The following is a 57,671-nucleotide window of genomic DNA, read 5'->3' as shown; positions in this document are numbered from 1 at the left end:
ATAGACTTCTTACTCCTACATGTAAAAAGCAAATAGAAAAGAGCATCCAATAGCTTAAAAATGTGCTGATCGGATGCCCTTCTTCTAAATTAGTCTATTACTCCACTCCAAGCTTTCCTTTTTGCAGCTCATACATTTGATAATATTTTCCCTTTTGCTGCATCAGCTCATCATGTGTTCCTTTTTCTACAATCATTCCATGATCTAATACAATAATTTGATTTGCATTCCGAATAGTTGATAAGCGGTGTGCAATGATAAAAGTAGTTCTTCCTTTTTTCAGCACTTCCATGGCATGTTGAATAATCTGCTCTGTTTCTGTATCAATGCTGCTCGTTGCTTCATCTAACACTAAAATGGCTGGATCGAAGGCTAGTGCTCTTGCAAAAGAGATAAGCTGTCTTTGTCCGCTGGATAATGTGCTCCCCTTTTCAATTACTGGTTCATTATAGCCATGCTCTAAATTTTTTAATACCCGATCTGCACCTACACCTTTTAGAGCTTTCTCCATTTTCTCTTGAGTAATAGATGGATTATTTAATGTTACATTGGAAGCAATGGTCCCTTTAAAGAGAAATGGATCTTGTAAAACAATCCCCATATGATTGCGCAAATCCTGTCTTGACATCTCTTTTATATTAATCCCATCAATCGTTATGTTCCCTGACTCTATATCATAGTAACGAAACAATAGATTTAAGATGGAGCTTTTTCCTGATCCTGTGTGTCCTACTAGCGCTATCGTTTCCCCTTGTTTTGCTTCAAAGGTTATATCTTTTAGCACATATTCCTTTTCTTTATAAGCAAAATAAACATGTTCAAATTTAACATTTCCTTTATAGCGTTCCATTTTCTTTTCTTCCACATCTATTCCTTCTTTATCCATTAATTCAAAAACACGATCTGCTGCAACAAGAGCCTGCTCCAAATTTGCTAGTTGATTAACAATACCGACAATTGGATGAAAAAGTCGATTGATATAATCAACAAAGGCATATAAAACCCCTAATGTAATAGCCGTTGAGGTATTTAAGGATTGCCCTGCCACATACCAGATAAATGCAACAAATACAACATTTCGCAAAACATTCACCAGATTATGGGATGTTAAACTATTTAAATTCAGCATCTTATTCTGATAGCGGAAATGCTCTTCATTTAATGCCTCAAACTCATGCTTTGTCTGTTTCTCTTTTCCAAATGCTTGGATAATATTCATTCCTTGTATGGATTCATTTATTACTCCATTAATATCGCTATTTCTTGCTCTTATGACTTGGTTATATCGGCTGGCAAATTTCCGATACAATTTAATCCATAAGAACAAAATTGGAATTAAAAATAAACAGATAAATGCGAGTTTCACATTTAGGATAAATAGAGCTACATAAATACCTGCTATATAGATAGTACTTGAGAAAAAGTTAGAAAGTACTGTCACATACAGATCTCTAATTGCTTCTGTATCATTTGTGACTCTTGCTACGACCTTGCCTGCTGGCAGATTATCAAAATATTTAATGGGCAGGCGCTGAATTTGAGCAAATACCTCTTCTCTCATCTTTTGAATTACTTTATTTGCAGATTTTTGCAAATAAAAATGCTGGCCATATTGAAAACCTGCTGCTACAATAACCAATGCAAAGTATATTACCAACAGTTTTATAATCCCTGGAATTTCTGGTTTATAAAAGGAAAATACCTCTGTTTTCGTTAATTTCTCTGCAGGATACTCGGCTATTTTTTCTCCATCTGTAATTGTTAATTGTCCATTTGCATAAGATTTTTTTCCATCAAAAGCAATATCTTCTTTTATAAAAAGAAATTGTCTTTGCACTTGCATAATTTTTGCAGAAGCATTTTCCGTTTCTGATTTTGCTAATTCCTTTTCTTTTACATATTCCTTTCCTTTATATAAAACAGAACTGGTGGAAGGCGAATTTGTTTCATACCAAGTTGTTTCAATGCCTGATACATGATCATCAATGACTTTTTTTGCAATGAACGGTCCCATTAAATCAGCAGCAACTGCAATAGTCAACATAATTAAGGCTGCAATAATCGTTTTTCTTAAGGTTAGACCATAATGAAATAAACGTTTTCCTGTACTCATGCCTGCACCTCCATTTCTGTAGATGCTTCCATTTGCTGTGTGGTAAATTGCTTTTTATACCACCCATTTTTCTGCATCAGTTCAGCATGTGTTCCATGTTCTATAATCTGACCATCATCTAAAACAATAATTTGGTCTGCGTGTTGAACAGCAGTCATTCGGTGTGTTGTGATGATGGCTGTTTTCCCCTTTCTTTCATTTTTTATATTTTCAATAATATTTTTTTCCGTTTTCGCATCAACTGCTGATAGTGAATCATCTAGTATCAGTATTTCTGGGTTTCTGATAAGGGCTCTTGCGATGGAAATTCGCTGCTTTTGTCCACCAGAAAGGGCAACACCCTTTTCCCCAACTAATGTAGCCAATTTATTTGGCAGCATATTAAGATCCTGCTTAAATGAAGCTAATTCTATAGCCTTTTCTAAATCTTGTTCGTTTGCATGTTCATTGCCAAATAGTATATTTTCTTTGATGGATTTTGAAAATAATACATGATCTTGAGGAACATAGCCAATCCATTCCCTTACTCGCTCTAAAGACTGATCTTCTATCTCTACCCCATTAATACGTATATTTCCTGAACCAGCCGGATACTCTCTTAGCAGCTGTTTAACAAACGTAGTTTTGCCGCTGCCTGTTTTCCCTACTACACCAATTGTTTCCCCTTGTTTTATCTTCAAATTTATATTGTGTAAATTGTCAGCAGAAGAAGAAGGGTAGCGGAATACGACATTTTCAAATTCAATATTCTCTGGTTTTATTATATTTTTTAATATAGGGGCATTTGCTACATCAGCTTGATAATTTAATGTTTCCTGAACTCTATCCAATGAAGCGTTTCCTCTTTGCATAATGTTCATTAACTCTCCGATAGCAAACATAGGCCATACAATCATACCCAAATAGACATTGAAGGTAACTAGCTGCCCTATGGAAATTTCCTGCTTAAAGACTAAAAAAGAACCATAGCCTAATCCAATTAAATAGCTTAATCCCACCAAGATGCGAACAGTTGGCTCAAATAAAGAATCAATCTTTGCTACTGCTATATTTTTATTAAAAACATCATTTGTTAATTGATGAAATTGTTTCTCTTCTTCCTTCTCTAATACATAGGCGCGAACTACACGAACTCCAGCGACAGACTGTAAGACACTGTCATTCAATTCACCAAATGCATCTTGTGCTTCTGTAAATCGCTTATGAATTTTATTCCCATACACTTGCATAATCAATGCCATAATTGGTAGCGGCAAAATAGCGGCCAATGTCAACTTCCAACTTACTAATATGCACATAGTTGCAATAATGGTAAGCATAAAGGCTGTAGAGTCAATTAATGTTAAAATCCCAAATCCTGCTGTAGTAGAAATGGCACGGAGATCATTTGTTGCTCTTGCCATTAAATCTCCGGTTCGATTCTTTTCATAGAAAGTAGGTGTCATTTTCAGCAAATGACCAAAAAAATTACTTCTTAATTTTCTTTCTAAAAGAAAAGCTCCGCCAAATAATTGGTACATCCAGGTATAAGTAACATAGTAAGTAAATAAAGTAATGCCAATAACAGCAAGGATATAATAAACAGCTTTTGCTGCTGTAAGTGTTCCCACGTTTATTTCATCTATAAACATTCCTAGCAGCTGTGGCGGAATAATTTCCACTACTCCTATAAAAAGCAATAAAACAACAGCAATCAAATATCTTTTTTTATGTTCTTTAAAAAACCACTTTAATTTAAATAATATCGAAAACATATTAGCCTCCTAATCAATCTTTACTATCCACTTTTTAAATCCTTTTTTGTCATTCCTTTTGGTTTATTGCATCTAATCATTTACATATTCCTCCTCCTTCGTCACCAGCTATTAAAAAGGGCGAAATTACCATTTTCTCAATAAATAAAAAAATAGACCGCAACAATGCGGCCTATCCTTCGAAACAAATGCATCTGTTACAAATAAATGTAACCTTCATTTGTCCAGTTTAAGTTTTTCTCAAAGAAAAAATAAAGCTTGCTTATTTACATAGCTATCTTATCTAGACAGATGGAGGGGTTACAAAAATATTCAATTGTTTTAATTTCTTATTAATTAATCGAAACATTCTAACCCCTCCATTCAGTATAATAATTTTCTAATATAGCTAAAGATTACCATTCTTCTTTTATGAAGTCAATTGCAAAAATTCCGACAAAATAGCGGCTATTTCTCTAAGTATGTAACCTTATCTTTCCATATCTTTTGTTATTTCAAAAAATCTTTCCTTAGCTTCTCCTTCATTAAAACTGCTGAAAATTCGAAAATGATCCTCATCGATAATTCGAAAATGCTGGCTAATGATATTTTGCTGCAATATGTATCTATTTCTGCCTTCTATCTCACGCCACCATACTTTTCCGCCCATTGTTTTTTCTTTGCGATAATCCATCCCATCATGTGCAATAGTTTCCAGTACTTCTAACGGTTCATCGCCAAAAAAATGGCGCACTGTTTCCGTTTCTCTAAAAAGAGCGCATACTGCTACTACTGTTGACCAGCCTGCATATACTCTGCCTTTTTCTATTTGAACAAGTGTCTTTTTGGATATACCAATAACTTCTGCCATTTTGTCTTGTGTATAACCCGCCTCTGTACGAATTAATCTCATTTTTTCTGATATTTTGATAATAATTTCTTCTCTAGTCAATCTGTTCATTCCTTTATTAGTTATGTGTAATTTTACACTTTTTCTAACATTATAAGCCTTCACAAAATATAATTCAATTTGAATGCTTATTTTTCTGCTGAATCCATTAACATCAATCCTCCTTAATCAGAGAACATTTTTCCGATTGCTGCATTTGCTTTTATCTTTGCTGCCTTTTTTCCGTACTTTGTTGCAGTTTTTTAGAAATAGCTATTTTTTGACAAATCCCTCTACTATCCCACCTTCTTCCATCACTGCAAAGAAAAAGGGCTACGCACAATAATGATTCATTGTATGTAGCCCTTTTTCTATTTTTCAATTAAATGAGCAGCTTTTTTTCACATAATTTACTAATTGAACAGCTGGCGCATTTTCCTTGCTTAGATTTTTGAATAAAACGAAATAATGAATAACTTGTGTAAAAAAAGATCAAGGCTCCAAGTATTATACTAATTATCATAAATCATCCCCCTTTTTACGTTAGTCCAAACAATCGCCCCACTTGATAAATAATGAATGAAATTCCATATGCGAGCATCAAGGAATATACTATAGAAAAAGCAGACCATTTTTTCGAAGCTGTCTCCTTATAAATTGTTGCCAAAGTAGCAAGACAGGGAATATACAATAGAATAAACACCATAAAACTATAGGAAGCTAATGGAGTATATACTTCACTCATTAAATGCTGCAAAGAATGGATATTAGGAACTGCATAAATAATGTTCATTGCCGAAACAACTGCTTCTTTGGCGAGAAATCCAGTAAGTAAGGAGGCACCAGCCTGCCATGTACCAAAGCCTAAAGGTTTTAATAGTGGAGAAATGAGCTCTCCAATAGAAGCTAAATAACTATTATCCATTTCTACATTCATGCCTGCTGGACCAAAATAAGTTAAAAGCCAGATGACAACGGATCCTGCAAAAATAAATGTTCCTGCCTTTTTCAAAAAGCCTTTTCCTTTATCCCATGTGCTTTTCCATAAAATTTTAATGCTTGGCATTCTATATGGAGGAAGTTCGATAATAAATAAAGACTTCTCCCCTTTTAAAATGGTGGCAGAAAGAAGCTTTGCCAGGATTAAAACAAGAAATATGCTTAATAAGTATATGGATAATACAATAAGTGCTCCATTTTTGGCAAAAAAGGCTCCTATAAATAAAGCATAAACGGGAAAACGTGCAGAACAAGACATAAATGGCAATAAAATAATCGTTAACAATCTTTCTCTTTTTGTTTCAATTGTTCTTGCAGCCATGACCCCTGGAACATTGCAGCCAAAGCCAATAATCATTGGAATTACAGCTTTTCCATTTAATCCTGATTTCTCCATCAATTTGTCTACTACTAATGCCACTCTCGACATATATCCAGAATCCTCTAAAAAAGATAAGCAGAAGAACAAAATAAATATTTGTGGAACAAAAACGAGCACGCCGCCGACTCCAGCAATTATCCCATCCATAACTAGTGTTTCTATAAAAGGAGAAACATTTAATGCTCCTAATGCGGTACTAATTATATTGGTAAAAAAGCCTGTAATAAATCTGTCCACTAAATCAGATAATTTTGAACCAAACCAATCGAATGTAAGCATAAACATAAAGTACATAAGCAGCATAAATATCGGTAATCCTAAATACTTATTTGTAACCATGCGATCCACTTTATTTGTGAGCACTTCTTTATTCATTTCTTCCATTATTTCTGCACTAGCTAGAATATCTTCTACTACATTTCTTCTTGCTTCAAATACTAGCTGTGCAGCCTCTTTGCCAATTTTGTTAGCAGCTGCTTCTATCCTTTTAAGGAAATCATCCACTTCCATTTTTCCTGCCAATGAATGCAGATGCTTAAGGACACTGGCATTTCCTTCTATCAGCTGCAAGGTTAGCCAACGAGCAGATAGATTGGTTTTTTGGTTCACTAATGAACTCATTTCACAAATATATTGCTCTATCATCTTGCCATAATCCACTTTTAATAGGCTAGTGTTTGTATGGTTTGTTACAGCATCGGCAAGTACTGTACATCCCTCCCCTTTTCTTGCACTAATAGCCACAACAGGGCATCCTAACATATTTAACAGCGCTTCAATTTTGATTTTTTTCCCATAGCCTGTTGCTACATCCATCATATTTAATCCAATGACGACGGGCTTTTCGTATTCAATAAGCTGAAGAGTTAACAATAAATTTCTGCGCAATTGTGATGCATCCACAATATTGACTATTTTTTCAAATTCATCCTGCAAAAGATACTCTGTAACAACCGCTTCATCCGCTGATAATGGATTTAAGGAATAAGCACCAGGCAAATCTACTAAATTGGCTTTTTTATTTTTAAATACACCAACTTTTTTCTCAATGGTTACACCGCTCCAGTTTCCAACATACTCATAAGAACCTGTTAAATGATTAAATAAAGAGGTTTTTCCTGTATTAGGATTTCCTAATAATGCTATTTCCATCTATTGAATCTCCACTTCCATTTGCAGCGCCTCTCTTCTTCGCAGGCCAATTTTTGTTCCTTTAAATTCTAGAATATAGGGACCACTAAATGGCATTTTATTTTCTACCAAAACAACAGATCCTTCCGTAATACCAAAATCCAGCAGTCTCCTTCTGACAAGTTCATTTACTTTTGCCAAACTATTAATTTTTATTTTTTCACCAACTCGCAATTTTTCCTTCCCCACTTTGTTTTCCTCCTTTTAATTGAGAATGATTATCCTTATTCTTATTTATAGTTATAACAAGAAAGAGAAGATGACTCAATTAGGTAACAGGGATAAATATTGACAATTCTGAGAATTTTCTTTTTTACCTCAGAAAGAAATACGCAAAAAATTCATGCCTTTCTCTATTGCAGACGAGCTTCAGTCTACTTGATAGAAAAAGGCATGAATTTTTTACTTTATTTTGTAGTTTTTTAGCATATCAGTTAATTGTTCACTGCTTTGTGTCATTTCTTCTGCCGCTTTTGTTACATTCATAATGGCTGATATTTGCTCATCACTTGATGATGAAACCTCTTCTACTGCAGCTGCTGCTGATTCTGAAACAGTAGTTATACTAGAGATGGACTCTAGCATATGACTATTTTGTTCTACTACTTCTTTTAACTCTTTATTTAATTCATTCACCGCTTCTATTATAGCTTGAACAGCAACGGCAATAGAAGTAAATTCATTTTCAGTACCTGTTACAGCATTATTTAATTCTTCTGCTTGTGTGGTTGTTTCAAATAGTGCTTGCACTGTTTTCTCTGTTTCTTTTTCTATGCTGAAAATCATTTCTTGAATTTGTTTAGTAGCTTCTCCAGTGCCCTCTGCAAGCTTTCTGACTTCACTTGCCACTACTGCAAATCCTTTGCCATGTTCTCCTGCTCTTGCAGCCTCAATGCTCGCGTTTAATGCCAACAAATTGGTTTGTTCAGAAATGCTGTTAATTGTTACGGTAATTTTTGAGATATCTAAAATTTTTGTATATAAATTTGAAATCCCTATGCTAACATGATCTGTAGCTTGTTTGGCTTGCTCATTGGATTTTTTTAATTGGGCAATCATATTTTTGCCTTTTTCTGTTGCTTTTTCTGATTGCTGAGTTGCTTGCTTAATGATTGTATTTTTTTCATCCATTGTTTGAATAGAATAATTTAGCCGTCCCATTTCCCGGTTTACTTCATCTAGTTCCGCGGCTTGTTCTACTGCTCCCTTAGCAATCTCACTCATCGCTCGACCTATTTCCTCTGAACTTGCCGAAGTCTCTTCCGAAACAGCAGATAATTCAGACGAATATTCAAGTATGTTCTGACTAATTTCTTTTGTATTTGAAAGTACAGCTCCCAATTGCTCTTTCATTTTATGAAAGGAATTGCTTAACTGGCCAATTTCATCTTTTTTATCATAAATAAATTCCTTTGTTAAATCTCCATTTGCCACTTCAATAAAACGCTTATTTAATGCTTTTAATGCGCTGAACTTCTTTTTTATTAAGAAATAAAATATAATTCCGCTTATCAATGTAATGACAATAGAAGTCGAAATAAGTATTAATGGAATTTGATCTGAATTTATTCCCTCTGTAGCTGTAACAAAATAATAAGTAATTGCTCCACTAATTAATGATGTGATAATAATCAAAACACTGACTATAAACATTAGCTTAAAAAACAAACCATTTCTCTTTTTCATGAGTTGCTTCTCCCTTCTAAACCAGGCAAACGTTATGTTATATTACTTAGCTCTCCCATTTAATAAAACGCTATCATAAGTAATTACTGAAATTAAAATTTTGCCTGTTCTTTATTAATTTCGGCTTTTTTTTTCAGTTATTTAGAAGATTTTACTTTTTATTGCTTTCTTATTTTATAAATGAATTAGATATAGGTTACATGCTCTACCACCACAATAGTCATTCCTTATAATAACTACATTTTTTTGCTTCACTTCCCCTTTTTTAGAGTAAGCGAGTTCTCTCCATGTTGCATAAACTGCATCAAGGACTGGATATTTCTCTTACTGATAGAAAGGATGTATAAATCATGTTTCAACTCCAAGTAAATAACGATATTAAACTTCGCCTATTAGAAATCCATGATGCTTCTGCCATTTTTCAGTTGATAGATCAAGATCGTTTATATTTGCGCGAATGGCTTCCATGGATTGATCTTGTGTTATTTCCCCAGCAGTACAGTACGATTATTCCAATTTGGCATAAACAATACGCAGAAAATAAGGGCTTTGAAGCCGGAATATTTTACAAAGATAAATTGGTCGGCATGATATCCTTGCAACAAGTAGACTGGCAAAATCGTCAAGCCAGTATTGGATATTTTTTAGCAAGCAGTGCACAAGGAAAAGGCATAATGACAAACACTGTTGCTGCTGTTCTAAATTATGCGTTTTATTATTTAAACTTAAATCGCATAGAAATAAGATGTGGTTTAAAAAATAAAAAAAGTATGACTATTCCAGAAAAATTATTATTTACAAAAGAAGGAGTTATTAGAGAGGGCGAATTCCTTTATGACCATTATCATGATTTAGTTTTATTTAGTATGCTGGAAAAAGAATGGCAGCAATTACACAGAAAAAAGTAAGGACAATACATCCAATGTTTAAATTTGATAAAATAAGAGAATTAATTAAAGAAGAGAAAGTTTAACGTATAAATTTTACGCTTAATAATTATTAAGCCTTAAATAAGAAGCCAATAATAATAAAAAATAATTGTAGTAATTTAGGATAAAGCTAATAGAAGACCCAATTAATCATTAAGAGTATTTTCTTATTGTTTTTATTGCAATTGCTACTCTCACATTAAGCGGCTTTTGTCTCCCACCTAAGGATTAGGAGAGGGAACAAAAAATCTAGATGGGTAAAAATTGGCTAATTAAAAGCCCTATTGGTTCAACTAACAATCAGTGGGAACTCTGTCCCCCACTGATTGAAGTTTCACTTTATCCAATATTAACGAATGGTGATGACTAGTATGATTTTAACAAATTTACTGATAGTTTGTTTACTTATTGTATTATCTGCATTTTTTGTTGCCTCTGAATTTGCTATTGTTAGAGTGCGTCCAACTCGTATAGAGCAACTGATCGCAGAAGGCAATTCACATGCTATCTCTGTAAAACAGATTATTACAAATATGGATGGATTTCTTTCTGCCTGCCAGCTTGGAATAACCATAACCTCTTTAGGTTTAGGATGGCTAGGTGAACCAACTGTTACAAAGCTATTTCATCCGCTTCTAGATAAACTGCCTATCTCAGATGCATTTACTCATATTCTCTCTTTTCTGATCGCTTTTTGCTTAGTTACATATATTAATGTGGTTGTAGGAGAACTCTTTCCGAAATCAATTGCTATCCAACAAACAGAAAAAGTCGCTTTGCTGCTTTCAAAACCATTGTTATTATTTTATAAGGTCATGTATCCATTTATATGGATTTTAAATAACGCAGCCAGAGTTGTAGTGCGTCTATATGGTATTAAACAACCAACAATTGAAACTGCCCATTCTGAAGAAGAGCTTCAATATGTACTTGCTGAAAGTTATAAAAGCGGGGAAATAACTACTTCTGAGTATCGTTATGTGAACAATATTTTTGAATTTGATAACCGGCTTGCAAATGAAATTATGGTGCCAAGAACACAAATGATCACATTATGTGAAGATCTTCCATTAAAAGAAATAATAAAGATCATTACTGCTGAAAGATTTACACGCTACCCAATAACAAAAGAGGATAACAAAGATACCATCATTGGTTTTGTTCATATTAAACAACTTTTAACAGATTGTATTAAAAATATATGTCCGGAAGAAAAGCCATTAAAAAAATATGCGCAGCCAATTATCCATGTTATGGAGTTTATTCCTATTCAATTATTGCTAATGAGAATGCAAAAAGATCACATTAACATCGCCATACTAAACGATGAATTTGGTGGAACTGCTGGCCTTGTGACAGTGGAAGATATTTTGGAAGAAATTGTTGGAGAAATCCGCGATGAATTGGATGAAGATGAATTCCCTCTTATTCAAAAAATACATGATAATCATTATATCTTGGATTCAAAACTGCATCTAACAGAGGTAAATAATCTTTTGTCCATGCACTTAGAGCATAATAACATTCATACAATAGGCGGATGGCTTCTTTCACAAAATCCTGATTTAAAAAAGGGAGAATCTATATTTTACGATAATTATGAATTTATCCTAGTCAAAACGAATAGCCGGCAAGTCTCCCAAATAGAAGTAAAGGCAGTTGCCCCAAGTTTTTAAGGTGATTGCCCTTTTACTCTTATACAAACAATTCTGCTCTTCTCTTATTCCATACTTTCTTCGGCTAATTAGGAACATAATTTTATACTTTTTACATAGAATATATTGTACAAAAAGACTTTTTTCTTCTATTTAGCAATGTTAAATCTTTATATTTTTATAACTATGTATATCCATTTGCTTCTTGCTTCTATTTCAAATAGACCAATAACTTATTTTTTTATAAACAACTTATATTTTCTGAATAAACAGAAAATTATAAATTCCCAATGTTTGACGACATAGTTTGGCTTAACGTATAATTATTGGTAATTATTTATGAAAGTTTGAGGTGGTATAATGGGGTTATCTATATAAATTTTGAAAGAATACTACTTATTTCTTTCAATAGAATGATTAATTATTATACTTGTCTCAAAAATACTAAAACATACTTTTAATCATTTCTATTGATACTTATCGATTTTTGCAAAAAACAATTTCGTATATGATTGGATACAGATTGTTCAGCTATGTAAGAAAAAAATTAATTGATGTATTAATCAGGAGGTGACTCCTTACTCGTTTCATACGGGATGAGGAAACTTATTGGACATATTTAACTTGGTTTTTATAGCCATTTTGATTGCTTGCACTGCATTTTTTGTAGCTTCAGAGTTTGCTATTATTAGAGTTCGCAGTTCAAAAATTGATCAGTTAATTGAACAAGGAAACAAAAGTGCAATTGCAGCAAAAAAAGTCATTATGAATCTTGATGAATACTTATCTGCATGTCAATTGGGTATCACGATAACTGCCCTTGGAATTGGGTGGTTTGGTGAAGAAACAATCCAACACTTTATTAGTCCTTTACTAAAATTGATTTATGTACCAGAAACAGCTATAAAAATCCTATCATTTTCACTAGCTTTTGCCATTATCACTTTTTTGCAAGTGGTAGTTGGGGAACTGGCGCCAAAAACAATGGCTATACAAAAGGCAGAGCTTATCACATTAATTACTGCTCGCCCTTTAATTATTTTTTATAAAATTTTATATCCATTTATTTGGCTATTAAATAATTCAGCAAGAGTTATTATAGGTTTTTTTGGATTTAAGCCTGTTTCCGAACATGAACTCGCTCATTCTGAAGAAGAGCTTCGAATTATTTTTTCTGAGAGTTACAAAAGTGGAGAAATTAATCAATCTGAGTTTAAGTATGTAAACAAAATTTTTGAATTTGATAATCGAATTGCCAAAGAAATTATGGTGCCGCGCACTGAAATTATTTCTCTCGAACAAGCAAGTACATTGGAAAATTTATTGGAATTAATCTATAAAGAACAATTCACAAGATATCCTATAACGGATGGAGATAAAGACCATATCATTGGTATGATTAATGTAAAAGAAATCATGGCCGAACTCCTTCGCACAAATGACTTGCACGAGAAAACACTTGAGCCCTATATAAGACCAGTAATTAGGGTTATTGAAACTTTCCCTATTCAAGATTTGCTTGTAAAAATGCAAAAAGAACGAATTCATATGGCTATTCTAATGGATGAGTATGGTGGCACATCTGGTCTGGTAACCGTTGAAGATATCATTGAAGAAATTGTCGGTGATATCCGCGATGAATTTGATGTAGACGAAATTCCAAGTGTTCAAAAGGTCAAAGAAGATCATTATATTATTGATGCAAAAGTATTGCTTACTGAAGTAAGTGGATTATTAGGAATTGATTTACATGATGAAGACATCGATACATTAGGGGGATGGATTTTAACCTCAAAATATGAGGCTGCTGAAGGCGACACCCTTATGTTTGAATCCTTTACTTTTAAAATATTAGAAATGGAAGAACACCATGTTAAATATATTGAAGTGCAAAGAATTCCTGAAATAAATAGGAACATAGAATCTGTTGGCGAGCTAGAAGTTAACAATACTGCTATATCTGCACCAACAAATGCCGAGATTGTCTCCTAGGAAATCCGGCACTAAATAAAAAAGGAAGCAAAATACTTGCTATCAAGTATTTTGCTTCCTTTTTTTCACTCTAAGTGATCATTTGTTTCATCAAATTTATATCCCACACCCCATATAGTATGGATAAAGGGCTGCTCTTTTGTTCCAATTTTATTTCTTAACCTTTTAATATGAACATCTACGGTTCTTTCATCTCCATAAAATTGATATCCCCAGACCCTATCAAGAAGTTGTTCCCTTGTAAATACTTGTCTAGGATTGCTGATAAGATAATAAAGAAGGTCAAATTCTTTTGGAGTCAAATTAGAAAGAACTTTTCCGTTATATATTACTTCTCTTGTTTCTTTGCTAATTTTAAAATGTTCACTTGCTAAATAGCTTTGTTCTTGCTTAACAGAAACATCTTTTTGATAACGCCGCGTAACCGCCTTAATTCTTGCCATTAACGTTAATGGGCTAAATGGTTTTGTCACATAATCGTCTGCTCCCATTTCTAGTCCCAACACTTGGTCTGAGTCGCTGTCTTTTGCCGTTAGCATAATAATAGGGACTGTACTAACTTCCCTGATTTTTCGGCATATAGTGACACCCTCCATTCCTGGAAGCATCCAATCTACAATAATAATATCCCAATTTTGATTTTCCATAAAAAAATCTAATGCTTCTTTTCCATTATGAATAAATTTCCCCTCATAGTTTTCTTTTAAAAAAAACATTTCAAGCATAGAACATACACTTTCATTATCTTCTATAACAAGTATCTTCATTTTATCCATCCTCACCAATTTATCCATTCCACTACTGACTATTTTTGTTACTTATATTATAGCAAAAATTACCGCTAGACAATCATGTTGAATTCAAGCAAATGTGCCATTCCTATAAAAACCATCTGATATAAAACTTGTAATCAGGGAATAGAGCCGTCTTCTGCTCCAATCCATATAGTAACAAAATCAACAATAGAATTTAACACAGTCTTTTCTAAAATAAAAAAAAGCAAATCAGAATAAAAATCTGATTTGCTTTTAGATGCTAAATGAATAAAAAATCATTACCATTCTTTAGCAAAGTCTTTTATTAAATCCATGTAGTAACTTGATCTAATGGAAGACGATCCGTTTCACGCCCAGGAGCTGCAGCTTTTCCAATTGTAATGAGCATAATTGGCAAATAGCGCTCAGAAATTTGAAACTCTTTTACAAAAGCAGCACGATTAAAACCACCAATAGCACAAGTATCTAATCCTGCCCCTTTAGCCGCTATCATTAATTGCATGGCAGCTAGTGAAGCATTGCTGTTTGCTGCATCTCTAGGATAATCCGGATTTTCGTAAGCTCCATTAATTTGCCCTTTGATGATTTCTCCGATTTCTTCTGTCAGTCTGCCTTTTTCGATATCTTCAGCAAAAATTTGTTCTGCATTTTTATTTGCCTCTAAATCGCCTAAAATAGCAATAACAGCAGAGGATTGAGCAATTTGTGCTTGATTAAAAGCAATTGGCAATAATCTTTGCTGTGCCTCTTCTCCGTGAAAAACAACAAAATTCCATTGTTGCAAATTCCAAGCAGAAGGAGCTCTTCCTGCAAGAGTTAAAAGCTCTTCTATCTCTGCTTTTGTTAATTTATAGCTTTCATCATATACTTTGACTGCTCTGCGCTCTTTTAAAACTTGAAAAAAATCAGTGCTAGTAATGGTTGTCGTCATAACCTGCCTCCTAATATCCACTTACTTTTTGTAACTTGTAAATAGAATAGTATAACTAATTTCTTAATTAGTCAACCTTTAAACCATTTAACAAGTATAATCTTTTTCCTTTTAGGGAACTTTTAGTATACATTTATAATACACATTTATTTTTATAAAGGAGTTACTACTATGATCCATATTATAGGTGTTACAAATGAAAATAATGTAGTAACAAATATATCACTGGAAGAGTTGTTTCAAAATCAAAGCCACTACTTATGGTATTGGATTGATTTTGATCAGCCAACAGAAAAGGAAATACTCTATTTAACGACACCTTTAAATTTTCATCCTTTGTCTATTGAAGATTGTTTACATAATCTCCAAAGACCTAAAATAGATTATTTTGAAGAATATACTTTTTTTGTTACACATAGTCTAGATTCTAAAACGTTTAAAAAAGAAGAATTAAATTTATTTCTCGGCAGCAACTTTATTGTCTCTTTTCATCATCGTTTCTCTACAGAGGTACAACTTGTCAAAGAAAAACTAGAAAAAGAAAAAAAGATAATAAACTGGACCCAATATACTGTCCTTTATCAATTATTAGACCAACTTGTCGATCATTACTTTCCCATTGTCTATAAAATTGAAGATTTTTTAGCAGAAATTGATGAAAATCCTCAAAATAAAACAATGGAAGTACTTCTAGATGATTTATTCGCAACAAGACATCATTTATTATCGATTAGGCATACCGTTATTCCAATGAGGGATTTGCTCTATCAGTTAATTAACACAAATAAGCTTACAGCTGTTTGGAATAAACGGGAATATTATTCTGACATATATGATCATCTATTAAAGCTTACTGAATTGATTGAATCCAACCGTGAAATAACTACTGATATTAGAGATAGTTATTTATCTTATAATTCCCACCATTCTAATCGCATTATGCAAATCTTGACTGTAATTACTACCATCTTTATGCCACTTAGTTTTCTTGCGGGCTTATATGGAATGAACTTTCTTTATATGCCAGAACTCCATTTACGATATGGCTATTTTATTTTGCTTGGTGTCATGCTTGTCGTTGTTCTTTCTATGTTTTTATGGTTTAAAAAGAAAGGATGGTTTAAATAAGATGGAAACTACAAATGGATAGAGAGAGCTTTTAATACAAAAAGCTCTCTCTATCCATTTATCTGCAATAGCAGGATCAAAATAACATATATTGAATTTTCAAACAAATAAATAGGTAATCTTTTTACCGTATGTTAAAATTAATTTAACATCTCCTAATCAACCAATGCTTCAAAAGTGGCAATATTTTGCCGTCTTCCTGTTTTCATTCGTTTTTTAATTAATCTATTTCCTGCTAAATTTTTCATGTAATATTTACTCCTCCTTCTACTAAAATATCAAGGATACCTTATTGCATGAAAACGAATTATTCCAATTTTTTAATGTGCGCAACAGAAGCAGACAATACTTTTTAAAGCATTGCTTTACCAAATCAAAAACATTATGTATCAATAACATCTGACAAAACAAATAATGAGGGGGAATAAAATGGAAACACCAAGTTTAGATAATCAACTTATAGAGAACAAACCGCAGCACAAAGTATTGCCAAAAAAGATATTGGCGCAAAGGGCTTTTTTTATTATTGTCGGCAGTATATTAATGGGAGTAGGCATTGAAGAATTTCTTGTTCCAAACCAAATATTAGATGGAGGCATTGTAGGCATCTCCATTATCTTATCCCACTTGCTGCATTTCAAACTAGGCTATTTTATCTTCTTATTAAACATTCCTTTTTTTTATATTGGCTACAAGCAAATAGGAAAAACTTTTGCATTTTCCACTCTTTTAGGAATATCGGTCCTTTCTATTACAACCATTATGCTTCATGACGTTCCTGTTTTTACAAATGATTTACTTCTCGCTACCGTCTTTGGCGGAATCATTCTTGGATTTGGTGTAGGCATTGTTCTTCGTTTTGGAGGCTCATTAGACGGTACAGAAATCCTCGCACTGCTTTTCAGTAAAAAGCTCCCTTTTTCTGTTGGTGAAATCATTATGTTTTTTAATGTATTTATTTTTATCTGTGCAGGGTTTGTTTTTTCATGGAATCGCGCCATGTATTCTCTTATTGCTTATTTTATTGCATTTAAAGTAATTGATATCGTTATCGCTGGTCTTGATGAATCAAAATCTGTTTGGATTATAAGCGATAATTCCGATATTATTGGGGAAACCATTATTGCCAGATTAGGACGTGGTGTTACGTATCTAAAAGGCGAAGGCGCCTACACAGGAGATAATAAAAAAGTGATCTTTTGTGTAATAAATAGACTAGAGGAAGCCAAATTAAAAACGATTGTAGAGGAATTGGATCCGGCAGCTTTTTTAGCGGTTGCCAATATAGCAGAAGTTCGAGGAGGAAGATTTAAGAAAAAAGATATTCATTAATGCTACATATATTAAAAGAAACGGTCCTAATCTGTATTTTCATTATAATAATTTAGATATATTTTTCTTCATTAAGATAAAGTGCGGGAAAAATCTTCTGCACTTTTTTGCTTATTAACCATTAATTTATATGCTAGTTCTCTCCCTTTTTTTGGGTATATTGATAACACTTGCTGTTAATTAATTTTTAGAAGAGCTATATTTATGAATAGGAGTTTACTTCTTTTTATATTCGTCTATGATTTTTGTATTAGGGAGGACAACAATGAAAAAATATGGAACTATTTTTATTTTGCTATTTTCCATTCTTTTTTGTTTTACTTGGATTATAGGCTTAGGATGGGTTTTGGTGGACTATTCCTCAACAACTAGTAATCAGGAGCCAAAAGAAGCGCTCTCCATTGATAATTCATCTATTAATAAAAAAGATGGAATACAATTGCTTGCACTTGGTGACTCCTTAACGAGAGGAACTGGTGATGATACAGGCAAAGGCTATGTTGGCTATTTAAAAGAAAGCATTGAAAAAGAATCAAATCAGAAAATTACTCTTTCTAATTATGGAATCAAAGGGCTCACTTCTGCACAATTAGCAAAACAAATAAAGGAAACAGAAATAAAAAGGAAAGCTAACCATGCAGATATTCTCTTTATTACTATTGGTGGAAACGATTTATTTCAAGGTGGGGAAACACTGAAACATTATAACAAACAGGCAATTTCTGCACTTAGTCGTTCTTATACGGCTAACTTAAAGTCGATGCTTTCCACCCTTCGCTCTGTGAATAAAGATGCTCCTATTTATTTAATCGGACTATATAATCCTTTTAATGATTTAGAAAATAGCAGCATTACATCAGGAATTGTCCGAAATTGGAATAATGAAACGGCTGAAATTTGTGCGGCCTTTGCTAATGTAATATATGTTCCGACATATGATATTTTCCAGCAAAATATTCAGTCTTTCCTTTATTCTGATCATTTTCATCCAAATGCCAAAGGATATCGATTGATGGCTGAAAGGGTTGCGGCCCTAATATCTTGGGAGGTCGAAACAAAATGAGCGAAATTACTTTAGCTGTTAAACATTTGCATAAAAAAATTGGCAAAAGAAAAATCATTAAAAATATTAGTTTTGAATTAAAAACGGGAGAAGTATTTGGCTTTCTCGGTCCAAATGGAGCTGGAAAAACAACTACTATTCGCATGCTCGTAGGACTGATTAAACCTACTTCAGGAACGATTCATATTTGCGGATATAATATTCAAAAGAATTTTCCAAAAGCAATGGAACGGCTAGGCTGCATTGTGGAAAATCCAGAACTTTACCCATATTTAACTGGATGGGAAAATTTGAAGTTTTTTGCGAGAATGCTCGATAATGTGGATGATCAACGCATTCAAGAAGTTGTTAATCTAGTTGGGCTAAACAATCGTATCCATGATAAAGTCAAAACCTATTCTTTAGGTATGCGGCAAAGGCTAGGGATAGGACAAGCCCTTTTAAACAAACCAAAAGTATTAATACTCGATGAGCCAACAAATGGTTTAGATCCTGCAGGCATTCGAGAAATGAGGAAATTTATTCGGTATTTGGCAGAACAGGAAGGATTAAGTGTATTAGTTTCTAGCCACTTATTAAGTGAAATTCAAAATCTATGTGATCGTGTTGCCATTATTTTAAACGGGAAAATTATCCATACCGAATCTGTGCATACCCTATTGACAGAACAGGAAAAGATGATTTGGAGAGTCTCTCCCATTGATAAAGGGTTCGCCATTCTAAAAAAAGCGGCGCCGTCAGCAAAACTAGATAAAGAATATATCGTTACTCCCTATTTAGAAGGTGCCATAGCCAATTGGAGTAAACTATTGTTTGAGGCAGGAATTGATATTAAAGAAATGAATCGAAAAATTCCTTCATTAGAAGACCTCTTCCTTGAACTGACTGGAGGGAGTTCTGTTGAATAATTTAGTTTATAACGAAATGCTTAAACTAGTAAAAAGCAAACGAATAGTTGTTGTCACTTTGATTATTGCAGTGATGATTTCCATGTTTACATATGCTCAGTACCGTGAAATGGAGAATGTAAAAAAAAGACTTGGTGACACAGATTGGCGCACCACTTTGCAGCAATCAATTATCGATATGCAAAATAGAATTGGCTCAAGCGGAATATCAGAAGAATGGAGAAATCAGCTAAAGGTAAGAATTGACCAGTCTCAATATTATTTAGATCATGATATAAATCCACAAGATCCAGGCGCACCTACTTTTTTGCGAATTTTTTTAGATAATTCCATGCAGCTTTTGCTTCCATTAATGGTCATGATAATCGCATCCGATTTAGTTTCATCAGAAAAAAGCCTCGGTACGATTAAGCTGCTTTTGACAAGGCCAGTCAAACGTTGGAAAATACTAATGAGCAAATATATTACACTGATTTTGTCCGTTTCCTTTATTTTATTTATTTTTAGTTTATGTGCATATGTCATTTCTGGACTATTCTTCGGCTATGGTGGATGGGGGGCGCCAATTTTAACTGGATTTATGGTGAAAAATGGAGAATTAAATACTGTTGGTGTTCATCTTATCCCACAATGGCAATATATTTTAATGGTATGTGGACTTGCATGGTTTGTTTCAGTAGTAGTTGGAACCTTATCATTTATGTTATCTGTTCTTATTAGAAGTACAGCAGCGGGAATGGGTGTTATGCTTGCCTTTTTGATCTCTGGAACCATTATCAGTTCCATTGCTTCCTCTTGGGAGGCTGCTAAATACTTATTTATGGTTAATTTGCGTTTAACAGATTACCTGCAAGGGAATATCCCGCCTATTGAAGGAATGACCCTTCCCTTTTCATTATCGGTGCTTGCGATATGGGGGGCAATTGGCTTTATTATTTCCTTTTTATTTTTTACAAAAAGAGATATTTATTAATAGAGTACAAAGTCAAAAACACACATTTTCAGCCTGAGAGGACAAACAAACCACCAAAATTTTTATTGGCGGTTTTATTTGTCCTCTTATCTTTTTTGTTCTTGTACTACTAACGATAAGAACTTATTGTCTTTTATATTATGATTAATGGTAACCAATACAATCTTCTCTTTGCCATTTTCTTTTACTAAAAATTGAAAGGTATCCTGCACTTCCATTGCAGAAACCTTTTTTCTTCCTTTATATTCATAATCTGTTACCTTTTCATTTGGATAATCTGCTTTCACTACAGCTATTGCAATATTGCCGTATTTCTCATAGTCCAGTTTTTGTACGGCAATATTATGGGACGGAAATAGAATCGCCATTAATAAAATGACTGCAATTAAAATAGGAAACGAACGATTTTTCATCATAACCTCCAAAATCTATTTTTTCCTATTATTTGTTTTCGCCTATTTTTTATGTGCATCTTCCAACTTTTTTGCTTCTTGAATTAATATTTTCGGTATTTCCTTATTCCGCTCCCACTCCTCTGCAAATGTATCAAGAGGCGGATTCGTTTCTTCTATTAATGGGCATATTTCTATTGTTAATGCAGGAAGCTTATATTTATGTATAAACCAGTCTGTATAGCCTGCCCCTATCGCATCTTCATCTGGAATCCCTAATTTATATCCAGTAGCAGCACTGATTTTTTCAGCTATTTTGCGATCCCTCTCTGTATGCTCACCGTTTCTATACTGCCAATATATTTCTTGTCCAGAGGAATGGTAACTAATCGCAATGCTTGGCTTTATCTTTTTTGTAAATTCAACAATTGCTTTGACTTCTTTCGCTTCAAATGGTTGATGCCCTTTATAATTTTTATATGATGGCCTTTTGCTGGCATAATGCAATTCATCCCAGCCAGCAGAATATTGTCTATTTAAATCAATCCCTAGCCCATTGCTTTTCCATTTGGAAAAATCAGTTGAACCTTCATTCATTTTTTTTATATTCCTTTTAGCAAAAAAGGGGAATTTATCTATCTCTCCTTGCTGGATTGTAACTCCATCAGGATTAAGCATGGGTACAAACCAAATAGAGACATCTGCTAATTCTTTGTTTAGAGTAGATGAACTTGCATAGTTTTCCACCATATTCATAAGCAATAAAGAAGTAATCCACTCTCTGCCATGATGAGATCCTATCATCAATATATTTTGTTTGCCACTGCCTAACCGAATAGCATATAATTTGCGTCCATATTCGGACGTTCCAATTGTTTCTACTTGAAGACGATCTTTGTACTTGCTTTTTAACAGCCAAACATCCTGTTGATATTCTTTATAAGAATACGGTTTACCACTGTCTATCACAGCAGCTTTTGAAATAATTGGGATAAATAACAGTTGCCAAAGAAGCAGAATTATCATTATTTTTTTCATCTTAACACCTTTTTTTTCTTATTATGTGAAAGCGTAAAAATCTTATTCATCATAAAATATACAGGTAAAAGATGATAATGCTTTTATATCAACATAACCAAGTTTTAGGATGCAATCTTTTTTAACTTATTCATATACTATTATCATCTCCTTCAGATAAAGGAGGCTCTTGAAATGAATAAAATGGATTATGATCGTGCTCTTTATTATACCCATCGATCAGAATGGGATAATCTCTTAATATTAATGGTCCGTACAAAAGATAATTTTTTATCAAAAAAAATTGAATCTTTCCTGCATGCATATAATTTCGAAAATAACTATTCTATAATTGAGGAAAATCTTTATTCATTACTGCGCTATATCGAACACGCCAACGAATTAGCAATGGATGAATACATTCACACAAACTTAAGTTAACAGACAGAATTCCACCACCAAAAAGGTGTCCCAAACTTTAGGGACACCTTTTTATGATAAATCATTATTTTTTATAGTCTACTTTATATATATCATGTCTTCTATCTTTTAACTGTCTTACTGTTCCATCTTGGCGCTGTCTCCTTAACACCTCTAAATCTACATCTCCAATCATGACCATTTCTATATTTGGATTTGTCTCTCCAACAATTCCATCACGGGCAAATTCAAAGTCAGATGGAGCAAATATAGCTGATTGGGCATACTGAATATCCATATTTTCCGTTTGTGGGAGATTCCCCACTGTTCCTGCTATTACAGTATAAATTTGATTTTCAACAGCACGAGCCTGTGCACAATAACGCACTCGCAAATATCCTTGGCGATCTTCTGTACAAAACGGCGTAAAAATAATTTTAGCCCCCATATCTGTTGCGATACGGGCAAGTTCAGGAAATTCAATATCATAACAAATTTGCATAGCAATCTTGCCGCAATCTGTATCAAATACTTTGACTTGTTCTCCTCGATTAATTCCCCACCATTTTCTTTCATTTGGTGTTATATGTAGCTTATACTGTTTTTCAATCGTGCCATCTCTTCTAAAAAGATAAGCGATATTGTATATTTCATCATCATCTTCTTTTACAAAGTGAGAGCCGCCAATAATATTTATATTGTATCTAATCGCTAAATTAGTGAATAACTCAATATATTGTTCTGTATATTCGGTTACTCTTCTAATAGCAATGCTAGGAACTTTTTCTTCTAAAAAGGACATCAGCTGTGTTGTAATCAGTTCAGGAAATACAATAAAATCTGATTCTGCATCAGAAGCTACATCTGTATAATATTCCACTTGATTAGCAAAATCGCTAAAGCTTTCAATTTGCCTCATCATATACTGTACTACGCAAATTCGTACAGGGTAGCTACTTTTAAAAAAGCGTTTTGTTTGAGGCAAATACTCTACATTATTCCATTCCATTAAAGTCGCATATTTTTTGGACTGCGTATCATCGGGCAAGTAATCAGGATTTATGCGCATTAAGGTAAAACCATTAATCAGCTGAAAAGAAAGGACTGGATCATAAATTTTATGATGAGACACCTCTTGTACATATTCCTTTGCCGTCATTTTATCTTCATATTTATAATAATTAGGGATTCTCCCTCCTATTATAATGCTTTTCAGATTTAATCTTCTCACTAATTCTTTTCTAGCTTCATACAATCTGTGTCCAATTTTCATCCTTCTATATTTAGGATGCACCATCACTTCAATGCCATATAAATTGTAGCCATCTGGATTATGATTCGTTATGTATCCCCTATCTGTCACATCATCCCAAGTATGTCTGTCATCATATTCATCGAAATTGATAATTAAACTAGAACAGGAACCAATAATTTCTCCATCATATTCAGCAACAAATTGCCCTTCTTGAAATAGTCTTAAATGACTTTTAAGCTGTTCCTTTGTCCATGGCTCCATTCCTGGAAAACAAATAGCCTGTAATGGCAATATACGTTCAATGTCTCGATATTCCATGTTTCGAATTATTAGTTTTTTCTCAAACTTTGATAAATCTAGCTTCGTCATATCACTAAACTCCCTTGCATTGTATATTTACCTTACATTTCCCCTTTTTCCTACTATGTAATCTAAAGATGTTATTTCTATTTTAATATCCTTAGTTGAATAACAGCAAATAACAGAGATGATATGGGTGTTTATAAATAATAGCTCTGTTAAACTTGCCTGTTGCTTTCCTCTTCAATCAATAAATTGTCAAAATCAACAATGGGCTTTAACATAGCCTAAACAATAAGAAATAGACAACGGACTTCATTTTATTTACACTATTGCTGATTTTCTTTATACTTTTCATAAGACTTTGTTAATGAATCAAACGATTTTTAATTTATTTCAGAAATACAAATGCTTTTCCTGCCTTCTCCTACTTGCTAGAAAGCATGCTTCTAAAAAAATCACCAAAATTCTTTAACAAAGACTTTTATAAAAGAAACTACTGACAAAGGAGATATATCTGATGAAAAATAAAAATAATCCTACTGATACCCGAGAGCATATTCTTTTTCTTGCATGGCTCGCTTCTTTAATAAGCATGTTTGGCAGTTTATACTTCTCCGAAATCAGGGAATTTGAACCTTGTACATTATGCTGGTACCAACGAATTCTCATGTATCCACTTGTTATTATTTTAGGATTAGCTGTAATAAAAAAGGACTATAAAATAACCTTCTACACAATGATTCTTTCTTCAATTGGGGCATGTATCTCTATGTATCACTACTCCATTCAAAAGTTCCCTTTTTTATCTAACACAGCTCCTTCCTGTGGAAGAGTTCCTTGCACGGGAGACTACATTAATTGGCTAGGATTTATTACCATTCCATTGCTCGCTTTAACTGGTTTTATTATCATCTTTATCTGTAGTATTATTGTTTGGAGACAATCAAAAAATAATACAAACTAACTAGGATAATTCATACAAATCAATAAAGATCCTTTATAGAACAAAAGAAAAAAAGCAAGGAAAGATTTATTTTCCCTGCTCCTTTTTACATATATTAAGCAAAACTTTACACTAGATAACTATTTGTAGCTTCTGTATACATACTAAATGCTGTGCCATGCATTTCTGTTTCTTTTCGATCCTTAAAGTTCTCAAAACTAAAAGGGAAAAATAATTGAAGATCATTTAATATATCCACATTTTTTTCAAAAATTTGTTTATATTCATCCATATTCTCTTTATTTTCCAATATAGATAAAATAGTCTGCAAACTTGCAATCACTTGATAAGAGCTCTTTAATGTGCGGATTTGTTCCATTTGCTCATCTGTCGGACTTAATACCCCTAATCTCGAAAAACGTCTAATATCATCATCCGAAAAATAATAAGGAAAAATAGTGGAATAAAATAGCTGAATAAGTTCGTTGATTTTCTCTTCCTGCGTAGGTGTTGATGCGTAAACTACCTTCATTTAAAAGGACCACCCTCTTTTATTTGGTTAAATGTTTTTTACATAAAGTGAAACTTCAATCAGTGGGGGTTTTCTTCATCCCATACTGATTTTTAGTTGAACCAATCAGGCTTTTATGGGCAGTTATCCCCCCTAGATTTCTCGTTTTCTCTTACAATCTTGAAGTGGGGGTTTTACTGCCCGTTAATGCGTGATAAAGTAATATCAATAGAATAACATACTAAAATGCTGTTTTCCGTGGTAATTAAAACCATGATATGCATCCTATTGCGTTTTTAAAACATATTTGCCACCATTTCCATAAAAAGGAGTCCTAGAATGATTAAAACCGAACGAAAAGGAGATTGGATTCTTCTTTATACCCCAGAAAAATGGGTGGGAATTGTATTAGAAGATTTATTTAAAACTGTTTTATTTGCTTCAAAAAAACAAATTCACTTATATAAAATGGAAAAAAAAGTGCTGATTAATAACAAACCTGCAAATTGGAATCTTCCACTGCAAAAAGAAGATGTTATTAAAATCCATTTATTCCATCCTGTTCCATCCACTATTATTCCGACTTTTATGGATATAGATATCCTTTATGAAGATGATCACCTTATTATTGTCAATAAAAAGCCATTTATTGATACACATCCCAATGTTGCAGAAGATACAGCTACTTTATTAAACGGGACAGCCTTTCATGTATTAATGAATGGAGAAGAAAGGCAAATTAAGCATATTCATCGTCTGGATAGAGACACATCTGGCTGCATTTTATTTGCTAAACATGAATTAGTCGGCAATATGCTTGATTATATGCTAAGAGAACGAAAAATTAAGCGCACGTATATCGCGCTTGCCCATGGGTCTTTTCCTGCTAAAAAAGGAACTATTAATAAACCTATTGGAAGAGATCGTCATCATGCCACAAGAAGAAGAATTTCACAAAATGGAAAAAATGCCATTACTCATTATAAAGTAATAGCGGAACAGAAAAAGGAATCCTTATCATTAATTACATGTAGCCTAGATACAGGAAGAACTCATCAAATCCGTGTTCATCTGAGTTCCATTGGCCACCCTCTTGCAGGCGATACATTGTATGGAGGAAAACCAATTTTTAATAGACAAGCATTACATGCAGCCAAAATAGAACTGATCCATCCCATTACAGAAGAAAAAATAGAGTGTTATGCACCATTCATTGATAATCCCGCTATTTTTTCTGGATTTGATATTTACAGCATTTAAAAAAACAGAGGCTCTCATTTTTTGAGCCTCTGTTTTTCTTTTAGCATTATTTTATTAATAATTAGTTTTTACTAAGCAGTTTTGCGCATGCCTTTCAAAATTAGGCTTAAGACAAAAACTAAAATCACTGCACCGATAATGCTTGGAATAATCGCAAAATCAGCAATAGATGGACCCCAATCACCAAGAATCAGTGATCCTAACCAAGCACCTATAAAACCTGCAATAATATTGCCGATAATTCCACCAGGTATATCTTTACCTACTATTAAACCAGCAATCCAACCTATAATACCACCTATAATTAATGACCATAAAAATCCCATAAATAACAGCTCCTTTTTAAACATTTAATCAATTAAAATGCGATAGTCCAACTTAAGTTTATGCTGCAGCATGTCTTTGTTTTGAATTTCTTTCAGTTTTACTATCTGCTTGTACTTTATGTTTACCACCCTGACTTTTTTTTAAACCTTTAAAAAGCCAATATGTATAATAATTAAATTCCCGTTACCATACTAAATGTCAAAAAAGAAAATGTTTCTAAAAAACGCCTTTACTTTAAACGGAATTTTTTAGAAACATATTAGACAACCAATTATTTAAAATAACAATGCATCAAGACTGTACGCACCTGCTCCTGTAAAAGCAACAGAAAGTACTGTAACGATATATAGCAAATTTAATTCATAACCATTTGAAGCTGCCCAAAACCCATTTGCAGCATGAACTTTACTAATTGCAACAATCATTGTAATGATAATTAGTAAAGAGGCAATTGGCGTAAGCAGTCCTAAAACAAATAATAAACCACCAACAAACTCACTTAAACCAGCAAAAAGCGCCATTGTTTTTCCTGGTTTAATTCCAATTGACTCAAAAAAACCACCAGTTCCCTCTAATCCATGTCCACCAAATGAACCAAATAATTTTTGTGCACCATGGCCTATAAATGCTAACCCTACTACTAAACGAATAAGTAAAATGCCGACACTTACCAATACTTCCATTTCTAACAACTCCTTTTCAGATAGTTAAAATTAAAATAGTATGATTTCAAGATATCCAATTAAAAAAGTATCTTTTTCCTCCTCTCTCCTTAACTATATGCAAAAAAAAATCTAACATGCTCACCATGTTAGATTTTTCTTCTTATTGCTTTGAATTGTTCAATATACTTTTTAATTTCAATTAGAGAACATAACGCCTTTTTTATAAAGTGAAACTTCAATGAATGAGGGTCAAACCTTAAAATAGTAAATTATCTGGATTACTCCCTGTTCTTTCATTCATATTTAACTGATCTAACTGATTCATTTCATCTAAACTTAATTGGAAGTCAAAAATATCGGCATTTTCTTTTAATCTTGCTGGGGTAATAGACTTTGGAATAACGATAATATCATTTTGAAGATGCCATCTTAAAATAACTTGCGCAGGTGTTTTGTCATGCTTGTTTGCAATATAGTTAATGGTTGGTTCATTTAACAGTCTGCCTTTAGCAAGTGGCGACCAGGCTTCTACCTTAATATCTTTAGATTTGCAATAATCCCGTAATGCTTCTTGTGATAATCTTGGATGAAGTTCAATCTGATTTACTGTAGGATGTTCATTTGCATTCTTTAATAGCCGATCTAAATGATGTTCATGAAAATTACTGACACCAATTGCTCTCACTAATCCTTCATCATATAATCTTTCAAAAGCTTTCCATGTTTCTACATATTTATCTTGGCCTGGCCAATGAATTAAATATAAATCAATATAATCTAAATCTAATTTTTTTAAACTTGTTTCAAAAGCTCTTAGAGTACGATCATAACCTTGATCCTCATTCCAAAGTTTTGTTGTAATAAACAGTTCATCCCTTGAGATAGCGCTTTCTTTTATTACCTTTCCTACTCCTTCTTCGTTTCCATAAACAGCAGCTGTATCAATAGAGCGATAGCCATAGGAAAGAGCGGTTTTTACTGTTTCTATAACCGTTTGTCCTTCCTCGACTTTATAAACTCCTAATCCAAACTGTGGGATTTCCACCCCATTATGTAGTTTTACTTTATTTTCGATGCTTTTAATCATTGAAAAAACACCTCCAAATTTCGAATTATCTATATATTATCATTTTTCTTATAGATTTTTCCAATATAAAGTATTGTTTTTCATATAAACAGTTTGTTAAAGATGTTTATCTATTTTTTAATAGGTAAAAAACAAGTCTTTCCCACCACTTCCATGGAAGAAGCTGTTTTATTAGAATCGTTTGTTTTACTCCCTTTCCAATGACATAGCGAAGTCTCGGTTTTTTCTTTTTTGAAATCTGAACAATTTGTTTTGCTACTTCGATTGGATCGCCGTAATTTTTGCTGCTTTTTTCCAAGTATCCCTCCATTTTATTCATATATTGGTAATAAGGAGAGGTTTCTAATTGGGACCTCTCTGAAATTTTTTTCCCTGTTGACCAAATATTCGTCCGATAAGAACCTGGTTCTACTAAAGACACATAAATAGAAAATGGCAGCACTTCTAAACGAAGAGATTCGCTCCATCCTTCTAAAGCAAATTTAGAAGAAACATATGGAGAAAGGCCAGGAAATCCTACTTTGCCACTAACACTGCTCATCAAAATAATCTTCCCGAATCCTTGTTTTCTCATGATGGGAAGTACCTTTTGGGTAACAGAAATAGTTCCAAAAAAATTTGTTTCAAACTGATTTTTATATTCTTCTATAGAAATTTCCTCCGCAAAACCTGCTCCTGCAAAACCAGCATTATTAATCAGAACGTCTACTCTTCCTTTTTTTTGCATATACTCTTGCAATTTTTTTATATCATTAGCAGATGTTATATCCAGAGAAAGAACGGTTATATATTCAGCAATCCCCTTTTCCTTGGCCATTTCCATTAATAAAGAACATTTATTTATATCTCTCATTGCAGCAACAACTTCATAGCCTTCCTTGGCAAACTCTAATGCTGCTAATAATCCAAAACCGCTATTGGCACCTGTAATGAGCACTACTTGTTTTTCCATTTCCCACCTTATTCTAATGTTTTTAAATAATCTTTTTTTAGCATGGACATTAAATAAATGGATTTAAACTGTTCATTGATAATAACAGCCTCTCTTTGCAAACCTTCTACAACAAATCCCTCTGATTCATATAAAGTTTTCGCTCTTGTGTTATGATCCACCACATCTAGCCAAAATCGATTTGCTCCTTTTTCTGTAAAAACCCATTCCTTCATTAATTTAAGCATATTTCGTCCATATCCTTTTCCTTTTGCAGAAAAAGCTGTTCTTTTTAATTCAATGCTTTGATTTGGATTATTTAATCCATTAATAAGTAAATAGCCTACTGGTTTATTCTCTTTTTTTTCTATAACAATTAAATGCAACAAATTGGTATCTGATCGAATTGCTTTTTCATGCTCCTCCAAAGTCCAATTAATTATATATGGCATGTTATCATGATGTGATTCTGTGGTAAGAATATACGGAAGGTCTCTTTCTTCTGTTTTTTTTATAAAAATCACATTATTTTCAATCACTTCTTTCACCTCTAAATAAGCTTTTACTTTTAATTTATTCTATTACCTAGAATTCGACACAACAAGATATAATTTTATGCACATATACAATCCAATGAAAGGAAAAGCTAATTTAAAGTACATGTAAATTTCATTAAAAAATCTAGAGTATAACCTTAAATGTTTTGTAAAAGAAATATTAATTTTTTGTAAAGATTTCGATAAAAAGCTAGGAAATTCGACAATCTTTCGCTAAAATATGAAAGGCTTAGTTTATTAAATGGGGGTAACAATAATGGTTTTCAAAAAACAAGATAAATTTGCAGTACTCTTAAATAATATCGCATCAAACTTAAAGGAAGGTGCAGACTATTTTGCTGATTTTAAAATTAAAAATGTCAGCGACTTAAAAACATTCTCTGAAACGATGAAAGAGATTGAAACAAAAGGGGATACATACGTTCACGACGTAATTACAGAATTAAATAAAGCGTTTATTACGCCAATTGAACGTGAAGATATACTTGCTTTAACAATGAGCATGGATGATGTTTTAGATGGATTAGAACATTGTTCTGCGCTATTAGAAATGTATAATATTACTACAGCTGATGAATTTATGAATCGTTTTGTTGAAGCAATTAAAAGCTGTGCAGCTGAAATCGAAAAATCAGTGGAGCTTTTGTCTACAAAAAAATTGCCGAAAATTAGAGAATATGCTATCCGCATTAAAGATTTAGAATCAAAATGTGATGGAATCTTGCGTCAATCCATCAAACATTTATTCTCTGTTGAAAAGGATCCGATTCGCATTATTCAATATAAAGAAGTGTATGAAAATCTAGAAGATATTGCTGATTACTGCCAAAGTGTTGCTAACACACTTGAGAGTATCATTATGAAAAACGCTTAAGGAGTTTTCAGTCATGGATACATTATTATTAATAACGATATTAATCGTCGTTTTTGCTTTAGCCTTTGATTTTATTAATGGTTTTCATGATACAGCAAATGCAATCGCAACAGCTGTATCAACTAAAGCATTAAAGCCTAGACATGCCATTATATTAGCTGCTACTATGAACTTTGTAGGTGCAATGACATTTACTGGTGTTGCGAAAACCATTACAAAGGATATTGTTGATCCCTTTACATTAAACAATGGTTCCGTTGTTCTTTTGGCAGCACTTATCTCAGCAATTTTTTGGAATCTTTTAACATGGTATTTCGGAATTCCAAGCAGTTCTTCTCATGCTATTATAGGTTCTATTGCTGGCGCTGCTATTGCTTCTTCTGGTTTCGCAGCATTAAATTACAATGGATTTACTAAAATCATTCAAGCACTTATTTTATCGCCGATTATTGCTTTTGTCATTGGGTATATCGTTTATACTCTCTTTAAATTATTTTTTAAAGATTTAAATTTAACAAAAACAAATCGTCGTTTTCGTATATTTCAAATATTCACTGCAGCCTTGCAATCATATACGCATGGTACAAACGATGCCCAAAAAGCAATGGGTATTATTACAATGGCATTAATGGCCAACGGCTACCTTAGCACAAATGATGTTCCTCTTTGGGTTCAATTTGCCTGTGCGGCAGCAATGGGGCTTGGCACATCTGTCGGAGGCTGGAAAATCATCAAAACAGTCGGCGGAAATATTATGAAGATCCGTCCTGTTAATGGAGTAGCTGCTGATATAACTGGGGCAATGATTATCTTCGGTGCAACCTATATTCATTTGCCAGTAAGTACAACACATGTTATTTCATCCTCTATCTTAGGGGTTGGTGCTTCCCACCGACTTAAAGGCGTAAAATGGGGAACAGCACAACGAATGCTTATTACATGGGTAATTACATTGCCAATTTCTGCAACGGTTGCTGCTATTTGCTACTATATTTTAGATCTTTTTCTTTAAGTTTAATAAATATAAAAAGGAGGGTCCATTTCTAATGGCGCCTTCTTTTTTTGTTTAGGCTCTTTTCTAAAAGATTGGTGTTTTTAATTGGGTTTTGTTCAAAGTTGATTTCCCCTGCAATCAACTACGCCTTTTTTTGATTAAACAGCAAAAAAGTTTACGAAAACAGCCTTTGTTTATTAAAGACATAGTTTATTTCTATTCATGCCAAAAATTCATCACGCATTAACAGGCCTTTTCTCCCTAGCTAAGGGATGAGAAGAGAAAACGAAAAATCTATAGGTGGGTAGAAACTTGCCCGAAAAAGGCTGATTGCAATTTCACTTTATTTGCTGCTTATTTTAGCTAAGCCTCTCTTTTACTTCTAAATCTGTTTTTCTATCATAGATTGATAATAAGCTGGACAAGTTAGGGTGAGAAAAGTACATGCTAGAAAAATTTGCAGTTATTTTTATCGGCAGTATGCTTATAGGGATTGGTGTAAATGGATTTTTAGTTCCACATCATATTTTAGATGGGGGATTAATTGGAATTGGTTTAATTTTACATTATCATTATCAAATTCCAACAGGTCTGACGATGATCCTCATTAGTATTCCTCTCTATTTATTCGTTTGGTTTTATGATAAGAACTACTTTTTTTATGGAATCTTTGGTTTTCTTATTTCTTCTTTTATGATTGACATCTTTTCTTTTTTACGTGATGCTTTTTCGGTATCGATTCTTTTAAGTTCTTTTATTGGAGGAACCATTATTGGCATCGGCATTGGCATTATGCTTCGATTTGAGACAAGTACTGGCGGTACAGATTTACTTGCTCAAATAATTGCAAGAATGTCGTCTATCCCCGTAGGAATCATTATATTTTTTCTCGATGGAATTATTTTAGTCAGTGGGATAAATATTGTGGGAATAGAGAAAATAACTCCATCCTTTTTTACGATTATTTTTGTAGCTATTTTTACTACGCTAATAACAGGAAGGAAAACAGCGGCTCCTTAACGAACCGCTGTTTTGATTTGCTTATTCTTATTTTGTATCAGTAGCTTGATCATCCTCTGTGTGAGGGATTAAAACCTGACCTTTTTTGCCCATTTTTAGTAAAGTTTGCATAATAGTACGTGATAATTCACTTGTTCGATATGGTTTCACTAAATAATCCATTGCTCCTAGTGCATATCCTTTTTCTTTCTCATCCAATGCTGTTGAGATAACAATAGGAACATCTTTCGTCTCTTTCCTTTGCTTTAAACGCTTCATTATATTCCAGCCATTGATATCATCCTCTTCTAGCATAATATCAAGAACAATAGCATCTGGTATATATTCATTTATCGCTTTTAGAGCCTCTTGCCCACTTTTATAATAATGTACTTCGAAACCAAAGTCCTTTAATTCCTGTGTAATTAATTCTGCTAAGCTATAATCATCCTCTACTACTGCTATACGATAGGAAACTTTTCCTTGTGTATATTCCTTGTTATTGGATGTTTGAACTTCCATAGAAAGCTTAGGAAAAGACAAGGTAAAATTGCTTCCTACACCTAATTGTGACTGTACAGTTATTTTCCCTCCATGGGCATTTACTATTTCTTGCACAATTGCTAATCCTAAACCAGTGCCGCCTATTTTACGTCGATCTGAATTATCAATTCGATAAAATTTATTAAAAAGTTTAGCACTTTCTCCCTCAGGAATCCCCAAGCCTTCATCTTTAACAGAAACATTTAATGTCTCTGTCTCTTCATAAATAGATATTTGAATAGTTCCTCCTTCAGGTGAATACTTAATGGCATTTCCTATAATATTCGTAAATGCCTGCTCTATTTTTAATTTGTCGCCGAGGATGATTGCTTGATTCAGATCTGATTTAATTGTAATTTTATGCTTTATAGCATTCACCTTTTGATTATCTACAATTTTCCTTAAAATAGAAAGAACTTCAAGATATTTTTTCTCATATGTTTGTTTTCCTGCTTCCATTCTTTGAACATCAAGAAAATCATTAATCAATAATGTTAGCCTATTTGCTTCTCCATAAATAGTAGATAAATATTTTAGCTGCCTCTCTTTTTTCAATTCTCTATTGATTAAGAGTTCTGTAAATCCTAAAATACTGGCAAGCGGGGTTCGGAGTTCATGGCTGACTGTACTGACAAATTCTGATTTCATTTTGTCTACTTCATATTCTTTAGTCATGTCTCGATATACAAATACTGTGCCGACTTTAACGGTTTCATTGCGATATAAATCTTCTGCATATACTTTCATAACTTTTCCAGTTTCTTGGAATTGATAAGTAAACGACTGCTCTAATCGATTTTGTAAGGAATCTTTTATATAAGCTAATAAACTGCAATCATCTCCGAAAGTTGCTTCGATTTGTTTTGTCCAAACATCCCAGCTTTTCCCAACAAAGTCATGCCAGTTTTTATCCTGTGCAAACATTTCACAAAATTTAGTATTTACTTGAAGAGTTTCTCCATTTGTTCCAACAAGCTGAATTCCTTCTTGAACATTATTTAATATATCTTGATTTAGCTCTTTTGCCCTTTCTGTTTCTTCAAACAACTTAATAGTGTCTAATGAAAGCCCAATTTGTTTTGCTAATGCGCTGAATTCATCCATTTGAAATTCAGAAAAACGATCACTAAAGCGGCTAAACATCATAATAGCGGCAATCTCATCTGTAGAAGAAAAGATTGGAATGTATAAATCATATACATAGCCATTTTCTATATGGTAGGCCTTTTCAGAAATCTCCAACTCTCTTTTTATAATGAATGGGCTTTTCTGCTCCAACAAACGGAAATACATCCCCTCAAATAAAAAAGTTTTAAATTGGTCAGCACCTGTTGTAGAAATTCCAAAAGCAGCAAAAGCATCCTTATCTGTCAAGACGATAATTCCTCTATCTGCACTAATAAGTTCACACATGTTTGTTATAATACTATTTAATAATTGCTGTTTATTAAATGAGTGAGAAAGACTGTTTATTAAATGATTTCTACGATACAGTGTTTCCTCATTATGTTTAACTTTTTCGAGAGCTTCTTCTAGTTCTGACTGTTGGGCATGCAATTCCTCCTGTTGGGCGATGAGTTCCTCATTTTGAGCTACTAAATCTTGTTCTTTTTCTTGGATTTTTTTATACATTTTTGAAAAAGCAACTGATAAAGTTCCTAGTTCATCTTTTCTATTCGCCTCTACTTGTATTTCTGCATCCTCCCCTTTTGCTATGACATTTGCAGCAACTGCAAAATCAGTTAATGGCTTCCCTATTTTTAAAACCATCATTCGCCCAATAATATAGACAATAACCAATAAAAGGACACTGTAGAGAAAAAAGTAAAATTGCAATTTGGAATTATCAGTCTCTAAGTTAGTAACTACTTCTGTTAATTTTGTATCAAGATATTTTTTATAAGCAATTAATTCTTTTTTTAAATTATTAATCTTTGCCGTAGCACCGCCATTTGCTATTGCTTTCACTTTATCTGTGTTGCCAGCTTCGTGAAATGCTACAGCCTTCGGAAATGCATCATCAAAAATATATTCATTGAACGAAACTAATTTTTTGTACATTTCACTATCTTTATCTGTTTTTGCAACTTTTTTAAATTGTTTTAGCAAAACAGCAATGTCTTGTTCTTCTTGATTCACTTCATCTCGCAATTCCTCATTATCGAATGCTAAATATCCTCTTATATTAAAAAGGGCATTATTAAGGTGCGTTTCTATCTCTTCCGCTAAAGCTCGCTTATCAATAAATTTTTGACGATTTGAAATAAAACCATCATTCGTTGATTTTTGCAGTCCTGTTAGAACTGCCGCTCCAAAAAGAAATAAAAGAATGAAAAAGCATATTAAGGCAATAAATTGCCTTGATATGCTTTTTTTAATATAGGAATTAATTTTCATTAAATATCTCCTCCACTTTTGCTAAAAGTGCTAAAGGACTAAACGGTTTCGCCATAAAATAATCTGCACCTGTCTTTAATGCTTTTTCCTGTTCAAAGGATTGACTTTTTGCAGATAGCATCAGTATCTTCTGCTGATGATCCCCCATGTCACGACGAACTGTTTCAATAACTTCTAACCCTGTTACTATCGGCATCATATAATCTAATATAAGCAAATCATACTTATTCTTTTGTAAAAGTTCGATTGCTTCTTCACCATCTTGAGCCTCATCCACAGCATAATCTTCATCTTCTAATGTGTCCATAATTAACATTCTTAAAATTTCTTCATCTTCTGCAATCAATATTCTTTTCATTCTTTCTCCCTAATTCTCTATTTTAGAAAAAGTCTTTTGCAAAATATAGTAAGACTGTTTTAAACGCTCATGATATAAAGGCTCTTCCCAATTATCCCATTTATATATTTTCATATCATCTTCTTTTATCATCTTAGACTCATGAAGACTTGGCAATGAAGATACTATTTTATTTCCCTTCACAGAAATAAAAGCCAATTGGATTCCATCAATATATTCACTGCCCTCTAAACCCTTTTTCCAAAGATCTGCCGTTATTTCTTTTTGGCTTGGATCTTTTATATTCAATAGTGCCCAAGGTATTCGCAGTTCAATTGTTTTTTTATCCTTGCTAATGCTTATATCGGTTAAACTATTAAAATTTTTACTGTTAGGATTTCCATTTCCGTACATTAGCTTTCCTGTTTCATAGGAGGAAAAAGGAATCTTTTTATCTGGAATAGTCAACTCTTTATTAAGAGCAAGACGAATTGGGTTAAATACCCCATTATTGACTTTATCTGCATTTTTTTGCTGGTTGATCATTTTCAGCATAAAGCCATATTGATAGTAGAACGTATCATAGTAACTATCGATCAGCAGTTCTGAATTTTCTTTATCAGCAATTTTCGCCATAAAATCAACACCAAAATCTGTATTGATTTGCAAGTCATCTGTTAACTTTATCTTTTTTTGCCCTTGTCCTTCAATCGTATTAAATAGAAGATAGGTGCTGTCTTCTGTTATATCAACCGGCTGTTTATATGTCATTTTTATATTAAGCTGTTGTTCATCCGATGTTACCATAATCTCTTTTAAATTTTCATCTTCAGAATTATTCTGATAAAGTGGCTTCATATTTAATTTCTTCCAGTCAGAATCTTGTCCATCAACATAAATGGTAGGTTCATACTTTCCTGGATCAAAGCTTAATAATCCAAAATGCTGTTCATTTGTTTGAATATTGGACCAGTATGGCCGTCTATTTGGATTATCATAATCCATCGTGTTCCATGTTCGCTTAAACCACTCATCCTGCCATGTAAAAACAAGTCCCCCTGCATACTTTTCGTCGACAATCATTTGCATTAGTTTTGTATCCATAATCCCTTGCTCTTCTTCTGATAAAAATCCTTGATTCATGTCATTAATATTTTCATGTGTTTTTCCTCGGGAAGATGGAACACCAAATTCAGCTACTAGCACCGGCATCGTATGAACCGAAATTAAATCATGCAGATAAGCTCCATAACTGCTTTTCTCCCCTTGTTTATTAACATAATTTTGATAATCTTTTTCATAGTTTAGAAAATCAGGGTAATATGGATAAATGTGGTACGAGGCAAATAATCCTGCTTGAAAATCATCCTTTTTATTAATATGATTTGGATTTACAGTTGCCTTATCCTCTTTTTCACTCGGCTCTGAAGGATGTTCTAATAAATCTGTCGTTACCCAGTTTGTAAAACTCATTGTATGCTGCCAATTGTATTTTTCCCCTTCATATTTCGCCGTATAATCCATCATACTTGCAAGCCAAATTTCAAATAGGGATCCATTAGTTGTTTGAAAATAGGTTCCCGAATATTGTTCCTTTCCCTTATGTGCACTATTTGTATTTGATACAACATCTGGGTCCCACTCAATCCCAATAATATACCCTAACACATACTTAGAAATATCATATTTATATTCGCCTGATGCATGCCCTGTCTGCTTACGCAAACTAGCATTTCCATGAACTATATCTATCATGTTTTTTAACTCTTTTTGAAAGTCCTCTACTACCTCTTTATGATATGCATCCTGTTTTCCTACAAATATTTCTTCATTTACCCATGCTCCATGAAATAAATATAACGGTTCTTTTGCCGTTTGATTATATTCGTAAAATGCTTCATAAAATGCTGGAGGGTGCAATGTGTAAATCCGAATAGCATTTGCATGCATTGTACCTATCTGCTTAAACCAACGCAAATATTCATCTTTTGTTATGGCTGTTTCACCAGGAAATGCTCCTGGTTTTGAAATCCCCATATTTACTCCTTTAATAAGGATTTTTTCCCACTTCCCATTTTTTTTCACTTCTAAGTATTCATTATTTGTTTTGCTGTTTATTTTAACATTATTAACTGTAGTCGTTTCTACGGTATCTTTCTGCACTTTTTCATGAAGACCATTTTTTAATATACTCTTCATTAACGGTACATACGTATTCCAATAAAAAGAATTTCGATAAGTAATTTTCTCTTTCCATAGATCAAATCCAACTGTTTGATAAATGCTAGGCACTTCTTGTTCATCTGCATAATCTCCTGCAAAATAATAGGAAGTATATTGATTATTTACATTTTGAATAATCGCCGGGAGGGATGTTGGCAAATCATATCCCGCCAATTTTTCTTTTCCTTTTTTAGTAGCCGCAATTGTATAATTTGCTAAAATATTTTCTTTCCTATTTGACTCGACAATATCAAACCAATATCCATATTCAGAGGAAAGATTTTTTCCTAATTGTGCTTTTCCCTTTTCCGTCGTCTTAAACTTTACTTTAGAATTAGTTAATTCTTTTCCGCTTAAAACAACAATATAATCATCTTTATTTACCAATACAATTCCCGAACCATTAAATGTCCACTTTTCATCATATATCTTTTCATAGTTTTCTTTGACCCATACAGGCACTTCATCCCCATCAAGCTCTAAAAAACTTCTTCCAATCCAGCCACTCCATTTTAAATCCAATAAATTTGTTATTTTTTCTCTTGCTTTATCACTAGTTGGACTGGCAAAAGTGTTAAATTCTGCAATAAGGGTTTTATTATTGGATTGATATAGAGAATCTTCTATTTTACTGACATCCTCTAAATCAAGTCCTCCGTACAATTTATCACTTCTCTCACCAAGCTTATTGCTTCCATAAAACTCTTCTTCATATACACCATATTGATCTGTTAAGTAAATTAATTGATACTTGTTTAAATCATCTGGAAGAGCACTTATTTTATAATCTGTTCCTCCCATTGGCTTAAAGCCTTTATAATCACTTTCCGCTACATACTTTTCTTTGTTTTGCTTAACATATTTCTGATTATTTAATATCCATGCCAAACCTTTATGTTCACGGTATGTTTGGTCGGAAACAGTTTTATCCATAATTAAAACTGGCAAAACCTTTGATCCTTTTATTTGCCAAAACCAAAAAGGGCTCGTTGCAATAATAATTATAAGAATAAATGCAATAATACTCACCGCTGCTCGTTTATTCATTCAGAAACCCCTTTGCGTTTCATTTCTCCCCAACCTTTTTCTTTTCTGATTAATTGCCATATTCCTTCACATCTCCAGAAAACTGTTAATGGCCGATACCAAAAAGATTCTGTTATGGAATAAAAAAACAGTGTTAAAATATGCGTGATTTTTGGATATTTTCTTAAACTCCATTCCTCCAGCAATACAGCTGCCATAGAGAAAATAGATCCATATATACAAGAAAGCAGAAAAATTAATATCGCAAATTCTAAATAAATTCCTCCTAAAAAAACAGCAACGATTGTATAAATATATCCCAGCAATTCAACAATCGGTCCTAAAAATTCAATAAGCCAAAAATAAGGAAAGGAAATCATCCCAATGCTTCCGTACTTTGAATTAAAGGTTAATTTGCGATGGTTCCATAAGCTTTCAAATAATCCTCGATGCCATCGTCTTCTTTGTCTGCGCAAATAAGTAATATCTTCAGGAACCTCCGTCCAGCAAACCGGATCAGGCACATAGATAATTTTTTTATTTAAATTTGCTTCTTTTAGCAAACGATGAATTCTCACCACTAATTCCATATCTTCCCCAACTGTATTGGTTCGATATCCCCCAGCTTTTATTACCCATTGTTTTGAGAAAACACCAAAAGCCCCAGAAATAATTAATAATAAATTATGCTTACTTAAACCAATTCTGCCCATTAAAAAAGCCCGCAGGTATTCAATAATCTGCATGATTACTAACGGATGTTTCGATAATCCGATTTTTAGTATATGGCCGTTTTGGATCGTACAACCATTGGCAATCCGAATGCTGCCGCCTGATGCGACTACTTCCTCATTACTATCCATAATTGGTTTCATAACTTTTAAAAAAGCATCTGCTTCTAAGACAGAATCACCATCTAATGAACAAATATAAGGAAAATTAGAAAAGTTAAGACCTACATTTAATGCATCCGCTTTTCCTCCGTTATCTTTATCAATCATATATAATTTTGGCAGCACGGCAGATTGATAAATGCCTTTCACCTTTTTTGTTTCCACCTGTTTGCGAATGACCTTATCAATTTTTTTCATATCATAATACTCAATCACTTTGTTTAAAGTACTGTCTTTCGATCCATCATTTACAACAATAATTTCATAAAGAGGATAATTAATGCTTAATAAGGACCTGACACTTTGAATAATCCCAGCTTCTTCATTGTATGCCGGCACAATGATAGAAACAGGTTTTGTATATAATTCATTAGCATACTCTTCAAAAGTCTGCTCTCTATTTAATTGATATTCCCTGCGCAACTGTAAAAGGGAAGTAATTAAAATCGCCGTGTAAAATACAATGATAATCACCATATAAATAGCTATAAAGATGCCAAAAAACAGAGCTATATTCATCCACCATTGCAATATCATTTATTTTGCTCCTTTATTTATCCATTCCCATGCCATATCTTTAGCATAAGAATCATTCGAGTGTTCCAATACATCATTTAAAACTGCTTGTCCATTTTTATATCTGCTGATTGAGTCTGCCGACTGTGATCTTACCCACCAAGTAGGATCTTGCAGCAGTTTTTTTAATACAGACAAATGGGATTCATTTTGCTTGCTTCCCAAAAGCTTAGCAAGCATCATTCTCTCTTGCCATTGTTCTGATTCAGCAAGCAGCATGTAAGAATTTATATCCTGAACTACCCCTATCGAAGCAATTGCTTTTAATGCACGAAGTCTGAGTTCCCCTTGGGCTTGCTGAAAAACTTCTTCTAAAAAAGGCAAATAATCTAAATCCTTTTTTATGCTTATAACATCTAAAATTGCTAACTGCAAAACTTCCCCAAATTCTTGAAAGGACTCAATAAAAGAATAAAAAATTTCCTCATTTAATCGAGTAACAATATTGCGGTAATCTATCTCTGAAAGTGCTTCACTGGTATTCATCCATTTTTTAATATCTTTATACTGAAAAGAAGAAAGAATTCTTAGTATTTGAATTTTTTCTTCTTTCGATTTTTTCGGAGAATTTTCCATTAGCTTAATAATATCCTCTTGCAGTTCAATCAGATAAAAATCCTCAATATAATAAAGAGTATTCATACGAATGCTCCAATTGCGAGAATAGAGCCTTTCTTGATAAAAATCTTTTAAATAAGTCAGTGCCAGATTTTTTAGTGCTCCTTTCTCCTTTTCTCCTTCCAGCATGTCTACATATTTGCCTAAAACCATTTCAAATGCTGTTTTTTTTAATGGAGTATTTATACGAATAATAAAAGAACTGTTTGGATTTTGAATATAAAAGAAAACTTTTGGTCCTAGCTGTTCCATATATTTTTTAATTTTTTGTTGTCTACTATTTTCTCTATATTTCCTTATTACTAAATAAATTAACAGCATAAACAATATTCCAGTTATCGTACAAGCTACAGCTGCCAATATTTTTAGTTCTTGCCCCATTATTGAACCATCCTTTTGATTAATCGCGTTATCCTTGCCTGCAGCTCTGTTAAACTAAAGGGCTTTGTTACATAATCATCTGCGCCAAGTCTTAATGCTTCCGCAATATCATGTTCACTTTTCCTTCCTGTCAGCATCAGCACATGCACAGATTGTTTGCTTGTTGTTTTTCTTACTTTTTGCAATATTTCAAGCCCATCCATCACAGGCATAATTCCATCTAATACTAGAAAATGCAGTCCTGTTTCTTTTAGCCTGTTGGAATGAAAAAACTGCATACCGTCTTCATATGCCACTACATCTAACGTAATATAATCGAGGGAAATGCTATTAAAAATATTCATTAAAATAGATCGAATCAGTGCATCATCATCCACAATGGAAACATGCATCACCCTTTTTGCAAGTTCATTTTGGATTTGATTTGCACTTTCTATTCTTGCTCTGCCATTCTTTTTTGCTAAATATAAAGCTTCATCAGCTGTTTTTATCGCCGTTTGTAAATCAATTTCTTTATTGGCAATGGTATATATTCCTGCTGAAAAGGTTAGTGTAAATATTTTTTGATTTTCCTTAAACTCAATGGCAGAGAAGCGCTCTAGCATTCTTGTTAAGATCTCTTTTACATCTTTTTCTGGGGCACGCTGGAAAAAGATAATAAATTCTTCACCACCGTAACGAAATAGAGTATCTGTATTGCGAATACTATTTTTAATAAATTGAGCAAACTCTACAAGAACTTTGTCTCCCATAACATGACCGTAGGTATCATTTACTTTTTTAAAATAATCAATATCTAAAATGGCAATTGTCCCCGCAGTATTTGTTCTTATAATGTCACTAATAAATCGATTATAGGAATCTCTCAAGAATTTCCGATTATATACTTGTGTAAGTTCGTCAATTAAGACCGACTGATCAAAGATTCTTTTTCTCTCGAGATGGCGTTCGATCCGAATTAAAAATTCCTCGACATCAATTGGCTTTTCAATAAAATCATCTGCTCCCATTTTAAATGCATTCATTCTTGTTTCTCGATCATTGTTTATGCTGAACATAATTTTAGGAACAAAATATCGATTGGTATGCTGTTTTAAATTGGATAAAACCTCAAAACCCGATTTTTCAGGCAAATTAACATCAATAATAATACAATCAGGATGCATATCATAATACTGTTCTATCGCTTTATCTACTTCTGTATTTGCAATGACCATCCAACCTTTTTTCTCCAAATTATCCTTTAAAAAAATCAGCATGGAAATATCATCATCAATTATTTGAATCAGTGGTACATTTACCATTCGCTCTTTAGATACACTTGATAAACTTTCATGTATTTGCTCATATTCAAAGCCAATTTCCACTAAATCATGAAGGAAATCTCTTAATTCTATTTTCTCCCATGATTTCGTTCGTTTTGTTGCTATATGTAACAGCTTGTCAGATAATCGATATAAATTATCCATATCCAGTGTCCCAGCTGTTCCTTTAATAGAATGCAAAAAACGATAAACATCAATATGATCGATTACTTGCATTTCTTCATTTTCAAACCAGTTTACTAGCTGCTGTTTCATTTTTTTTATTAATAAATTTTTATATTTATCTAATGGCATTCTCTCTCACCTCTTTTTTGAAGCTTCTTTATACTAAAATTTTTTTTTGATCTACCATTTATTCACAACGGTTCCGAGGTATCCTTCTATTAATTTTCATTTGCCTCTATACTAATTTTTTTTATAGACCTTTAATATCCCCCAATTAATACTACACTATGTCCATTCTATTACGTTGAAATAGTGAACTTTACACTCCCTATGGCAATACAAAAAAACCAGCCTAAAAATTCAGGTGGCTGGTTATCACACCAATTATTATCGATAATATCTCACTTTACTTTTTCTTTCCGTCTATCCTCCACATTACTTTTTCCCTGAAGAAAAATCAATCTATTTTTATCTTTTCATTTTGCTTTCATCTCTCTATTTTTCTGATTGCAAGCTTCCATTGCAGAAAGTATTGTTCCTCTAAATTTATGCTCTTCTAACGCAGCTACTGCCTCAATAGTCGCACCACCAGGAGTGCAGACCTCATCTTTTAGCCTTCCTGGGTGTTTCCCTGTTTCAAGCACCATCTTAGCAGCGCCTAGTACGGCCTGCGCCGCAAGCTTATATGCTGTATCTCTCGGAATTCCGCTTCTTACACCGCCATCTCCCATTGCTTCAATTAGCATATACACATAAGCAGGAGAAGAACCGCTAATTGCAGGGATATAGTCCATTAGCTTTTCTTCCATTACTTGTACAGATCCAAAAGAAGAAAATAAACTCTTTATAAACTTCATTTCCTCTTTTGTCACTTGTTTGCTATGACAAAAAACAGTCATCCCTTCTCCTACTAAAGAAGGCGTATTTGGCATAGATCGAATAATTTTTGCTTCTTCGCCTAAATAAGTATACATAAATTCAAGATCAATTCCCGCAGCAATAGTAACAACAATAGCATCCTTTTTTCTATCTAACTTAATTTCATCTAATACCGAAGCATATAAATGTGGCTTAACTGCCAAAATCAAAATATCAGCAAACTGTGCTACTTTTCTATTTTCAAGTGTATACGGTACTTTATATGCATTATGAACTAATTTACATGTAGAATCTGTTTTTGCACTAACTAATATACTATCATGTGGCACAAAGGAAGATTGAATTATTCCTGCAATCATTGCTTGCGCCATCTTTCCGCATCCGATAAATCCAATTGTATTGATGGTAAACAACTCCCTTTTAATTTGTATCCTTCTATGTTACATGAATGGCTGAAAAGTTCAAATTTATCGTACGCCTCTTTAACAAAAAACAAGACATTTCCTTGTTTAATGAGTTTAACTACAATATCGAAAGCAACAAACCCAATCATTGCTGCGGTTACACCATAAGAAAAAATAAACGGTTCTTTCTTTTACGAATGTTACAAGCAGAAAGCAGAATTTAAAGAAAAATGGGCATAAAAAAGACTGCTCCTTTGAACAGTCCTAATAAGTTCTATTAGATTATACTTGCACTTCCGCAAGAGAATCTACAAAAACTCCAGTATAATTAATAGTTTTTGCATTTGACTTTTAGCTATAACAGACGATGGATTAATCATCTAAATTTTCTTAAAGCCATTACTCATATAAAAAAGCAGCCCTCAAGCACTGGAAGCATATCTGCTTTTGAAACAACGATACTAGTAGAATCTATAATTAATGTATAAGCAGTAGGCATAATTCCTTTAACTATTTCATTATAATCTTTTAAAAAGGCTTGTCCTTCTTCTTCTTGATAAGGCCACTTACCGTTATCAATAATTCTTTTTTTCCTTCATTTTTCTCAAAAGTACTCATTTTTCATTTTGTTTTTACATTCATGAGCTGACTGAAGATTGGTCGCTATGCAACTTTTTTTAATATACGTATATCTATAATGCTTAAAAGATGGTATGCAAGTGGAATTTTTTTAGAATAAAAAACAACTCCCCTAAAAATCTTATTTTTTAGGAGAGTTTTATCTTTATGCATAAGCTTGATTTTCTTCTTTTCTAAAAAAACTTGTCATTGCATTAAAAACATCTGACTTCTGTCTTAATAAATAATAGCGGAATTTTTCATCTTGGATATTTTTATAAGCAGACATTAATGTACTATGGCGATTGTACTGATTGACTTCACCATAACCAAACATGTTGGAAACTTTCATCAGCTCTTCTACCAGTTTCACGCATCTTGCATTATCGGAAGTTAAATTATCTCCATCAGAGAAATGGAATGGATAGATATTAAATCGACCTGGATCATACTTACTATCAATCAACTCCAACGCTTTACGGTACACCGATGAACAAATAGTCCCTCCGCTTTCTCCTTTTGAGAAGAAGTCTTCTTCTGATACTACCTTTGCTTCAGTATGATGGGCAATAAACTCAATTTCTACTGTTTCATATTTCGTCCGCAAAAATCTAGTCATCCAAAAAAAGAAACTTCGCGCCATATATTTTTCCCATAATCCCATACTTCCACTTGTATCCATCATGGCAAGTACAACTGCTTTTGATTCCGGTTTTACTACTTCATTCCATGTTTTAAATTTTAAATCTTCTGGATAAATGGGATAAAATCCAGCTTTTCCTTTCATCGCATTCCGCTTAAAGGCAGACATCATCGTTCTTTTTTTATCAATATTCCCCATTAGCCCAGTTTTGCGGATATCATTAAATTCAATATTCTCTACAACGATTTGATCCTGTTCTTTTCTCTTTAAATTCGGCAATTCTAATTGTTTAAATAATACTTCTTCCAGCTCCATCATAGATACTTCTGCTTCAAAATAATCTTCCCCAGGCTGATCGCCTGCTCCTTGCCCTTTTCCAGGTCCTTTTTGTCCCCCAGATCCATCACGAGCCACTACATCGCCAACTTTGCTTTCCCCATTGCCTTGCCCTACATGTTTGTTTTTATCATAATTATAGCGAATTTTATACTCATCTAATGAACGAATTGGAATTTTTACAACTTCTCTTCCATTTGACATGACAATATTTTCTTCTGTTATTAAATCAGGCAAGTTATTGCGGATTGCTTCCTGCACTTTTTCCTGGTGGCGTTGTTGGTCATCGTGTCCTTTGCGATGGAGGGACCAATCTTCTTGGGAAATAACAAACTGATGATTATCTTCTTTTTTGGTCAATACTACCCCTCCTAAAAAAATTATTAAATAATGCTCACCTAATTGTTGTTTTATGCATACACTAATTCGGGCAACATTTTTTCTAAAAAATAGTGATTACTCTATCATATGCCAGATAGGAAAATAATTTACTAATTATTCTAATAATTAGTAAATATTTTGTCTAAGCCGCTGTTTTTGAAGTAAAGAAGGAACCGACATACTATTGCCCGTTCCTTTCTTGTTATGCTTATCGATTTAATAAACTTCCAACATATCTTAATAATTCATTTGCAGAAGTGGAATTATAGCCATGTTCGTCAATTAGTCTTGCTACCACTTCGTTTACTTTCTTCAATTGTTGTTCATCAGGCGTTTTTGTTGATGTTGTAATTTTCACTACATCTTTTAAATCAGCAAATAATTTCTTCTGAATTGCTTCACGAAGGCGATCATGAGAATTATAATCGAATCTTTTCCCTTTTCGTGCATATGCAGAAATACGGATTAATATCTCTTCACGGAACGATTTTTTTGCATTTTCTGAAATGCCAATTTGTTCTTCTATTGAACGCATTAACTTTTCATCTGGATTAATTTCTTCTCCTGTCAGCGGATCTCTTAGCTTATTTTTATTGCAATAAGCTTCCACATTATCCAAATAATTATCCATTAATGTTTTTGCACTTTCTTCATAAGAGTATACAAATGCCTTTTGCACTTCTTTTTTGGCAATTTCATCATACTCTTTTCGTGCAAGTGAAATGCAATTCAAATATTTTTCTTTTAATTCATTGGTAATAGATGAATGCTGATCTAATCCATCTTTTAATGAACGAAGAACATCTAGCGCATTAATGCTTGTAACTTCTTTCCGAATAATAGTAGAAGAAATACGGTTAATTACATAACGTGGATCAATGCCGCTCATTCCTTCATCTGCATACTCATGCTGAAGTTCTTTTACATCAGCGGAACTGAATCCTTCGACATTTTGGCCATCATATAGGCGCATTTTTTTCACTAAATCAATATCGCCTTTTTTCGGTTCTTTTAATCTTGTAAGAATAGTAAAGATTGCAGCAATTTTTAATGTGTGTGGTGCGATGTGTACATCATATACATCACTTTCCATAATCATTTTCTCATAAATTCGTTCTTCTTCTGTTACCTTTAAGTTATATGGAACTGGCATTACAATTATACGAGAATGCAGTGCTTCATTCTTTTTATTTGAAATAAACGAGCGATACTCTGTTTCATTTGTATGTGCTACAATCAGTTCATCAGCAGAAATTAGTGCAAACCTTCCTGCTTTGAAATTTCCTTCCTGTGTTAATGAAAGCAAATGCCATAAGAATTTTTCATCACACTTTAACATCTCTTGGAATTCCATCATTCCTCTATTTGCTTTGTTTAACTCACCATCGAAACGATATGCACGTGGATCTGACTCGGATCCATACTCAGCTATAGTAGAGAAGTCAATGCTTCCAGTTAAATCAGCAATATCTTGAGACTTCGGATCTGATGGACTGAATGTACCAATACCTGTCCGCTTGTCCTCGGAGAAAAATATTCTTTCTACCATTACATCTTCGATTTTCCCATTATATTCCTCTTGCAATCTCATTAAGTTAAGTGGAGACAAGTTGCCCTCAATTCGAATGCCATATTCATCATAGAAGTCTTTGCGAAGATTATGTGGAATCATATGAAGTGGGTCTTCATGCATTGGGCAGCCTTTAATTGCATAAACTGCACCTTTATCCGTATAAGTATATTGTTCTAAGCCTCTTTTTAACATCGTTACGAGGGTTGATTTCCCTCCACTTACTGGTCCCATTAAAAGCAATATACGTTTTCTTACATCTAGGCGCTTTGCAGCAGGGTGAAAATATTCTTCTACTAATCTCTCTAAAGGTTCCTCTAAACCAAATAATTGATCTGAGAAAAATTTGTATTTCTTTTTCCCATTTACTTCATCAATACCCGCGTCTTTAATCATATTGTATACTCTTGAATGCGCAGATTGGGCTACCCAAGGCTTTTCTCGCAATATTTCCAAATATTCACCAAATGTCCCTTCCCACTTTAACAATTCTTCCTCTTGTCTGTACATCTCGATTTTTTTTAAGATATTCATATGGACCTCCCCTGTCACATTTTCAGAGACGAATAATATAATGTATGCACTACAGTGTACGAACATGCTTAAAAGAAAGAATAGTTTTTTTCAAGTACTGTTTGTTTATATAGAGAAAAAAAACTCTTTCCATAAAAGCAGGTCTCCTCTCAAACTTTTAATAGTTTGAAAGAAAATTTGGATAAGCATTTGTTTTAATCTATGCTGTGACATTCTATATTATTAAAATAATTTTTATTTTTTTCTGAATCTTTTTCAATAAGATATGTTCTTCCATATCATATAACCATACTTGCTTACAATATAGAAAAAAGCAGATGAATTAATCACCTGCTTTTTTTCCTATTATTTTTTCTCTCATGGAAGCTCCAATGAATACAAATCATAAAATAAGCTAACCCATCTTTTATCATTTTTATGAATGAGGATTTTTTAAGTACTTCTCTTTAAGACTCTAGTTATTAGATGTTTCCTTGTTTCTATAGGGCACACCATTTGTTTTCCATTTTCCAGCGCAGCATTTGAATAGAAGGTTCACTTTATCGCAAATCCATTTTTTGTTTTTTTATAAATTCATTCATATATAAACGAGACTTTCCTTCTAACATTCCTGTCATCTGTGCGGTCCAGTTATCGCTTCTTGCATTTCCTGTCCGCTCTTTATAATAAGCAGAGATTATCTTATTATATTCTTTAAGGCCTTGTTTATATGTATCCATATCTTGCTCATACTCGTTTTCATGATAAATATGGTGAAATGGGATTCGTGGTTTTTTTTCGGTATGCTGATCTGGATATCCAACAACAAGTGCAAATAACGGAATCACCCGTTCAGGTATATTTAACAAAGAACAAACTTCTGGCAGGTTATTGCGCAAGCCACCAATATAACAAATTCCAAGCCCTATTGATTCTGCTGCAATACTAGCATTTTGTGCAGCCAAAGAGGCATCAATTACACTTACCATAAATTTCTCTGTTGTTTCCAACGATGCAGATATATCTTTTCCTTCCATTTCAGCTGCTATCGAGTGTCTAAATAAATCGGCACAAAATATAAATAAATGGCCATTATTTTCTACATATGATTGATTTCCAGCTAATACAGCAAGCTTTTTCTTTTTCTCTTTATCTGTTACGCCAATAATGCTATATGCTTGCATAAAGCTTGATGTAGACGCACTTTGTGCCGCTTGTACTATTTGTTCTACTTGTTCTTTCGATAAATCGATATCCTTAAACTTACGGACAGATCGGTGTCCTACTATTGTTTCCATAACAGAATTCATTTTATCCACTTCCTTTTTATTAAACTAAATGATTGTCATTCCATCTCCAGCTAATTGCAAAAGCATCCATGAATATAGCCTATTATTAAATAACTTACCCTCATTATAATCAAATACTAAACTTTATCTTAATAATTTGCTTGCACTAAAGCTTTCTAAGTAATCGTATTTCGCAACATCTGTTTAAAATGATTTATTCTCCTATAGATTATGCCCCATTGGTCCATTTTCTTTTATTTTCACTTCAGTTTTTCTATACTTTGGTTCATTTTTTTAAAATAGCTACTTTTTTACGCTTCTTTAAATAGTGACAAAAGAAAAAGCTGCAAAAAATGACAAGTCATTTTTTGCAGCTTTTTTCTTTTCTACATGATATTCCTACTTATTATTTCACTAAATCTCGATAATTTTGTTGACGCAGCGCTTCATATACAAGAATTGCTGCTGTATTAGAAAGATTTAGCGAACGGACATTATTATTCATTGGAATGCGCAATGCCCGCTCCTTGTTATTTTCTCTAATTTCTTCTGGCAGCCCTGTTGTTTCTCTGCCGAAAATGAAATAATAATCTTTTTCTTTTTCACTGTAATCAAAATCGGAATAAGTTTTTGTGCCAAATTTCGTTAAAAAGAAAAATTCTCCTCCCTCATTTGCTGAAAAAAACTCTTCTATGGAATCATGGTAATGAATATCTACGAACTCCCAATAATCAAGTCCTGCTCGTTTTAACATTTTATCGTCTGTAGAAAAGCCAAGCGGACGTATCAAATGAAGAACTGTATCTGTTGCGGCACATGTACGTGCAATATTTCCCGTATTAGAAGGAATTTGTGGTTGATATAATACAATATGTATTGCCAAAATGATTGTCACCTCTATAAATAATTGCTGTTTTAGTGACTATTATACACAACTTTTCCTAAAAACAATAATCCTCTCCTTCCTTATTGAAATAATTTAATTATTTAAAATAGTAAAAAATCTATATTTAATATTCGGAGTATATGCAGATGAATCTTCATACTTCCAATATCTCATTCTACTATTATACGTATGGGCATTTACTAAAGGTTCTCCATTTCCATCTTTTCCTGTAACAATCGTAGTATGGTCATATTTTCCATTCCCTTGAAAATCGTAACAAATCACATCTCCTAATAATAAATCAGTTGCTTTTTTTATTTCTTTTGCTCTTAAACCTTTTGTGGAAGATGCTAAATATCTTGGAAAGGCATTCGCGACAGACCAGCTATAACTCCAATTATTATTCTGCATCCACCATCCTTTATTTCGATTGGGATATCCATGCATCTCCCCTCCCCCTGCACGTACACATTGAGAAATATAATTTGTGCAATCTACTTCAAATTTTTTATAAGCTGGATTATAGCTATTCCACCACTTTTCTGCATATTGAACCGCTTTTAGGCGATCATACGTATAGCGCCTTTTCTGTTGTTCCTCCTCATCAGATACAACATCCCCTTCCAATAAACTTTCTTCCTCCACAGAAAAGTTACTTTCTTCGATTGGAAAGCAAATAGGGATTTCTTTATCCTCAATGAGTATGCCTTTATAAAACGCTCCTTTTCTTTTTTCAATCTCTTCTTCAATGTAAAAAGAATCTAATTGCTTGATAAAATATTGAAGATGAACGGTATAATAAACTTCGTCTACTTCTTGCAACAGATCAATATAATCAATCTTTCCTTTTCCTTTCACCTTTACAATCTCTGCATTTCTTTTAGCAAAAATGGTCTTTTTCCGTTCAAGTTTTTTATCCATAGCAGAGTTTCTTTCATCGGAAACGCATTGTTGCATTCTTTTTTCTAATAATTCAAGCAACTGTTGCTTCAAAATCCCTCCACTCCCTTCCCAATAAAGATATGTCCGTTCTGGCTATTTTTTGCATAGATGATATTAAAATTACTGATTCCTTTATTGTTTCAACTAATATTACACATAAAAAAAGAAGGATAGTTTAGTTTCCTATCCTTCTGATGAAATCCTAGCAAAAGCCGCTTCTATTTCTGCTAACACTTCTTGATCTTTTTCTATTATCAATCCATTTGTCAATGCTTCTTTCGCTGATTGGCCACCGATTTTTCCTAATGCCCATGCAGCTGTTCCTCTCAATACAGGTCGAGGGTCTTTATTCATAACAAGAATAATATCCTCGACTGCTGATTCTTCTTTATAATGAGCAAGTGCAATAAGCGCATTTCGCTGTATCGGTTTTTTTCCCCGCCAAGAACCGGATATATGCCCATACTTTTCTTTAAATTCTTTATTGCTGATATGCAATAATGGCTGAAGAAGAGGCTTTGCAATTTCCGGATCTGGCTCCATTTCTGGATGGTTATGAAAATCTATTCCCTTATTTTTAGGACAGACTGTTTGACAAGTATCACATCCATATATTCGATTCCCTAACTTTTCCCGAAATTCTTCTGCAAGAAATCCTTTTGTTTGGGTTTGAAATGCAATACATCTTTGTGCATTTAGCTGCCCCCCCTGTATTAAAGCACCTGTCGGACATACTTCTATACATTTATTGCAGGAACCGCACTGATCCTCCATGGATGCATCTGGAAGAAAAGGCAAATTTGTAATCATTTCTCCTAAATATACATAAGACCCAAATTCCGGAGTAATGATTGCGCAGTTTTTGCCTGACCAGCCTATTCCCGCTCGTTGGGCAACCGCCCTATCAACAAGTTCTCCTGTATCTACCATTGATTTGCATAATGCCTCTGGAACTCTTTCGAGAATAAATTCTTCTAATTTCTGCAAGCGATTCTTTAAAACAACATGATAATCTGTTCCCCATGATGCCCGGCAGAAAATCCCCCTTCTTGCTCCCTTTTTGCTGACAACCCGCTCTTTCATTTTCGAAGGATAGGCAAGAGCTATTGAAATAATTGATTTTGGCTTATCCATTAACAAAGAAGGATCTACACGCTTGTCTATATCTTTTTCCTCAAAACCTGATTGATAATCTAGTGCCTGCTGCTCTACTAAACGAATTTTCATTTCTTCAAACGTACTTGCACTTGTAAAACCAATTTTATCAATCCCGATTGTTTTGCTGTATTCAATAATATCTTGCTTTAATTGTGCATAATTCACGAAATCCCTCCTTATTCTTTGGATTTCAAAAATAATTAGGATAAAATATACTATATATAATAAATGGAGGTAAATAGATTGCATACTATTTCTATTTCAAGGGACATAAAGCAGGTTGTCCCACATTTTAAAATCGGAGTAATTGATTACAGTAATATTGAAGTAATTCCATCCCCCCAAATGATTAAAGGAAGACTGCAGCTTTTTCAGGAATCCATTTACTTTGATTTAGAAAACACCAATATAAACGATATCCCATCTATTAAAGAATGGCGAGAAATCTTTAAGGCAACTGGAAAGGATCCGAATCGCTATCGTCATTCTGCTGAAGCCTTATATAGAAGGATAAAAAAACAAAACTACTTGCTGCCAATCAACAGCAGCATCGATTTAAATAATTTCTTTTCCCTTCAGTTCGGCGTGCCTATTGGGATTTATGATACTGCCAATCTTTCCGGCGATATAATCATTCGAATTGGAAAAGAAAATGAACAATATACTGGCTTAAATGGAAGAAGCAATTCTCTTGAACATCTAATTATTAATGCAGATGAATTAGGTCCCTTTGGCAGTCCATTTGTTGATTCTAACAGAGCCCCAGTGACATCTTCAACAAAAGATGCTGTCCAAATTGTTTATTTGCAAGCCTCGACTCCTATGGAAAAAGCAACCAAAATGGTCGAATCTTTAATGAATATGTTTATTCAGATACATGGTGGAGAAGGCAATTTTGCTATTATTGATTAATTTTTTCTAATTCTTCTGCTTTATGACAAAATACAGTGAAACTTCAATTAGGTTTTTACAGGCAAGTTTCTCACCCACCTAGGTTTCTCATTTTCTCTTATTAGCCCTTAGGTGGGGGCAAAAGCCCGTTAATGCGTGATAAACGGTTAATAAGCAGAAGACTTAGAATACATAATTAGCCTTTTTCTTTTATAAAACATTAAAAAACGCAATGCTTCGTTCTTGTAGTTGAAACGAAACACTGCGTTGTGACTAGTTATGTATGGAGCGGGTGATGGGAATCGAACCCACGACATCAGCTTGGAAGGCTGAGGTTTTACCATTAAACTACACCCGCAAATTTATTTTTCATTTTCTTTTTTCATGCCTCTTTAGCACGTTTTTTATTATATAACTGGTAAAAATAAAAAGCAACCATTTTCGACATTTTTTTTATTTTTTTGGACTTGTTAACAAAATCTAGTTTCTGAGATCCTTTTTTCTTCTATATAAAGTTTAGATTTCCTTCATCACTATTTCCCTATATCACAGCCAATTTGTTATCCATTATATAATAAAATAAGCTAATTTATACCATTTAACATTAAAAATATTAGAAAATTCATTTTTCTCCTAAAATTTCAAACATAAAAAAAATGGTTGACTTTTTAGTTTATGAATTATATATTTTAACTAATCAATCGGACTTATAATAATATATAAAAATCTTATCTAGAGCGGCGGAGGGACAGGCCCTATGAAGCCCAGCAACCAAATTATTTATTAATTCAGGTGCTAATTCCTACAAAACATATTTGTTTTGTAAAGATAAGAGAAGCTACTATAACTAGTACCACTTCTCTTGTCTGAGAAGTGGTTTTTTGTATTATTTAAGTTCTTAAAAGAAATATATATAGGGGGAAACAAAAATGAAAAAAACATTTGCATTATTATCCGCACTTTTATCTTTATTAATCATTCTTTCGGCGTGTGGAAAAGATGAAGAAAAAACAAAAGCACTTAGCACAGAAAAATTACTTGTAGGGGTAACTGGCGGACCACATGAACAAGTAATGGAAAAAGTAAAAGAAGTTGCAGCCAAAGACGGCTTAGAAATTGAACTAAAAGTCTTTAATGATTATAACACTCCAAATACAGCTTTAGATGATGGAGATTTAGATGTGAGCAGCTATGAAACAAAACAATTTTTGGATGCACAAAAGGCTGACAAAGGCTATAAGATTAGTGAAGTTTTCAAAACATTAACCTTCCCTATGGGAGTTTACTCTAGCTCTGTAAAAAGCATTGATGATATTAAAAAAGGCGACAAAATCGCAGTACCTAACGATCCAAGCAATGAATACCGTGCACTTAAATTATTTGAAAAAGCTGGGTTAATTACCTTAAAAGAAGGCACTGGCGAAAAAGCAACAAAAAAAGATATTGCTGAAAATAAACTAAACTTAGAAATTCTAGAATTAGATTCTGCTCAACTGCCATCTCAATTAGGCGAAGTTGCTGCTGCAGCTATTAATACAAACTTTGCAATGGGTGCAGGTTTGACATTAAAAGATGACGCTGTCTTCCATGAAGAAGAAAAAAATAATCCATATACAAACTACGTTGTTGCACGCGATGTAAATAAAAACGATGAAGCAATTAAAAAAATTAAAAAATATTATCAAAGCGACGAAGTGAAACAATTTATTGAAGAAACATTTAATGGTTCTGTAGTTCCAAGCTGGTAAGGAGGTTCTAGCATGATAAGTCTGCAACATGTGTCAAAAACATTTAATGTTGGAAAAAAAACGGTAGAAGCGTTGAAAGACGTTTCTCTTACTGTCCAAAAGGGTGAAATAGTTGGAGTCATAGGTTATAGTGGCGCAGGAAAAAGTACACTGATTCGATGCGTCAATTTATTAGAAAAACCTACAACCGGAAAAGTTCTAATTAATGATGTAGATATTACATCCCTAAACAAAAAGGAACTTCAAAAGGTTAGACAGAAAATCGGCATGATTTTCCAAGGTTATAATCTTTTAAAAACCGCTACTGTTTATGAAAATATAACCATTCCACTAAAATTAGAAGGTGTACCAAAACAAGATATAAAAAAACGGGCGGATAAATATTTAAACATCGTTGGCTTAAGTGATAAACATCATATGTATCCAAATCAATTATCCGGTGGGCAAAAGCAACGGGTTGCTATCGCTCGAGCATTAGCACATGAACCGGAAATTTTATTAAGTGATGAAGCAACAAGCGCTCTTGATCCTAATACAACAGAATCTATTCTTGATTTATTGTTGCAAGTAAACAAAGAGCTTGGCATCACCATCTTTTTAATCACCCATGAATTAGATGTTATTAAACGCATATGTGATCGTGTAGCTGTCATGCAAAATGGGGAAATTGTAGAAGAAGGAAAAGTTCTTGATATCTTCTCTAATCCAAAACATTTACGCACAAAACAATTTGTGCATGGGGAATCCGGAATAAAAGTGCCTGAGCATTTCGCGGAAGAATTACCAAAAAGAGGAAAAATCGTTACATTAACTTTTATTGGCGATTCTTCTAAAGATCCTTTTTTAGCAATACTCGCTAAAGAATTTGATGTACTTCCGAGCATTATTGCAGGTGGAATCGACCAGCTTAAAGATCAATCTGTGGGAAAATTGCTTGTTCACATTGACGGAGAAACAGCAGAAGTGAACAAATCCATTCAATTTCTTGAAGAGAAAAATATTTTAGTAGAAGAGGTGAATCAATAATATGGGTACATTTTGGGAAGATTGGGGAGAAGTCATTCAGGAGGCCTTTTTACAAACAGTGCAAATGACAAGTATCTCTCTTATAATCTCGATTATTATTGGCTTGCCTTTAGGTGTTTTGCTTGTCTTGACTCGTAAAGGTGGACAAGCAGAAAATATTGTTTTTTATACAATCATGAATACAATAATAAATGTAATTCGTTCTATACCATTTATTATTCTGTTGTTTTTTATCCTTCCTTTTACAAAGCTTATTGCTGGAACAACAATAGGCGTCCAAGGTGTTATCGTTCCCCTTGTTGTATACACGGCTCCTTATATCGCAAGATTAATGGAATCTTCTATCTTAAGTGTGGACCGCGGTGTCATTGAAGCATATCAATCAATGGGAATAAGTACATTCAAAATTATTTGGAGTGTATTAATTAGAGAGGCTCGTTCTTCTATTATCCTTGGCCTTACTATTGCTACTATTGGTTTAATTGGCGCTACAGCTATGGCTGGACTAGTAGGAGCAGGTGGACTAGGCGATGTTGCCTACCAATATGGGCATTTGCGTTTTGAACCTACTGTTATGTATACAACTATTTTTATTCTTGTTATTATCGTACAATGCATTCAATCTTTTGGTAATGTTGTTGCACGTAAATTAAACAAGGATTAATAAAAAATAACCAAGGATGCAGTT

49 protein-coding genes, 1 tRNA gene and 1 riboswitch are annotated in these 57,671 nt (G+C 33.3%); of the genes, 18 read left to right on the top strand and 32 right to left on the bottom strand.

Translation table 11 applies throughout. From position 1 onward, the window contains the following. Positions 1-97: 97 nt before the first annotated feature. The 7 genes from CWS01_RS00810 to CWS01_RS00780 form a co-directional block, all read right to left on the bottom strand. Positions 98-2,113, bottom strand: coding sequence for an ABC transporter ATP-binding protein (locus tag CWS01_RS00810; protein ID WP_101175139.1), 2,016 nt, complete (start codon positions 2,111-2,113; stop codon positions 98-100). Further along, the gene (locus CWS01_RS00805) at positions 2,110-3,867 is read right to left on the bottom strand and encodes an ABC transporter ATP-binding protein (protein ID WP_101175138.1); all 1,758 of its coding nucleotides are present in this window, start codon (positions 3,865-3,867) and stop codon (positions 2,110-2,112) included. Before CWS01_RS00805 ends, CWS01_RS00810 begins: the two co-directional genes overlap by 4 nt. A gap of 469 nt (positions 3,868-4,336) precedes the next feature. After that, the gene (locus CWS01_RS00800) at positions 4,337-4,798 is read right to left on the bottom strand and encodes a helix-turn-helix transcriptional regulator (RefSeq protein WP_101175137.1); all 462 of its coding nucleotides are present in this window, start codon (positions 4,796-4,798) and stop codon (positions 4,337-4,339) included. 319 nt (positions 4,799-5,117) lie between these two features. Next, positions 5,118-5,258: a FeoB-associated Cys-rich membrane protein gene (locus CWS01_RS00795; RefSeq protein WP_101175136.1), complete on the bottom strand. Its 141-nt coding sequence runs from the start codon at positions 5,256-5,258 to the stop codon at positions 5,118-5,120. A gap of 15 nt (positions 5,259-5,273) precedes the next feature. Continuing rightward, entirely contained in the window at positions 5,274-7,268 is a 1,995-nt protein-coding gene (gene feoB / locus CWS01_RS00790; protein ID WP_101175135.1) for a ferrous iron transport protein B, read from the bottom strand. Continuing rightward, entirely contained in the window at positions 7,269-7,496 is a 228-nt protein-coding gene (locus tag CWS01_RS00785) for a FeoA family protein (protein WP_101175134.1), read from the bottom strand. A 213-nt stretch (positions 7,497-7,709) separates the two neighbouring features. Then, positions 7,710-8,993, bottom strand: a complete 1,284-nt coding sequence (locus CWS01_RS00780; RefSeq protein WP_101175133.1) for a methyl-accepting chemotaxis protein — start codon at positions 8,991-8,993, stop codon at positions 7,710-7,712. A gap of 350 nt (positions 8,994-9,343) precedes the next feature. Here CWS01_RS00780 and CWS01_RS00775 point away from each other — a divergent pair, with 350 nt between their 5' ends. From CWS01_RS00775 to CWS01_RS00765, 3 genes are all read left to right on the top strand, one after another. Beyond that, complete coding sequence (locus CWS01_RS00775; protein ID WP_101175132.1) at positions 9,344-9,901, top strand: GNAT family N-acetyltransferase; 558 nt, start codon at positions 9,344-9,346, stop codon at positions 9,899-9,901. Between the two features lie 392 nt (positions 9,902-10,293). Next, complete coding sequence (locus CWS01_RS00770) at positions 10,294-11,598, top strand: hemolysin family protein (protein WP_101175131.1); 1,305 nt, start codon at positions 10,294-10,296, stop codon at positions 11,596-11,598. A 588-nt stretch (positions 11,599-12,186) separates the two neighbouring features. Further along, on the top strand, positions 12,187-13,569 hold the full coding sequence (locus CWS01_RS00765; RefSeq protein ID WP_101175130.1) for a hemolysin family protein: 1,383 nt from the start codon (positions 12,187-12,189) through the stop codon (positions 13,567-13,569). Positions 13,570-13,634: 65 nt separating this feature from the next. Here CWS01_RS00765 and CWS01_RS00760 read toward each other — a convergent pair whose 3' ends face one another. Together CWS01_RS00760 and CWS01_RS00755 are read right to left on the bottom strand one after the other, a co-directional pair. After that, the gene (locus CWS01_RS00760; RefSeq protein WP_101175129.1) at positions 13,635-14,336 is read right to left on the bottom strand and encodes a response regulator transcription factor; all 702 of its coding nucleotides are present in this window, start codon (positions 14,334-14,336) and stop codon (positions 13,635-13,637) included. A gap of 313 nt (positions 14,337-14,649) precedes the next feature. Continuing rightward, positions 14,650-15,276 (bottom strand): nitroreductase family protein, encoded by a 627-nt coding sequence (locus CWS01_RS00755; RefSeq protein WP_101175128.1) that lies wholly within the window; start codon positions 15,274-15,276, stop codon positions 14,650-14,652. Positions 15,277-15,447: 171 nt separating this feature from the next. Between CWS01_RS00755 and corA the strand changes: the two genes are divergently transcribed. The 5 genes from corA (at position 15,448) to CWS01_RS00730 (ending at position 20,680) form a co-directional block, all read left to right on the top strand. Then, entirely contained in the window at positions 15,448-16,404 is a 957-nt protein-coding gene (gene corA, locus CWS01_RS00750; protein ID WP_101175127.1) for a magnesium/cobalt transporter CorA, read from the top strand. Positions 16,405-16,833: 429 nt separating this feature from the next. Then, a complete protein-coding gene (locus CWS01_RS00745; RefSeq protein ID WP_101175126.1) occupies positions 16,834-17,736 on the top strand; it encodes a YitT family protein in 903 nt (300 codons plus the stop codon). A 265-nt stretch (positions 17,737-18,001) separates the two neighbouring features. Beyond that, the gene (locus CWS01_RS00740) at positions 18,002-18,799 is read left to right on the top strand and encodes a GDSL-type esterase/lipase family protein (protein ID WP_101175125.1); all 798 of its coding nucleotides are present in this window, start codon (positions 18,002-18,004) and stop codon (positions 18,797-18,799) included. Next, on the top strand, positions 18,796-19,707 hold the full coding sequence (locus CWS01_RS00735; RefSeq protein WP_101175123.1) for an ABC transporter ATP-binding protein: 912 nt from the start codon (positions 18,796-18,798) through the stop codon (positions 19,705-19,707). Before CWS01_RS00740 ends, CWS01_RS00735 begins: the two co-directional genes overlap by 4 nt. Next, positions 19,700-20,680, top strand: a complete 981-nt coding sequence (locus CWS01_RS00730) for an ABC transporter permease subunit (protein ID WP_101175121.1) — start codon at positions 19,700-19,702, stop codon at positions 20,678-20,680. Before CWS01_RS00735 ends, CWS01_RS00730 begins: the two co-directional genes overlap by 8 nt. A gap of 86 nt (positions 20,681-20,766) precedes the next feature. Here the strand turns inward: CWS01_RS00730 and CWS01_RS00725 are convergent, their stop codons facing one another. Together CWS01_RS00725 and CWS01_RS00720 are read right to left on the bottom strand one after the other, a co-directional pair. Then, a complete protein-coding gene (locus CWS01_RS00725; RefSeq protein ID WP_101175119.1) occupies positions 20,767-21,093 on the bottom strand; it encodes a DUF3889 domain-containing protein in 327 nt (108 codons plus the stop codon). Between the two features lie 42 nt (positions 21,094-21,135). Then, positions 21,136-22,110, bottom strand: coding sequence for a M14 family zinc carboxypeptidase (locus CWS01_RS00720; protein ID WP_101175117.1), 975 nt, complete (start codon positions 22,108-22,110; stop codon positions 21,136-21,138). Between the two features lie 174 nt (positions 22,111-22,284). On the opposite strand from CWS01_RS00720, the gene CWS01_RS00715 reads away from it, so the two are divergent. Then, entirely contained in the window at positions 22,285-22,530 is a 246-nt protein-coding gene (locus CWS01_RS00715; protein WP_101175115.1) for a YhdB family protein, read from the top strand. Positions 22,531-22,594: 64 nt separating this feature from the next. Here CWS01_RS00715 and CWS01_RS00710 read toward each other — a convergent pair whose 3' ends face one another. Next, entirely contained in the window at positions 22,595-24,133 is a 1,539-nt protein-coding gene (locus tag CWS01_RS00710; protein ID WP_101175113.1) for a bifunctional GNAT family N-acetyltransferase/carbon-nitrogen hydrolase family protein, read from the bottom strand. 451 nt (positions 24,134-24,584) lie between these two features. On the opposite strand from CWS01_RS00710, the gene CWS01_RS00705 reads away from it, so the two are divergent. Then, the gene (locus CWS01_RS00705; RefSeq protein ID WP_101175112.1) at positions 24,585-25,031 is read left to right on the top strand and encodes a disulfide oxidoreductase; all 447 of its coding nucleotides are present in this window, start codon (positions 24,585-24,587) and stop codon (positions 25,029-25,031) included. Between the two features lie 106 nt (positions 25,032-25,137). On the opposite strand, the gene CWS01_RS00700 is transcribed toward CWS01_RS00705, so the two are convergent. Beyond that, a complete protein-coding gene (locus CWS01_RS00700; protein WP_101175110.1) occupies positions 25,138-25,542 on the bottom strand; it encodes a DUF5365 family protein in 405 nt (134 codons plus the stop codon). 318 nt (positions 25,543-25,860) lie between these two features. Between CWS01_RS00700 and CWS01_RS00695 the strand changes: the two genes are divergently transcribed. Then, positions 25,861-26,781 carry an RluA family pseudouridine synthase gene (locus tag CWS01_RS00695; protein WP_101175108.1) on the top strand — a complete coding sequence of 307 codons (921 nt, stop codon included), beginning with the start codon at positions 25,861-25,863 and terminating at the stop codon, positions 26,779-26,781. 71 nt (positions 26,782-26,852) lie between these two features. On the opposite strand, the gene CWS01_RS00690 is transcribed toward CWS01_RS00695, so the two are convergent. The 5 genes from CWS01_RS00690 to CWS01_RS00670 form a co-directional block, all read right to left on the bottom strand. Beyond that, a complete protein-coding gene (locus CWS01_RS00690; RefSeq protein WP_101175106.1) occupies positions 26,853-27,107 on the bottom strand; it encodes a GlsB/YeaQ/YmgE family stress response membrane protein in 255 nt (84 codons plus the stop codon). 276 nt (positions 27,108-27,383) lie between these two features. Next, the gene (locus tag CWS01_RS00685) at positions 27,384-27,791 is read right to left on the bottom strand and encodes a DoxX family protein (protein ID WP_101175104.1); all 408 of its coding nucleotides are present in this window, start codon (positions 27,789-27,791) and stop codon (positions 27,384-27,386) included. 238 nt (positions 27,792-28,029) lie between these two features. Then, entirely contained in the window at positions 28,030-28,860 is an 831-nt protein-coding gene (locus CWS01_RS00680; RefSeq protein WP_101175102.1) for an aldo/keto reductase, read from the bottom strand. 106 nt (positions 28,861-28,966) lie between these two features. Then, a complete protein-coding gene (locus CWS01_RS00675) occupies positions 28,967-29,812 on the bottom strand; it encodes an oxidoreductase (protein ID WP_101175101.1) in 846 nt (281 codons plus the stop codon). An 8-nt stretch (positions 29,813-29,820) separates the two neighbouring features. After that, positions 29,821-30,330, bottom strand: a complete 510-nt coding sequence (locus CWS01_RS00670) for a GNAT family N-acetyltransferase (protein WP_157827511.1) — start codon at positions 30,328-30,330, stop codon at positions 29,821-29,823. 274 nt (positions 30,331-30,604) lie between these two features. Between CWS01_RS00670 and CWS01_RS00665 the strand changes: the two genes are divergently transcribed. The 3 genes from CWS01_RS00665 to CWS01_RS00655 all read left to right on the top strand — a co-directional run bounded on the left by CWS01_RS00665 (position 30,605) and on the right by CWS01_RS00655 (position 33,236). Beyond that, positions 30,605-31,222 (top strand): DUF47 domain-containing protein, encoded by a 618-nt coding sequence (locus CWS01_RS00665; protein WP_101175097.1) that lies wholly within the window; start codon positions 30,605-30,607, stop codon positions 31,220-31,222. A gap of 13 nt (positions 31,223-31,235) precedes the next feature. Beyond that, on the top strand, positions 31,236-32,234 hold the full coding sequence (locus CWS01_RS00660; RefSeq protein ID WP_101175096.1) for an inorganic phosphate transporter: 999 nt from the start codon (positions 31,236-31,238) through the stop codon (positions 32,232-32,234). Positions 32,235-32,660: 426 nt separating this feature from the next. Continuing rightward, positions 32,661-33,236 (top strand): YitT family protein, encoded by a 576-nt coding sequence (locus CWS01_RS00655; RefSeq protein WP_101175094.1) that lies wholly within the window; start codon positions 32,661-32,663, stop codon positions 33,234-33,236. Positions 33,237-33,263: 27 nt separating this feature from the next. Here the strand turns inward: CWS01_RS00655 and CWS01_RS00650 are convergent, their stop codons facing one another. The 13 genes from CWS01_RS00650 to queG form a co-directional block, all read right to left on the bottom strand. Beyond that, the gene (locus CWS01_RS00650) at positions 33,264-36,155 is read right to left on the bottom strand and encodes an ATP-binding protein (RefSeq protein ID WP_101175092.1); all 2,892 of its coding nucleotides are present in this window, start codon (positions 36,153-36,155) and stop codon (positions 33,264-33,266) included. Beyond that, positions 36,145-36,513 carry a response regulator transcription factor gene (locus CWS01_RS00645; protein ID WP_101175091.1) on the bottom strand — a complete coding sequence of 123 codons (369 nt, stop codon included), beginning with the start codon at positions 36,511-36,513 and terminating at the stop codon, positions 36,145-36,147. Before CWS01_RS00645 ends, CWS01_RS00650 begins: the two co-directional genes overlap by 11 nt. Before the next feature lie 9 nt (positions 36,514-36,522). Next, positions 36,523-39,762 (bottom strand): hypothetical protein, encoded by a 3,240-nt coding sequence (locus tag CWS01_RS00640; RefSeq protein ID WP_101175089.1) that lies wholly within the window; start codon positions 39,760-39,762, stop codon positions 36,523-36,525. After that, on the bottom strand, positions 39,759-41,171 hold the full coding sequence (locus tag CWS01_RS00635) for a glycosyltransferase family 2 protein (RefSeq protein WP_101175088.1): 1,413 nt from the start codon (positions 41,169-41,171) through the stop codon (positions 39,759-39,761). Before CWS01_RS00635 ends, CWS01_RS00640 begins: the two co-directional genes overlap by 4 nt. Further along, positions 41,172-42,209 carry a HEAT repeat domain-containing protein gene (locus CWS01_RS00630; protein ID WP_101175086.1) on the bottom strand — a complete coding sequence of 346 codons (1,038 nt, stop codon included), beginning with the start codon at positions 42,207-42,209 and terminating at the stop codon, positions 41,172-41,174. Beyond that, positions 42,209-43,828 carry a GGDEF domain-containing response regulator gene (locus tag CWS01_RS00625; protein ID WP_101175084.1) on the bottom strand — a complete coding sequence of 540 codons (1,620 nt, stop codon included), beginning with the start codon at positions 43,826-43,828 and terminating at the stop codon, positions 42,209-42,211. Before CWS01_RS00625 ends, CWS01_RS00630 begins: the two co-directional genes overlap by 1 nt. Before the next feature lie 347 nt (positions 43,829-44,175). Then, the gene (gene proC, locus CWS01_RS00620) at positions 44,176-44,991 is read right to left on the bottom strand and encodes a pyrroline-5-carboxylate reductase (RefSeq protein ID WP_328588880.1); all 816 of its coding nucleotides are present in this window, start codon (positions 44,989-44,991) and stop codon (positions 44,176-44,178) included. Between the two features lie 775 nt (positions 44,992-45,766). Continuing rightward, the gene (gene yhbH, locus CWS01_RS00615; protein WP_101175083.1) at positions 45,767-46,939 is read right to left on the bottom strand and encodes a sporulation protein YhbH; all 1,173 of its coding nucleotides are present in this window, start codon (positions 46,937-46,939) and stop codon (positions 45,767-45,769) included. Between the two features lie 229 nt (positions 46,940-47,168). Continuing rightward, positions 47,169-49,064 (bottom strand): PrkA family serine protein kinase, encoded by a 1,896-nt coding sequence (locus CWS01_RS00610; RefSeq protein WP_101175081.1) that lies wholly within the window; start codon positions 49,062-49,064, stop codon positions 47,169-47,171. 539 nt (positions 49,065-49,603) lie between these two features. Then, positions 49,604-50,353 carry an oxygen-insensitive NADPH nitroreductase gene (nfsA, locus tag CWS01_RS00605; protein WP_101175080.1) on the bottom strand — a complete coding sequence of 250 codons (750 nt, stop codon included), beginning with the start codon at positions 50,351-50,353 and terminating at the stop codon, positions 49,604-49,606. Positions 50,354-50,738: 385 nt separating this feature from the next. Continuing rightward, positions 50,739-51,215 (bottom strand): tRNA (uridine(34)/cytosine(34)/5-carboxymethylaminomethyluridine(34)-2'-O)-methyltransferase TrmL, encoded by a 477-nt coding sequence (gene trmL / locus CWS01_RS00600; protein WP_101175078.1) that lies wholly within the window; start codon positions 51,213-51,215, stop codon positions 50,739-50,741. A gap of 96 nt (positions 51,216-51,311) precedes the next feature. Beyond that, a complete protein-coding gene (locus CWS01_RS00595; RefSeq protein WP_101175076.1) occupies positions 51,312-52,211 on the bottom strand; it encodes an amidase domain-containing protein in 900 nt (299 codons plus the stop codon). Between the two features lie 132 nt (positions 52,212-52,343). After that, positions 52,344-53,483 carry a tRNA epoxyqueuosine(34) reductase QueG gene (gene queG, locus CWS01_RS00590; RefSeq protein WP_101175074.1) on the bottom strand — a complete coding sequence of 380 codons (1,140 nt, stop codon included), beginning with the start codon at positions 53,481-53,483 and terminating at the stop codon, positions 52,344-52,346. 63 nt (positions 53,484-53,546) lie between these two features. Between queG and CWS01_RS00585 the strand changes: the two genes are divergently transcribed. Then, positions 53,547-54,230, top strand: a complete 684-nt coding sequence (locus CWS01_RS00585) for a B3/B4 domain-containing protein (protein WP_101175072.1) — start codon at positions 53,547-53,549, stop codon at positions 54,228-54,230. A 263-nt stretch (positions 54,231-54,493) separates the two neighbouring features. Here the strand turns inward: CWS01_RS00585 and CWS01_RS00580 are convergent. Then, positions 54,494-54,567, bottom strand: a tRNA-Gly gene (locus tag CWS01_RS00580). 367 nt (positions 54,568-54,934) lie between these two features. Further along, a riboswitch (SAM riboswitch) is annotated at positions 54,935-55,044 on the top strand. A gap of 94 nt (positions 55,045-55,138) precedes the next feature. On the opposite strand from CWS01_RS00580, the gene CWS01_RS00575 reads away from it, so the two are divergent. The 3 genes from CWS01_RS00575 to CWS01_RS00565 are packed head-to-tail and all read left to right on the top strand — an operon-like array spanning position 55,139 to position 57,647. Then, a complete protein-coding gene (locus tag CWS01_RS00575) occupies positions 55,139-55,957 on the top strand; it encodes a MetQ/NlpA family ABC transporter substrate-binding protein (RefSeq protein WP_101175070.1) in 819 nt (272 codons plus the stop codon). A 12-nt stretch (positions 55,958-55,969) separates the two neighbouring features. Then, on the top strand, positions 55,970-56,983 hold the full coding sequence (locus CWS01_RS00570) for a methionine ABC transporter ATP-binding protein (RefSeq protein ID WP_101175068.1): 1,014 nt from the start codon (positions 55,970-55,972) through the stop codon (positions 56,981-56,983). A gap of 1 nt (position 56,984) precedes the next feature. Further along, entirely contained in the window at positions 56,985-57,647 is a 663-nt protein-coding gene (locus CWS01_RS00565) for a methionine ABC transporter permease (protein WP_101175066.1), read from the top strand. Positions 57,648-57,671: the final 24 nt, after the last annotated feature.

This window comes from Niallia nealsonii, from assembly GCF_002835805.1.
GTDB lineage: Bacteria > Bacillota > Bacilli > Bacillales > Cytobacillaceae > Niallia > Niallia nealsonii.
Note: the sequence above shows the minus strand (reverse complement) of the source record. Positions and strands in the feature narration are given on the sequence as shown.

Excerpts from the sequence above, each read along its gene's own strand:
- CWS01_RS00760 (WP_101175129.1), bottom strand. The coding sequence starts at position 14,336 with ATGAAGATACTTGTTATAGAAGATAATGAAAGTGTATGTTCTATGCTT.
- CWS01_RS00570 (WP_101175068.1), top strand. The coding sequence starts at position 55,970 with ATGATAAGTCTGCAACATGTGTCAAAAACATTTAATGTTGGAAAAAAA.
- CWS01_RS00745 (WP_101175126.1), top strand. The coding sequence starts at position 16,834 with ATGGAAACACCAAGTTTAGATAATCAACTTATAGAGAACAAACCGCAG.
- CWS01_RS00715 (WP_101175115.1), top strand. The coding sequence starts at position 22,285 with ATGAATAAAATGGATTATGATCGTGCTCTTTATTATACCCATCGATCA.
- CWS01_RS00660 (WP_101175096.1), top strand. The coding sequence starts at position 31,236 with ATGGATACATTATTATTAATAACGATATTAATCGTCGTTTTTGCTTTA.
- CWS01_RS00635 (WP_101175088.1), bottom strand. The coding sequence starts at position 41,171 with ATGATATTGCAATGGTGGATGAATATAGCTCTGTTTTTTGGCATCTTT.
- CWS01_RS00565 (WP_101175066.1), top strand. The coding sequence starts at position 56,985 with ATGGGTACATTTTGGGAAGATTGGGGAGAAGTCATTCAGGAGGCCTTT.
- CWS01_RS00720 (WP_101175117.1), bottom strand. The coding sequence starts at position 22,110 with ATGAAAAAAATAATGATAATTCTGCTTCTTTGGCAACTGTTATTTATC.
- CWS01_RS00650 (WP_101175092.1), bottom strand. The coding sequence starts at position 36,155 with ATGAAAATTAATTCCTATATTAAAAAAAGCATATCAAGGCAATTTATT.
- CWS01_RS00680 (WP_101175102.1), bottom strand. The coding sequence starts at position 28,860 with ATGATTAAAAGCATCGAAAATAAAGTAAAACTACATAATGGGGTGGAA.
- CWS01_RS00770 (WP_101175131.1), top strand. The coding sequence starts at position 10,294 with ATGATTTTAACAAATTTACTGATAGTTTGTTTACTTATTGTATTATCT.
- nfsA (WP_101175080.1), bottom strand. The coding sequence starts at position 50,353 with ATGAATTCTGTTATGGAAACAATAGTAGGACACCGATCTGTCCGTAAG.
- CWS01_RS00755 (WP_101175128.1), bottom strand. The coding sequence starts at position 15,276 with ATGACGACAACCATTACTAGCACTGATTTTTTTCAAGTTTTAAAAGAG.
- CWS01_RS00685 (WP_101175104.1), bottom strand. The coding sequence starts at position 27,791 with ATGGAAGTATTGGTAAGTGTCGGCATTTTACTTATTCGTTTAGTAGTA.
- CWS01_RS00695 (WP_101175108.1), top strand. The coding sequence starts at position 25,861 with ATGATTAAAACCGAACGAAAAGGAGATTGGATTCTTCTTTATACCCCA.
- CWS01_RS00710 (WP_101175113.1), bottom strand. The coding sequence starts at position 24,133 with ATGACGAAGCTAGATTTATCAAAGTTTGAGAAAAAACTAATAATTCGA.
- CWS01_RS00690 (WP_101175106.1), bottom strand. The coding sequence starts at position 27,107 with ATGGGATTTTTATGGTCATTAATTATAGGTGGTATTATAGGTTGGATT.
- CWS01_RS00775 (WP_101175132.1), top strand. The coding sequence starts at position 9,344 with ATGTTTCAACTCCAAGTAAATAACGATATTAAACTTCGCCTATTAGAA.
- CWS01_RS00700 (WP_101175110.1), bottom strand. The coding sequence starts at position 25,542 with ATGAAGGTAGTTTACGCATCAACACCTACGCAGGAAGAGAAAATCAAC.
- CWS01_RS00645 (WP_101175091.1), bottom strand. The coding sequence starts at position 36,513 with ATGAAAAGAATATTGATTGCAGAAGATGAAGAAATTTTAAGAATGTTA.
- CWS01_RS00675 (WP_101175101.1), bottom strand. The coding sequence starts at position 29,812 with ATGGAAAAACAAGTAGTGCTCATTACAGGTGCCAATAGCGGTTTTGGA.
- CWS01_RS00780 (WP_101175133.1), bottom strand. The coding sequence starts at position 8,993 with ATGAAAAAGAGAAATGGTTTGTTTTTTAAGCTAATGTTTATAGTCAGT.
- CWS01_RS00795 (WP_101175136.1), bottom strand. The coding sequence starts at position 5,258 with ATGATAATTAGTATAATACTTGGAGCCTTGATCTTTTTTTACACAAGT.
- corA (WP_101175127.1), top strand. The coding sequence starts at position 15,448 with ATGATCCATATTATAGGTGTTACAAATGAAAATAATGTAGTAACAAAT.
- CWS01_RS00575 (WP_101175070.1), top strand. The coding sequence starts at position 55,139 with ATGAAAAAAACATTTGCATTATTATCCGCACTTTTATCTTTATTAATC.
- CWS01_RS00625 (WP_101175084.1), bottom strand. The coding sequence starts at position 43,828 with ATGCCATTAGATAAATATAAAAATTTATTAATAAAAAAAATGAAACAG.
- CWS01_RS00630 (WP_101175086.1), bottom strand. The coding sequence starts at position 42,209 with ATGGGGCAAGAACTAAAAATATTGGCAGCTGTAGCTTGTACGATAACT.
- CWS01_RS00810 (WP_101175139.1), bottom strand. The coding sequence starts at position 2,113 with ATGAGTACAGGAAAACGTTTATTTCATTATGGTCTAACCTTAAGAAAA.
- CWS01_RS00735 (WP_101175123.1), top strand. The coding sequence starts at position 18,796 with ATGAGCGAAATTACTTTAGCTGTTAAACATTTGCATAAAAAAATTGGC.
- CWS01_RS00640 (WP_101175089.1), bottom strand. The coding sequence starts at position 39,762 with ATGAATAAACGAGCAGCGGTGAGTATTATTGCATTTATTCTTATAATT.
- CWS01_RS00705 (WP_101175112.1), top strand. The coding sequence starts at position 24,585 with ATGAAAAATAAAAATAATCCTACTGATACCCGAGAGCATATTCTTTTT.
- CWS01_RS00725 (WP_101175119.1), bottom strand. The coding sequence starts at position 21,093 with ATGAAAAATCGTTCGTTTCCTATTTTAATTGCAGTCATTTTATTAATG.
- CWS01_RS00585 (WP_101175072.1), top strand. The coding sequence starts at position 53,547 with ATGGAGGTAAATAGATTGCATACTATTTCTATTTCAAGGGACATAAAG.
- CWS01_RS00610 (WP_101175081.1), bottom strand. The coding sequence starts at position 49,064 with ATGAATATCTTAAAAAAAATCGAGATGTACAGACAAGAGGAAGAATTG.
- CWS01_RS00665 (WP_101175097.1), top strand. The coding sequence starts at position 30,605 with ATGGTTTTCAAAAAACAAGATAAATTTGCAGTACTCTTAAATAATATC.
- CWS01_RS00740 (WP_101175125.1), top strand. The coding sequence starts at position 18,002 with ATGAAAAAATATGGAACTATTTTTATTTTGCTATTTTCCATTCTTTTT.
- CWS01_RS00655 (WP_101175094.1), top strand. The coding sequence starts at position 32,661 with ATGCTAGAAAAATTTGCAGTTATTTTTATCGGCAGTATGCTTATAGGG.
- CWS01_RS00805 (WP_101175138.1), bottom strand. The coding sequence starts at position 3,867 with ATGTTTTCGATATTATTTAAATTAAAGTGGTTTTTTAAAGAACATAAA.
- feoB (WP_101175135.1), bottom strand. The coding sequence starts at position 7,268 with ATGGAAATAGCATTATTAGGAAATCCTAATACAGGAAAAACCTCTTTA.